A 57,123-nucleotide genomic window follows, 5' to 3' on the forward strand; every position below is an offset into this window, starting at 1 on the left:
GGCCCGCCTTCTTCAAGAAGGCGGGCCCCGGCCCATTCGGTGCTGCTGTCTCAGAGCCCCCGGCGCGGCCCCGGCGGCAGAGCCGCCGGGAACTGCTGGTGCACCGTGCCGTGCTGCTCGTGGCCGTGGCGGGAGACGTGCAGCTGGCTGAACGTGTTGTGCCGCGGGTCGTGCCGGTCACCGACACGGTGCATGCCGTACGACGTGCCTCCGAAGGAGGCGTTGCCGAAGGACGTGCTGCCGAACGACGTGAAGCCCAGGTCCTCCTCGCCGGACCGGTCCCCCGGAAGGGCCTTGAACGACCTGCGGTACTCCGAGTAGAGCGCGTCGTAGATCGGCGTCGCCGAGCGTTCTGGCCCCGTGTCCTGCGACGAGCGCATCGAGGGGATGGGGGTCTGGTACGCCGGCCGGGGGCGGGAGGGGTCGTATGTGTGCACGTATGTGCCAACGACCTTGTGCGCGTACGGATGCGGGGGCCGCGCCGCTTTCACGGGGCGCAGGGAGCATGACCGGGGCGGACGGGAGCCCGGGCGTCCGGACGGCGCGGCCCGCACGCGCTCAGGTACCGGCGAGCGGCATCGCCGCCGCGACCAGGCGCCCGTGTGCCGCCGCCTTGTCCAGGGCGCCGCGCAGCAGGTCCTCGCGCGGCTGGCGGCCGATGGAGCCGACCGGCGCCGCGAACAGGAGCACCGTCTGCAGCTTGTTGGCCGCGGACCGCCAGGCCTCGGTGACCTGGAGCGGGTGGTGGGCCTGCCACCAGGCGACGGGGGAGCCGCCGCCGGGGCCGGGCTGGAGCACCGCGTGCAGCTGACCCGCCGCGAGCAGCACCGACCAGCCGTGCAGCACCGGCGGCACGCCGTCGAGCGAGGCCACCGGGGAGAAGCCCTGCTCGACCAGGAGCGGCAGGAAGTTGTCGCCGCCGGTTTCGGTGCCGGGGCGCGCGATGGCGCCGGTCGGTTCGACGACGAGCGCGGGCCGCAGCTCGCCGTCGATGAGGACCAGACCGCTGGTCACGCCGAGGACCGCCTGGTCGGGCGCCCCTTCGCCGGGACCGGCTGCCGGGACACCGGCGATGCCGGTGCCGTCCTCGCCGGTGATCGAGCGCACGGCACCCTGCAGCTGCTCCTCGGAGACCTGGACGATCTGGGAGGGCAGGCAGGTGGCGTGGGCGAAGGCGAGCACGGCGGTTTCGTCGCCGATGAACAGGACCGTGCTGGTGCGTTCCTGCTCTGTGTCGCCGGGGGTGCGGCAGGACGTGCAGTCGTAGCTGCCCGGAGCGTTCTCTCCGGCCAGCAGCCGGTCGGCTTCTTCGTCGCCGATCTCGGCGCGTACGTCGTCGCCGACGTCGAGCATGCGCGGCACGGGGGGCTCCTCGGATTCGTTGCGTGCGTGCCGGGGGTGCCCGGCTCATAAGGAGACAACGGGCGATCAGTGGCGCAAGTCACGCGCGAAGGCGAACGGAATCGAACCATCCGCAGCGGAGGGTGAGTTGTCCGGTGGAATCCGTCACTCCGCGCCAACGCATTCTGCGTACAAGGAAGTTGGATCGGTGAGCTGGGTCACAGATCGCCGTGCCAACAGGTCGACAAATACGGAAATCAGTGAATTAAGTGGTTGGCTTGAAATGGCTGATACTCCCGGTAACGGCTAACTGGCCTGGAATGACAAGGAGTTGGTTGATATCGGGGCGAGCGCCCGCCTAGATTCCACCGCCGTGTGCAGCGAGCACCGCTCGGGTACGTCCGCCGGCCGCACCAGCCAGCTCAAGCACCGCGGCACGGGAGTGCCGAACTCCGGCGGACGGGGTGAGCGGACCTCCGGCGCCAGACGCGCGAGGAGGTCCGGGACACCAGGGGGACCCCGGGTCCTTGGAGAGGGATATTCATGTCCGCACGTCCCAAGTGCGTTCGCAGGACAGCAGTCATCGGCGGCGCGGCGTTGCTCGCCCCGCTGGGACTGCTCACCGCCACCGGCCAGGCCGGAGCGGCGGACAGCGGAGTGTGGGATCGCATCGCTCAGTGCGAGAGCGGCGGAAACTGGAGCATCAACACCGGGAACGGCTACTACGGAGGACTGCAGTTCTCCGCTTCCACCTGGCGCGCGTACGGCGGAGGTGCCTATGCGCCGACCGCCGACAGGGCGTCCAAGGCGCAGCAGATCGCTGTCGCCTCGAAGGTCCAGCGCGCTCAGGGGTGGGGCGCCTGGCCGAGCTGTTCGGCGCGAGCGGGTGCGTCGGGCAGCGCGCCGGGGGCGGCAGCCGCTCCGGCGGCCCCGAAGGCCGCTCAGGCCCCCAAGGCACCCAAGGCGGTCAAGCAGCAGCCCGCCAAGCCGCGGCAGCGGACGCCGGGTCATGCCGACCGGGGTTCCGGGCGCGGTGACTACACCGTTCGGCAGGGGGACACCCTGAGCCGGATCGCGGCGGCGCACGGCGTCAGCTGGCACAAGGTGTACGCCGCCAACAAGGCGGTCATCGGAGCGAATCCGAACATGATCCTGCCCGGACAGCGGCTGGATCTCTGAGTTCCGTGCTCCGGGGACGCGGTTCTGCCCGGTCGTCCGACCGGGTGGGGCCGCGCCCCCGGCGGCGCGGCACGGCCGTGTGCCGTGTTGACGCTGCCTAGCGTGTCCGGATGTATCCGATGTCGATCAAGAGTCTTCGGTCGCTGTGGCCCGCTGGTCTGGTCGTCGCGGCTGTCTCCTCGCTGGTGCTTCCGATGTCCGCGCCCGCTTCCGCGGCACCGACTCCGGCCCTGTCGGGCCTCGGGCCCGCCGCCTCGGCGGGCGAGTGCTCCCGCTCCGAGGGGCCATGGAACTGCCTCGCGAAGTGCGAGAGCAGCGGCCGGTGGAACGTGAACACCGGGAACGGCTTCTACGGAGGGCTGCAGTTCTACCAGCCCACCTGGGAGGCGTACGGCGGGCTCAAGTACGCGCCGCGTGCCGACCTCGCCACCAAGAAGGAGCAGATCAAGGTTGCCGAGAAGGTGCTGGCCGGCCAGGGGTGGAAGGCCTGGCCCGTGTGCTCGAAGAAGATCCCCAAGGAGATCCGGGACGGCCGCCTCGTCGTGCACGTCGTGAAGGCCGGGGACACGCTGAGCTCCATCGCCCGGAAGTACAAGGTGAAGGGCGGTTGGCAAGCGCTGTATCAAGCCAACCGCAAGGCCGTGGGGGGCCGGCCCGACGTGCTCGGCGTCGGCACCGAGTTGGTCATCCGGAAGAAGACCGGTGCCAAGGAGGCCGTTCCGGCGAAGGACGCGCCCAAGAAGGGTGCTTCGGAGAAGGACGCTCCGAAGAAGACCGCTCCGGAGGAGGCCGGTAAGGAGACCGGTGCTCCGAAGGAGACTGAGGCTCCGAAGGAGGCCGTCCCCAAGGAGACCGCTTCGAAGGAGGCCGCCCCGGAGACCGGTGCCTCGAAGCAGGCCACTCCGGAGAAGGCTGATCCCGAGAAGGTCGCTCCGAAGGAGAGCGGCACCGTCCCGAAGCAGACCGGCTCCGTCCCGAAGGAGAGCGCTCCGGAGAAGGTCATCTCGAAGTAGGCCGGAGGCCGGAGACCGAGGGCTGTCAGGGCCTGCCCCGGCGGCTCAGTTCGCTCGCCTCCCCGCTGAAGACGACCGCTCCACGGCGCAGTTCGTGCACCACCACTGCCGTCCGGCTCGCGTGCTCACGCAGGCCGGGCGGCAGCCTCTGTTCCGCGGTGAGGACGCAGGAGCGCGCGCTCAGGCCGACGAGAAGGCCGTACGTCCGGGAGGCGACAGCGGGGGACATGCCCTGGGTGGGTTCGTCGATGAGGACCACCCGGGCGTCCGTCGTCAGGAGGGCGCGGGAGAGAGCCAGCATGCGCTGCTCGCCGCCGGAGAGGGTGCCTGCCCGGCGGGAGAGCAGCGGGCGTAATTCGGGGAACGCTTCAAGGGCCGGGGTGATGTCGGTCCTTGCCTCGGAGCCGGACAGGCCGAGGTTCTCGTCGACGGTGAGGTGGCCGAACACCGCGGGGCCGTCCGGTACGAAGCACAGGCCCCGCCTGGCGCGTGCGTGCGCGGTGAGCCGGGTGACGTCCGTTCCGTCCCAGGTGATGGTGCCGGTGGTGAGGGGGGCCGTGCCGGCCAGGGCCCGCAATGCCGTGGTGCGCCCGGAGCCGTTGCGGCCCAGGAGGACCGTGAGGCCGGGGGACGGGGCGGCGAGGGTCACGCCGTGCAGGGCTTCGAGGGGGCCGTAGCGGACGCGGGCCTCGCGGAGTTGGATGCCGGTTCTCATGGGACCGCCCTTTGCAGGACTTCGGTGGGCGGGCCCGATGTGACGATGCGGCCCGCTGCCATGACATGAACGGTGTCGGCCAGGTTCGCGACCAGGTCGATGTCGTGCTCGACCACCAGGAGCGCCATGCCGTCGGCCGCGAGGGCCCGCAGGACGCGGGCCAGTGCGGCGACTTCGGCGGTGTCCAGGCCTGCCGCCGGTTCGTCAAGGAGCAGCGTGTGGGGCTGCCCGGCCAGGGCCCGGGCCAGTTCCACGCGTCTGAGGGTGCCGGTGGGGAGGTCCGCGGCGGGGTGGTGGCGCGTCGTGCCGTCGTGCAGGGAGAGCAGGCGCAGGGCCTGTGCGGTGGCCTCGGGGTGCCTGAGCCGTCCCTGTTCCGCGCCGACCCGGACGTTCTCCGTGACGGTCAGCGAGGGGAAGACCGCCAGCTGCTGGAACGTGCGGGCCACGCCCAGACGTGTGCGGGCGTGGGCAGCGGTGCGGGTGATGTCCCGGCCGTCGAGGGTGATGCGGCCCGATGCGGGACGCAGGGTGCCGGCCAGGCAGTGGAAGAGGGTGCTCTTGCCCGCGCCATTGGGTCCTACTATCGCGGTGATGCGGCCGGGGGGTACGACCAGGTCGACGCCGTCGAGTGCGGTGAAGCCGTCGTAGGCGGCGGTGAGTTTGCGGGCGGTCAGGGGGTGCGGGACGGTTCCGGCATGCTTGTTCGTCCAGAGGGGGACGCGGGGCAATCGGGCGGGTGGGTGGGAGAGCGTGTTCGTGGAGGGAAGAACGCGGGGGGACCCAGCGGCGAGGGCAAGAGCGCTGCGGGCCCGCCGTCCCCGGGGCGTCAGGGAGGGGCGCCGAACCAGCCCCGAGGTGGCGGCCCGCAGGGCCTCGTAAGGGCCGCCAGGGAAGCGGCCCACCAAGAGCGCGAGGACACCGATCAGCGCCGCGGCCACCCCACCCCGAGTCCCCGCGTCAAGGCCCACCAGAAGCGCCGCCGCCAGCAGGGAACCCAGCAAGCTGTCCGCGCCCAGGACAACGACCGCCGCGAACCAGAGCAGCCCCCGTACAGGGTCGTACGCGGCGGGATCGAAGGCCCGTAACCCCATGCCCAGCATCCCGCCCCCCAGGGCGGCAAGCGCCGCACCGGCCACGAAGGCGGTGAGTTTCAGGGAGCGCACCGGCACCCCCGCTGCCGCCGCCCCCGCCTCGTGATCCCGCATCGCGGCCAGCGCACGCCCCATCCGGCCCCGGCGCATGCTGACCGCGAAGAGCAACGCCGCGACGAGCAGGGCCAGTTCGAGGACGTAGAACGCGCGGTCGCTGTCGAAGCCCGCCGGGCGGTCGAGGGTGAGCCCGGATGTCGCGTACGGCTGGGCGAAGACGAAGCGGCTGACGCCGACGCCGACGGCGAACGTGGCCAGGGCGAGCGCGAGCCCGCGGCGGCGAAGCGCGGGCCAGCCGGTCAGCAGACCGAGGGGCGCCACGAGAAGGACGGCCACGGCAAGGGCGGGGAGGTGGGGGAGCGAGGGCAGGCCCGGAAAGCGCCCCGCCACCAGGAGAGCAGTGAAGAGCGCGCCCAGACCCGCGTACGCCGCCTGGCCCAGGGAGATCTGACCGCCTCTGCCGGTGACGATCACCAGGGAGAGCAGGATGACCGCCAGGGCCGGGACCTGCACCGCGGTGGTCAGGTCCGAGCCCGCGAAGCCCAGCGGGATGAGGAAGAGGACCGCCGCCACGATCCACGCGCCCGGTGGCGTCGGGACGCGCGCGGTCGCCGTGCGGGGGAGCGTGTTCCGCGAGCCGATGCCGGGGAGCACGAGGGCCGCGATCAGCAGGGCCACCACGAAGAGGTTCGCCCCCAGCGCCTGGACGAGCGGTTCCGCCCAGCCCGACGGGTGCAGGCGGGTCAGCTGGCTCTGGGCCACGCCGAGTCCGAGGGCCACCGACACCGCGACGAACAGGCTCCGCATACGGGCCGCCACCGCTACCGCCACCACCTCCATCACCAGGAGCGGCAACCCGTACGGGTCGAGACGTACGAAAGGAGCGAGCAGCACACCGGTGAGGCCCGCGGTGAAGGCGCCGAACGCCCAGCCCGCCGAGGCGACCCGGTCCGCGTCGATGCCGCTGAGGACCGCGAGGGGCCGGTTGTCGACCACGGCCCGCAGTTCGCCGCCGAAGCGGGTCCAGCGGGTGACCGCCCAGACCGACGCGGCGAGTGCGACCGTCACCGCCAACTGGGCCCAGGGGTCCGCCGACACGAGGACGGGGGCGTCCGCCTTCGCACCCGGCCCCCAGACCAGCGCGGCGCCGCCGACCAGCAGGATGAAGACGCCGATGGAGGCCACCAGGGTCCGGGCCGGGTCGCTGCCAAGGACCGACAGGGGGCGGAACACCGCCTTCTCCAGGAGCAGGCCGATGGCCGGGGCGATCAGGAGGAGCGTGACCGCCGTGGCCAGGGGCAGCGGCCAGTTCCACTCCACCGTCAGCTGGCGCAGAACGTACGCGCAGACCATCGCGATCGCGCCGTGCGCGAAGTTGAGGACACCGGTCGCGCGGTACGTGACGATCAGGCCGATGCCGGTGAGGGCCGCCGCGCTGCCGACCGCGAGCCCGGCCAGCGTCAGGTCGTAGCTCAGCGAGGACACCGGGTCATTGCTCCGGGGCCGACGGGGTTGTGGGAGTGGGCTCCGGCTCCGGCTCGCAGATGGGGCACGGGCTCAGATCGCCGGTCGCGAGGATGCGGGCGTCCGCGGGGACCGCCTTCGGTTTGCCCGCCACCAGGGGGCAGTCCGCCCGGTGCCAGAGGGTCCCGCCGGGGATCATCAGCACGTCGCCGCTGGTCGCCACCGGTTTTGGGCGCCCCGCCTCGGCGCCAGGCGTGCCCGCCGTCACCAGCAGCTCGTACAGCTCCTCGACGCGCGCCGTGGCCAGGACGCTCCTGCCGTGGGTGAAGAGCACCGCCCCGGCGACGATCAGGGCCGCACCCGGCACCGTGCAGGACGCCAGATACGGGAGTTGCCGCTCGGCGAAGCGTTCGCCCGACATGCCGTACCAGCCGAACACGCAGAGCACCGCACCGACGGCGAGGGTGGCGAAGGCCGCCCACAGGACGGGGTGCACGGCGCGGAGCCGGGCCGAACGAGCTGTCTGATCCGGTCGAGCCGCCCGCATATGGGCCCCCTGGAACACGTCAGTCACGTCGATGGGCTGTCCATGTCAGTCGATGGATTGCACTATGCCTTCTGGAAGCCGACCCTGAAAGCTCCGGGCCGTGACGGCTCGGACCGACACCCGGTGGTGAACCAGATGGTTCTCTGGACCAGCCCCAGGCGGGGGAGCGATCTCAAGCGGGGAAGGGTGCGGAGCGCGGCATTGGCGGCAGCCGCGGTCCTGCTCGTCGCTCCGGCCGCCGTGGCATGCGGCGACGACAGCGGCGGGGGCGGCGAGAGCGATCCGCCGAAGCCGTCCGCCGAGAAGTCCACGCAGGACACTCCCTCCGATGACACGGACGCCCCCTCGGACGACCAGGACGCCCCTTCGGACGACGCCTCCGCGCCCGCGGATCCGGCGGCGGCCGAGAAAGAGGTCAAGGAGAACTTCGAGAAGTTCTTCGATCCCGCCGTCTCCATGAAGGACAAGGAGGCCGTTCTGGAGGACGGCCCGAAGATGCGCGCCGTCCTGAAGAGCTTCAGCGGCGACGAGCGCGGCAAGCAGGTCAGCGCCGACGTCAACAAGGTCGCGTTCACCTCGGCCACCGAGGCCGACGTGACGTACGCACTCACTCTGAAGGGCGCCACCGCGCTGCCCGACGCCTCGGGCACCTCCGTCAACCAGGACGACACCTGGAAGGTGTCCGTCAAGACTCTCTGCGCCCTGGTGAAGCTGAGTGGCAATGAGTCGCCAGGGCCGGGCTGCTGAGACCCTCGCCGTCGCCGCGCTGCTCGTCGCGGTGACGGGATGCGGCAGCCGGCTCCCCGAGAGCGACTTCGAGGACCGCGGCACGGCGCCCGCCCCGTCGGGGGCGCCGGTCCGGGTCGGCATCATCACCAGCGCGACCAGTCCGGTCGGCGGCTCCGCGTTCACCGGGCCGCGGGACGGGGCCAAGGCGTACTTCGAGCGGCTGAACGCGCGGGGCGGCATCGGCGGGCGCAAGGTCGAGGTGCGTACCTGTGACGACGGCGGCAGCGGTGTCGGCAACAGCGCGTGCGTGCGCAAGCTCGTCGACGAGGAACGCGTCGTCGCGCTCGTCGCGACCAGCACCCTCGACTACGCCGGGGCCTCCCGCGTCTCCGGGGCGCGCGTGCCCGATGTCGGAGGACAGCCGATCGGGACCGCGTACGACACCTATCCGCATCTGTACGGGATCTACGGCAGCCTCGCCCCGCGCGACGGGAAGCCGGGTTGGGACGGCAAGCTGATCGGCGGGACCGAGGTCTACCGCTACTTCAAGCGGGAGCAGGGGGCGCGGACCGCCGCCGTCGTCTCCTACAACCAGGCCGCGTCCGCCGCGTACGCCCGGCTCGTCACCCGGGGTCTGCGGGCCGAGGGCTACAAGGTGATCACCGAGCAGGTCGACTTCGCGCTGCCCAACTTCCGCGCGGCGGCGGCCGACCTGAAGGAGCAGGGTGCCGACCTCGTCTTCGACGCGATGGACACCCACGGCAATGCCCAGCTGTGCGAGGCCATGGACGAGGTGGGGGCGAAGGTCACCGCCAAGGTCACCAACGTCCAGAACTGGACCTCCTCCGTGGCGGACGACTACAAGGACTCCCCGCGCTGTCGCAACGCCCTGTGGGCCACCGGAGCCAGCCGCAACTACGAGGACACGGATCAGCCGGCCGTACGCGAGTTCCGCGACGCCATGAAGGGGCACAAGGATCTCTCCCAGTGGCAGCTGGAGGGCTGGGCCGCCGCCATGTGGTTCACCGACGCGGCGAAGTCGTGCCGGGGGGACGTCACGCGCGCGTGCGTGGACCGCTTTATGAACCGGAGCAAGTCGTACACCGCCCGGGGGCTGCTGCTTCCGGTGACGTATGAGGAACGGGCCGATCCGCCGGATACCCGTATGACCTGTGTGTCGGTGGCCCGCTGGAAGGACAGTGAGGGCTGGGTCACACAGGGAGACATGAACAAAAACTGCTTCGACGTGCCGCAGCTCTCCTACCAGCCATGATGCGTGTACGCGGCAGGAAAGTTCCCGGAGGCGAGTACCAATGGGACAACTGTTGAGGAACAAGATGATGATGAAACCCAACCCTCTGACCGTAATCCCCGTCTAACCCTGCGGTAGGCGGACGAGAAGGACTGTCCGCGGGGAAGCGTGGGATACGGGGACGCATGCACATCTCTTTCCTTATTCACAACGCGTACGGAATCGGCGGGACGATCCGGACGACGTACAACTTGGCGAACACTCTCGCCGAGCAACACGACGTCGAGATCGTCTCCGTCTTCCGGCACCGCGACGACCCCGTGTTCTCGCCCGGCTCCCGCGTCCGGCTGAGTCACCTCGTCGACATACGCAAGGAAAGCCCCGGCTACGAGGGGGAGACCCCCGACGCCCTGCGGCCCGCCCGGACGTTTCCGAGCGCGGAGGGCCGCTTCCACCAGTACAGCGCCCTCACCGACCGGCGTATCGCCGAGCACCTCTCCTCGCTCAGCGCCGACGTGGTGGTGGGTACCCGCCCCGGCCTGAACGTGCACATCGCCCGCGAGGCGGCCCGCGGCCCGCTGCGGGTCGGCCAGGAGCACCTCACGCTCGACAGCCACTCCAAGGAACTGCGCCGCCAGTTGCGCAGCGTCTACCCGCGCCTCGACGTCCTGACCACGACGACCGAGGCCGACGCCCGCGCCTACCGCCGCAAGATGCGCCTGCCCGGAGTCCACGTCCAGGCCGTGCCCAACCCCGTGCCCGCGCCCGGCATCGAGCCCGCCGACGGCAACCAGAAGTGGGTCGTCGCGGCGGGGCGCCTCGCCCCCGTCAAGCGCTACGACCTGCTGATACGGGCCTTCGACCAGGTGCGCGCCGAGCGCCCCGACTGGCGCCTGCGGATCTACGGCGGTGGCAAACAGAAGGACAAGCTGCGCGCGCTGATCGACGAGCTCGGCCTCTACAACCACGTCTTCCTGATGGGGCCCGCCCACCCCATCGAGGCCGAGTGGGCCAAGGGCTCCATCGCGGCCGTCACCTCCAGCCTTGAGTCCTTCGGCATGACGATCGTCGAGGCCATGCGCTGCGGCCTGCCCGTCGTCGCCACCGACTGCCCGCACGGGCCCGGCGAGATCATCGACAACGGAGTGGACGGCCGCCTCGTCGAGGTCGGCAACCCCACCGCGATCGCGGGCGGACTGCTCGAACTGATCAACAACGACACACTGCGCCGGCAGATGGCGGGCGCCGCGCTCGAGGATTCCGAGCGCTTCGACCCGGTCCGCATCGCCGAGCGCTACGACGCGATGTTCACCGGGATGCTCGCCCGCGGCAGCTCCTTCGGCGGCCGGATGCGCGGATCGCTGCACCGCACCCGCGGCGCCCTGCTCAATGGCGCCTACGCGGTGCGGGACATGGGACACGGGGTACCGACCAGCGGCATACAGACGAAAGGATCCACCGCATGACGGCCTTGGCCACCTCGGACGCCTCATCGCCCTGCGACGCCGGTGTCGATCAGGACATCGCCGCAGCGCCGCGCGCGGACTGCATAGCCGACTCGGCGGGCGGGCTCACCTTCGACGTGACCGACCCCGGCGGCAAGGGCGCCGCCTACCTGCTGCTGCGCCGCCGCGATGCCGCGTCCGCCGACGAGGACGTGCGCCTGCCGCTGTCCCCGGCGGCCGACGGCAGGCTGCGGGCCGCGCTGCCCAGCAGCGTCGAGCTGGCCGAGGGCCGCTGGAACGCTTACGCGGAGGTCGGCGGCGGCACCCCGCGCCGCCTCGCGCCCGGCGTGAACGACCTGCGCTCCCTCGTCGACCGCGCCCCCAGCGGGGCCCGCGGCTACATCGCCGTCCGCATCCCGTACGCCACCAAGCAGGGAAACCTTTCTGTGCGCAGTTGGCTGCGCGCCCCGCACGCGGAGATCGGCGAGCTGGAGATCGCCGGCACCTCGGTGACCGCGCAGGGCCGCGTGTACGGCACCGCGCTGACCGGCGCCGCTTACGCCGAGGCGTCCTGCCGCGCCGAGCCCGACCGGATCGAGCGCTCCGAACTGACCGCCGACGGCGTGGAGTTCAGCTTCGGCCTGCGCTGCGACGTGCTCGCCGAAAGCGGCCCCGGCCCCTGGGACCTCTGGCTGCGCCCGGCGGGGGGGAGCGGGCCGCGGATCAGGCTCGCCCGGCTCCTGGACGACGTGCCGGACAAGAAGCAGATCTTCACCTACCCCTCGGTGCACCTCGACACCGCGGCGCACGGCCCGCTGGACGCGGGGATGTACTACACGAACGACAACGACCTCTCCGTACGGATCCGCGAGGCGAACGCGGTCGAGGACTGACGTGGTCGAGGACTGACGCGGTGACTGACACGGTCTGGGACTGACGCGATCGGAGCCGATGTCGTCCGGGCCCGGCGCCATCGCGGACCGTGGCTGTCCGCGACGCCGGGCACAATCGGCCCCATGTTGGAGACCTCCGCACGACTGCTCCGCCTGCTCTCGCTGCTGCAGGCCCACCGAGACTGGTCGGGCGCGGACCTGGCCGACCGGCTCGGCGTCACCCCGCGCACCGTCCGGCGTGACGTGGACCGCCTCCGCGAACTCGGCTACCCCGTCAACGCGAGCCCCGGCACCGGCGGCGGCTACCAACTCGGCGCGGGCGCGGAACTGCCGCCGCTGCTCCTGGACGACGACGAGGCGGTCGCGGTGGCCGTCGGTCTGCGCACCGCCGCCGGACAGGGCATCGAGGGCATCGGCGAGACCTCCGTACGCGCCCTGACCAAGCTGGAGCAGGTGCTGCCGAGCAGGCTGCGGCGCCGGGTCGGCGCGCTGACGGCGTTCACCGTGCCGATGCTCAGGACGGCCCCGCAGCAGCAGACCGTCGACCCCTCGGTACTGACCGAACTCGCGCACGCCTGCCGTGACGCGGAGCGCCTGCGCTTCGACTACCGCGACCACCTCGGCAGTTCGACCCGCCGCACCGTCGAACCGCACCGCCTCGTCTGCACCGAGCGCCGCTGGTACCTGGTCGCCTGGGACATCGAGCGCGACGACTGGCGCACCTTCCGCGCGGACCGCATCGAACCCCGGCCGCCGCACGGGCCCCGGTTCGCGCCGCGCACCCCGCCCGCCGACGATCTCGCCGCGTACGTCTCCAAGGGCGTCTCCACCCGTGGGTACGCCGCACAGGCGGTGTTCCGGCTCCTGGTGCCGCTGGAGGAGGCGGCCCAGCGGGTCACCCCGTCGGACGGCACGCTGGAGGCGGAGAGCGCGCACAGCTGTCTGCTGCGCACGGGCGCCACGAGCCTGGACGTCATGGTGATCCATGTGCTGCTGATGGGCTTCGAGTTCGAGGTCGTCGAGCCGGCGGACTTCACCGAGCGGCTCAGCTCGGCGCGGGACCTCCTGAGCCGGGCCCTGGACCGGGGTGTTCGGTCTGCGGATCTTGGTGCTGTGCTCCCGGCGGCCCCGACTGCCCCGGCGGCGGGAACGCCGCGTACTCGGGATGGTGCAGATCGAACGCCGGGGACTCCGAGCGGATCCGGGGCAGCGTGACGAAGTTGTGGCGCGGCGCCGGGCAGGCGGTGGCCCATTCCAGGGACCGGCCGAAGCCCCACGGATCGTCGACGTCGACCTTCTTGCCGTACTTGGCGGTCTTCCAGATGTTGTAGAGGAACGGCAGCGTGGACATGCCGAGCAGGAACGCCCCGATGGACGAGATGGTGTTGAGCACGGTGAAGCCGTCCGCCGCCAGATAGTCCGCGTACCGCCGCGGCATGCCCTCCGCGCCCAGCCAGTGCTGGACGAGGAACGTCAGGTGGAAGCCGACGAAGAGCGTCCAGAAGTGGATCTTGCCGAGCGGCTCGTCGAGCATCTTCCCGGTGAGCTTCGGCCACCAGAAGTAGAAGCCGCCGAAGGTCGCGAAGACGACGGTGCCGAACACCACGTAGTGGAAGTGGGCCACGACGAAGTACGAGTCGGTGACGTGGAAGTCGAGCGGCGGCGAGGCCAGGATGACGCCGGTGAGCCCGCCGAAGAGGAAGCTCACCAGGAAGCCGATCGCCCACAGCATCGGTGTCTCGAACGACAGGGAGCCTTTGATCATCGTCCCGGTCCAGTTGAAGAACTTCACGCCGGTGGGGATCGCGATGAGGAAGGACATGAAGGAGAAGAAGGGCAGCAGGACCGCGCCCGTCGCGAACATGTGGTGCGCCCATACGACGACGGAGAGCCCGGTGATGGCCATCGTCGCGCCGATCAGGGGCAGATAGCCGAAGATCGGTTTCCTGCTGAACACCGGGATGATCTCGGAGATGATCCCGAAGAACGGCAGCGCGATGATGTAGACCTCCGGATGCCCGAAGAACCAGAAGAGGTGCTGCCAGAGCAGCGCACCGCCGTTCTCCGGGGCGAACACCATGGAGCCGAAGCGCCGGTCCGCCTCCAGGACGAGCAGCGCGGCGGCGAGCACGGGGAACGCGAGCAGCACCAGGATCGAAGTGAACAGGACGTTCCAGGTGAAGACGGGCATCCGGAACATCGTCATGCCGGGCGCCCGCATCCCGATGATGGTCGTCAGGAAGTTCACCGAGCCCAGGATCGTGCCGAACCCGGAGAGCGCGAGCCCCATGATCCACAGATCGGCGCCGATCCCCGGCGAGCGCTCCATGCTGTTGAGCGGCGCGTAGGCGAACCAGCCGAAGTTCGCCGGGCCGCCGGGCACCAGGAGCGAGCCGAGCACCATCAGGCCGCCGAACAGGAACAGCCAGTACGAGAGCATGTTGAGCCGCGGGAAGGCGACGTCGGGGGCGCCGATCTGCAGCGGCATGATCTCGTTGGCGAAGCCCGCGAAGGTCGGCGTCGCGAAGAGCAGCAGCATGATCGTGCCGTGCATGGTGAACGCCTGGTTGAACTGTTCGTTCGTCATCAGCTGCATGCCGGGGCGGGCCAGTTCGGCCCGCATCATCAGTGCCATCAGGCCCGCGACGAGGAAGAACGCGAAGGACGTGATCAGGTACAGGTGGCCGATCTTCTTGTGGTCGGTGGTGGTCAGCCAGTCCACGAGGATCCGGCCCGGAGTCCTCTGCCGGACGGGCCGCGCCTGTGCCGTTGCGGTGTCGGTCCCCATACGCTCGCCCCTTCGCCGTCGCGCACCCCGGGCATGCCAACCGGGGCCATGATGCTCGCGTCGCCCCGACTCCGACAGGGGGCGTACGGGAACGCTGTGCTGGAACCGTGAATTCCCCATGCGGCGTCACATCCCGTCGGGCGCCCGGAAATGAGGAAATTGCGGAGGGTACGCAAAGCCGTCCCGGCCGCTTTTCCGCCGTGCTATTAATGCCGTTTTCCGGCGCCGTGCGGGAGTGGGCGGGAAATCCGGGAATCACGCCGGAACAACTCCACAACCGCCCGTACGTGTGACGGAGTTAAGAGGAAACGGGTGTCGTGATCCTGTGACAAAAGCGTGACCGGAGGGGGACCGGTGACCCATGGTGTCCGGCTACGGGCTTCCCCGGCCGGGGCACGGCGCCTAACGTGGCGGCCATGGCACCTATTCCGACCCCTCCCGCCGAACCCCAGGACAGCCTGGACGCCTACGTCGGCCTCGCGGCCGAGGGCGCCGAGCAGCAGGCCCGCGAGCGCGGCTGGTCCACCGTCAGGTCGTTGCCGCCGGGCGCGATCATCACGATGGAGTACCTCGCGGGGCGGCTGAACTTCGAGGTCAAGGAAGGCGTCGTGATCCGCTGCTGGAAGGGCTGAGCGGTCCGGCGTAGAGACGTACAGACGTACAGACAGGCGAAAGGCCCCGGTTCCGAGACGGAACCGGGGCCTTCGCGATGCGGGGGATGGGTTGTGCGTACCGACCCCCGCTGCTGTGGGGCCTAGCCGCCCGCCACCGGCCGCGGCGACGTGGCGGCGCGTGAGGAGCGCTCGGAGTGCGGCGGGCGGCGGCTGCCCGCAGGAGTGACCGGGCTGCGCTCGGAGCGCGGTGTGTGCGGGCCCGGCGCGAGGTAGGCCGGGGCGCGGGCGGGGCGCGCGGCGCCGACCGGCTCGCGCAGCGGGGGCTCGTCGGCCGGTGAGGGGGCGGGCTGCGGCACCATCGCGGGGACCGGGGCGACCGGGGCGGGGACGCCTGCGCCGGCCCGGCGGGAGCGCCAGAGGTCGCGCAGATCGAAGATCCAGCCCTCGACGCGGGTGAGCAGCGGCTCCACCCAGGGCAGCGCGAGCAGGACGAGCAGACCCGCGGCCCAGCCGAGGAAGACGTCGCTCAGCCAGTGCGTGCCGAGGTAGACGGTGGTCAGGCCGACGCTGAGGGAGACCACGGCGGAGAGCGCCGAGAGGTAGCGGCGGGTGCGCGGGGTGGAGGCCATGTAGGCCAGGATTCCCCAGGTCACCACGGCATTGGCGGTGTGTCCCGAGGGAAATATATCGCCGCCGAGCCACATCTCGTTGGCGCCGATCGTGGTCGCGTAGTGCGGGCCGAGGCGGCCCATGCCGATCTTGGCGGCGCCGACCGTGACGTTGAGCAGGAGCAGCGCCGCGCCGAACGTCAGGAGCGGGCGGATCGTGTGCTGGCGCCAGGAGCGCCAGCCCAGCCAGGCCGCGACCATCACCGCCGTCGGGCCGCGCTGGCCGAGCACCACCCAGTAGTCGAGGAAGGCGTGGATCTCGGGCCACTGCTGATAGGGCCGGAAGAACATGACCTGCCAGTCGAACCGCACCAGCCACGACGTGGTCAGCACGGCGACCACGATGGCGAGGTAGAAGGCCAGGGTCGCGCTGAAGAGCACGATCCGGTGCCTGCTCATCCTCGGTACATCGAGGCCGGCCGGTCGTTCCGGCTCACGGTCGAGACGGGCGAAGACCCTGTCCAGACGGGTGAGGTTTCGTTCGGTACGCACCCAATCGACGTTACAGCGAGTGAGTGTGTGACTAGGCCGAATCGGTGGCTTTGTGATGACGATGTGATGTGGCATTGATCTCAGACGGGGGTTTATTCCTGCGCTTTCCCTATTTGGCCGGGAACCCCGTACTGAATTCGTTGATCATTTCTACGGCCGTTTTATGGCCCTTATGAATTCGTTCACCGTAGCCTGGTGTGGAATTTCCCCCGTGCTCACCGGAACTCCAGAAATGATCATGGCGGACCCGAGCCGTTCAGCCAGAACGCCCCGTACACCGCGCTCGCCGCCGCCACACCCCCCAGGATCAGGGCTGACCTGGACGTACGCAGCCGGGCGAGCGCCACGGCGACAGGCAGCAGGAGCGGGAAGGCGGGCAGCAGGAGGCGCGGCTTCGAGCCGAAATAGCCTGCCGCGCACAGGGCGAGCGCCACGACGATCCCGCAGTAGACGAGGAGCGGCAGCGGCTGCCTCCCGCGTACGCCGATGACGTACAGCCAGATCACCAGGGCGACCCCGATGATCAGGCCGGCCCCCGCGAGGGCCAGGGGGAAGGCGGTGAACTTCTCGCCGACGAAGCGGGCGAAGGCGTAGCCGAAGTCGAAGCCGTTGCCCCAGCCGGCCTGGACGTCGAGATAGCCCAGCAGACCGTCACCGGTGCGCCGGCCGACCCACAGGACGTAGCCCGCGGCGCCGAGCGGGGCGAGCACCACCCCGAGGATCATGCGCGGGTCCGCCCGTCGCTCCCGGCGGACCCGGACGGCGGCCGTCACCCAGATCGCCGCGACGACCGCGGCGCCCACGGGACGGGTCAGGCCCGCACAGGAGGCGAGCACGCCCGCCCACACCCAGCGGCCGGTGAGCACCGCGTACAGCGACCAGGCCGCGAGCGCCGTGAAGAGGGACTCGCTGTACGCCATCGACTGCACGATCCCCACGGGCAGGACGGCCCACAGGGTGACCGCACAGATCCCCGCGCGTCGCCCGTAGAGGTGATCGGCGATCGCGAAGATCCCCGCCGCGGCACAGAGCGAAGCGAGCCAGCTCACCACCAGGCCCGCATCGGCGTAGGACAGCGGGCTGACCGCCGAGACGAGGCGTTCCAGCCAGGGGAGTAGCGGGAAGAACGCGAGGTTCGAGTGGACGCTGCCGTCCGGGAGGGTCACCTCCCAGCCGTAGCCGTGCTCGGCGACGCGGGTGTACCAGAGCGAGTCCCAGCGGGCCGTCAGAAGCGTGTGCGCGCTCTTGCCCGCCGCCGCGCTCCACGCCGCGAGCACCGCGACCCCCAGGGCGCGCACCCCGGCATAGGCGAGGAGTGCGGGCGCCGCCCGGCGCAGCGCGGCGCCCGCACGGGCCCCGTACGACGGCGGCGGCTTGCACTGATCAAGGTCGTTCACGGGCACGATTATCGACGTAGGCGGGAACCGGCCACCCGGTCGGGTGCGTGGTCCAGGCGTGGGCAGCGTGGCGTACGCCACACCCTCTCCGCTCAACCGTGAGAGGTCCGCCACGCGCCACAGCCGTGAACTCGCGTACTCTGACGGCTCACTCGCCCTTCGTTGCCGCCAGCTGGGAGATCACGTCCCGCGGGGCCGCCGATGCGAGGGATCACTGGGAGGTATCGCACATGTCGGGTTCAACCACGGCCACCGCTCCTTCCGGCCGTCGGGTACCCGGGTCGCAGGGTGGCGCCAACCGCTGGCTGGTGCTCGTCGTTCTCTGTGTAAGCCTGCTGCTCGTCGCCGTCGACGCCACCGTTCTGCACGTGGCGGTACCCGCGGTCACGGAGGACCTGAAGCCCGGCGGCATAGAGCTGCTGTGGATCGTGGACGTCTATCCACTGGTCTGCGCTTCGCTGCTGATCCTCTTCGGCACCCTCGGTGACCGGGTGGGCCGCAGACGTGTGCTGCTGCTCGGTTACGCCCTCTTCGGCGTGGCCTCCGCCGTGGCCGCCACGGCGGACAACGCCCAGATCCTGATCGCGGCCCGTGCCCTGCTCGGCATCGGCGGCGCGATGATCATGCCCGCGACCCTCTCCATCCTGCGCCAGGTCTTCCCCGACCGGCGTGAGCGCGCCGTCGCCATCGGTGTGTGGAGCGCGGTGGCCGGAATCGGCGCGGCGGGCGGACCGCTGCTCGGCGGTTTCCTGCTCGAGCACTTCTGGTGGGGCTCGGTCTTCCTGATAAATATCCCGTTGATGCTGGTCAGCCTGCCCATCGGGCGGCTGCTCCTGCCCGAGTCGACGGGGGATCGCAACGGGCCGTGGGACGTGGTCGGCGCGCTGATGGCCGCGGGAGGCCTCTTCGGCCTGGTGTTCGCGGTGAAGCGGGCGGGCGGCGGGGAGTCGCCGTTCGGCATGACGACCCTCCTCTCGTTCTTCGTCGGCGCCGCCCTCCTGGTCGGCTTCGTCCGCAGGCAGCGGCGGCGCACGTACCCGCTCATAGATCTGTCGATGTTCGCGCGGCCCGCGTTCAGCACCTCGCTCGGCTGCATCGTCCTTGCGATGCTCGCCCTGGTGGGCCTGGAACTGGTCGCCGCGCAGTATCTCCAGCTGGTGCTCGGCCTCTCCCCGCTGGAGACCGGCATGCGGCTCGTGCCGCTCACCGTCGCCGCGATGGTCGCGGGCCTCGCCGGATCGAAGTTCCTGCACCGTTTCGGCCCGCGCACGATGGTCGCCTCCGGCTTCACCCTGACCGCGGTGGCCGTGGTGGTGCTCACCGGCATGGGCGACCAGCTCAACGACCCGTTGATGATCACCAGCTTTGTGCTCCTCGGCCTCGGCCTGCAGACCACGCTCTTCGGCTCCTACGAGTCGATGCTCAGCGAGGCGCCTCAGGCGCAGGCGGGCGGCGCCGCCGCGATCGGCGAGACGTCGTACCAGCTGGGCGCCGGTATCGGCATCGCGCTGCTCGGCAGCGTCATGAACGCGGCGTACGCGCCGGGCCTCTCGGACGTGCAGGGCGTCCCGGCCAGGGAGAGCGCCGCCGCCAGTCACTCGCTCGGCGAGGCGTACGAAGTCGCTGCGGGGCTCGGCGGCGGGGCGGGCGACGCGCTGCGCAGTGCGGCGCGCGAGTCCTTCGTGCACGGACTGCACGTGACCTTGCTGGTCAGCGCGGGGCTGCTGCTGCTCGGCGCGCTGATGGCGCTGAAGCTGCCGCGGAGCATGGACTGCGGGACGCCTGCGGCGCTGCCCGAGCAGGGGGTACCGGCACCCCGTACCGAGGCGGAGGTCCCCGCGGAGTCCGTCCGCTGACGTGCTTCCCGGCCTTCGGCCGGGGAATTCCCCCACCCACCCGCCCTTGTTCGTACGCGACCCCGCGTCGTAACGTCGGCGCGAGCCGTAGTAACTACCACTGCTAGTTTTTGCGCCGCCGGAGGCCCGAGATGTCCGCAAGCAGCCGTACGCCCCTGCCGCCTTTCGACCCAGCCGACCCCCTCGGCATCGACGACCTCCTGGAGCCGGAGGACCTCGCGATCCGGGAGACCGTCCGCAGCTGGGCGGCCGACCGCGTCCTGCCGCACATCGCCGACTGGTACGAGAAGGGCGAGCTGCCCGGCATCCGTGACCTCGCCCGTGAGCTCGGCTCGATCGGCGCGCTCGGCATGTCCCTGGAGGGCTACGGCTGCGCAGGGGCGAGCTCCGTCCAGTACGGCCTCGCCTGTCTGGAGCTGGAGGCCGCCGACTCCGGCATCCGCTCGCTCGTCTCCGTGCAGGGCTCCCTCGCCATGTACGCCATCCACCGCTTCGGCTCCGAGGAGCAGAAGCAGCGCTGGCTGCCCGGCATGGCCGCGGGCGAGATCATCGGCTGCTTCGGCCTGACCGAGCCCGACCACGGCTCCGACCCGGCGGCCATGCGCACGCACGCGAAGAAGGACGGCACCGACTGGGTGCTCACCGGACGCAAGATGTGGATCACCAACGGGTCGGTGGCCGGGGTCGCCGTCGTCTGGGCGCAGACGGACGAGGGGATCCGCGGCTTCGTCGTCCCCACCGAAACCCCCGGCTTCTCGGCGCCCGAGATCAAGCACAAGTGGTCGCTGCGCGCGAGCGTCACCAGTGAGCTGGTGCTCGACGAGGTGCGGCTGCCGGCCGATGCCGTGCTCCCCGAGGTCACCGGGCTCAAGGGCCCGCTGAGCTGTCTCTCCCACGCGCGCTACGGCATCGTCTGGGGAGCCATGGGCGCCGCCCGCTCGTCCTTCGAGGCCGCCGTCGAGTACTCCAAGACGCGCGAGCAGTTCGGCAGGCCCATCGGCGGCTTCCAGCTCACCCAGGCCAAGCTCGCCGACATGGCGGTCGAGCTGCACAAGGGCATCCTGCTCGCCCATCACCTCGGCCGGCGTCTCGACGCGGGCAGGCTCCGTCCCGAGCAGGTCAGCTTCGGCAAGCTCAACAACGTACGAGAAGCGATCGAGATCTGCCGCACGTCCCGGACGATCCTGGGCGCGAACGGGATCTCGCTGGAGTACCCCGTGATGCGGCACGCGACGAATCTCGAATCGGTGCTCACCTACGAAGGCACCGTCGAGATGCACCAACTCGTGTTGGGCAAGGCGCTCACCGGTCTCGACGCCTTCCGGTGAGCGGCCTCGCCCGCTAGCTCTGGTTGAAGAAACCGTCCGTCGGACGGCTCGCGGCCTCCCCGTTGACGATGTGCGTGTCGGCGGGGGTCAGCAGGAAGACCCGCGTCGCCACGCGCTCGATGGAGCCGCGCAGACCGAAGGTGAGGCCCGCCGCGAAGTCCACGACGCGCTTGGCGTCGCCGGGTTCCATCGACGTGAGGTTGATGATGACCGGGACACCGGACCGGAAGAGCTCGCCGATGCCGCGCGCGTCCCGGAAGCTGTCCGGGGTCACGGTCCCGATCCGGCGCCCTTCCTCCTCGGCTGCCTCGCTCGCCACCCGCACCCGCGGGTCGGTCACCCAGGCATCGCCGGGTCCCTCGGCTCCGTCGTCGTCATAGCCGTCGTAGTAACGCTCGTCGTTGTTGTTGTCGTCGACGAGGCCAAGCCAGGCACTCGCCTTGCGCACCGATCCCATGGACGCCTCCTCTCACAGCGGGCTTTCTGCGTTCCGCATCCCCATGTTCGTCCATGATGCGGATAGTGCGCCAAGTGGATAGTCGCCGCGCGGGGTTTTCGTGACGGGACTGGTGCAGAGTCAACACGCTGTTTCGCGTGGTCCTCAAGGGTCCTGCTGTGTACGGCTGCTGACAGTGAGTGAAATATGATTCTTCACGGCGTATGGGTGACGGGCGGTGCGTCCGGGTGAACGATCCCATCGATACGATGCCCCGGTTGATCGCAAACAGGCTCACGGGGGAGTCGTATGTTCGGAATCGTCAGGCCCTGCAGCCATCGTCTCGGCGAGGGTCTCAAGACTCAGTGGATGGCGCATCTGTGCGGGCTCTGCCTCGCGCTGCGCGGTGACCACGGGCAGTTCGCCCGGGTCGTGACCAACTACGACGGCCTGATCATCTCGGTTCTGACGGAGGCTCAGGCCGCCGAGTCCACCGGGTGGCGCCGCCAGGCGGGCCCCTGCCCGCTGCGGGGCATGCGCACCGCGTCCGTCGCACAGGGCGAGGGCGCGCGGCTCGCCGCCGCGGTCTCTCTGGTGCTCGCGTCGGCGAAGGTACGCGACCACGTCGTCGACGGGGACGGCCTCTTGGCCCGCAGGCCGGTGGCCGCCGCCGCCCGCAAGGTCGCCAGGAGCTGGGACCGGGCGGGCGCCCGCACCGGCGCCGACGTGGGCTTCGACACGGCGGTCCTGCTCGACGCCGTCGAACGGCAGGTCGGCATCGAGGGCTTGGCGGGCCCCGGCACCTCCCTGCTCACGGTCACCGAGCCGACCGAGACCGCGACCGCGGCGGCCTTCGCGCACACCGCCGTCATCGCGGGCAGGCCGGGCAACGCCGAGCCGCTCGCCGAGGCGGGACGGCTCTTCGGCAGGCTCGCGCACCTCCTGGATGCCGTGGAGGACAAGGAAGCTGACGCCGCGTCGGGAGCCTGGAACCCCCTGGCCGCCACGGGTACCGACCTCGCCCGGGCTCGCCGCCTCGCCGACGACGCGGTGCACGGCATACGCCTCGCGCTGCGGGACGCCGAGTTCACCGACGGCAAGCTGGTGCATGTGCTGCTGGCGCATGAGCTGAGCAGGTCGGTCGACCGGGCCTTCGGGACTGATTCGTGTGGGCACAGCCATGAGGTGACGGCTCATCAGGGGGGTTCGTTCGGCCCGCCGCAGGGCGGACCGTACGGACCTCCCTCCAGCGGTCCGTACGGCCCGCAGTCCCCGTACGGAGGTGGCAATCCGTACGGAGGCGGGGTGCCGGGAGCTCCCGGCGGTCCTGGTGGTCCCGGCGGTTTCGGGGGCGGGCCCGGATTCGAGCCGCAGCCCCCGAAGCCGGGGAAGCGGGGGTTCTGGGCGGGGTGCGCGGTCGCCATCGGCCTGTGCTGCACCTGCAAGCTGTGCTGCGCCGATTCCTACGAGGGTCCCTGGTCCCGCAAGAAGCGGGAGGGCTGCTGCAACAACTGTGGTGACAGTGGGTGCTGCGGTATCTGCGAGTGCTGTTCTTGCTGTGACTGCGGGCTCTAGGTACTCCGGGGTCTGATTTTTCTCCGCGGGTTCGTCGTGGCTGGTCGCGCAGTTCCCCGCGCCCCTTCGGGCGCGGTCAGTCCTTGATCTCAGGCGGTGAGATCCGGGACTCCTCGATCGCAGAGCCCTGGGTGCCCCACTTCCGCAGGATGCGTTCGTACGTGCCGTCCTTGATGAGCTGGTTCACCGCTGCTTGGAAGGCCGGCGCCAGCTTCGTGCCCTTCTTGAAGGCGAAGCCGACGTCGAGGCGGTGGTACTCGCCGAGGAACTTCAGTCCCTCCTGCTGGTCGACCGCGTAGCGCAGGCCGTTGATCGTCGACATCACCACATCGGTGCGGCCCTGCTGGAGCGAGCCCCAGACCGCACCCTGCTCGGCGTACGTCTTCACGCTGTACGGCTTCTTGCCCGCGTCCTCGCAGACGTGCTTGTTGTCCTCCAGGGTGACCTCGAAGGTGGTGCCCGCGCCGGTCGCCACGTTCAGGCCGCACAGCTGCTCGAAGTCGGTGACCTTCTTCAGCTTGCTGTCGTCGCGGACGGCGAAGCCCTGGCCGTCGTTGATGTACGTGACGAAGTCGATGGTCTTGCGCCGTTCCTCGGTCACGCCGAAGTTTCCGGTGCCCAGGTCGTACTTCCCGCTGTCCAGGGCCGGCAGGATCGCCTCGAAGCTCGCGGCCTCGCGCTTCAGCTTCAGGCCGAGCGCCTTGGCGACGGCCGCGGCGAAGTCGGCGTCCTGGCCGACGATCGTCTTGCCGTCCTCCAGGTAGGTGTTGCCCGGCGGGCTGCCGCCGACGGCGGTCGCGAGACTGAGCGAGCCCCGCTCGCGTACGTCGGCGGGCAGCAGCTTCGCGGCCGCCGCGTTCTTCTTGACCGAGGAGACCACGTCCTGCGTGGGGATCTCGTCGCTCTTGCCCGCGGGTGCCGCGCCGCCCGTGGTGTCGGCGGGGTCGCCGGAACCGCACGCGGTGAGGGTGAGGGTGGCGGCGGTGATCAGGGCGAAGGCCGCCGGGATGCGGCGGGTGCGCGGAAAGCGGGCATGCGGATACGTGCTCATGGCGTGACGGTCTCCGTCGGGCAGGAGGGCAGGGCGAACAGGAGGGCAGGGCGAAGCGGGCAGGGCGAAGCGGACGTACGAGGGAGGGGGTGCCGTCGCGCAGAGTCGTACGGCGGCGGTGTACGCGTGTGAAGGCGGGGTCAACGGCGCGCGGACGCACGAAAAGTGCGGTCCGCAAAAGACGCGAGGCGGGAGCGCCCCCGCGAAGGGAGCGGCTCAGCGCGCAGGGGGTCGGCTCAGAGAGTCGTCGAACACGACGCCGACCACACTCGACCGAAGTCGATGTGGGAGCGCGTGACCAGCCACTGCTGCGAATGCATGGGGCAAGTGGAACAGGCATCCGTTTCCGCGTCAACTGCCGTGAGACCTACCGCTCATATCCTGGACACCCTTGACAGCGGTCCGAAAGCGCCCCGTACTCTCAAGGCGGATCGTGCTGAGGGGCTCGGTCCGTGTGAAGGCATCACCCGTGTGTGATCTCCCGCCGAGCGTTTCGCCACGCGATCGCGCCGCGCGCCGGAGACCTCCGATATCCACGGAGCCTTCGCCATGTCATCCGACACGCTCGCCAAAGCCGCGACAGCCCCTCCCCAAGACCCACCACCCGATGTTCCGCGCATCGTTCCGCAGCGCCGTGCCGGGCAGTGGGTGGCCGCCGCCGCGGTTCTCGTGCTCCTCGCGCTCGCCGTCAATTCCGTCGTACGCAACGAGGCGTTCCAGTGGGACGTGGTCGGCGACTACTTCACCTCCGCGTCCGTGCTGCGCGGCCTGTGGCTCACGCTCTGGCTGACCGCCGTCGTCATGGCGCTCGGCTTCGTGCTCGGCGCGATCCTCGCCATGGGACGGCTTTCGTCCAACCCCGTTCTGCGCGGGGTCAGTTGGGGCTACGTGTGGCTCTTCAGGTCGATGCCGATCCTGGTGCAGCTGCTGTTCTGGTTCAACATCGGGGCGCTGTACCCGTACCTCTTCGGCGTCAAGACGGTGAACCTCCTCGGGCCGATCACCATCGCCGTCATCGGGCTCACCCTGCACGAGGCCGCGTACGCCGCAGAGGTGGTGCGCGGCGGCATCCTCTCCGTCGACCGCGGGCAGATCGAGGCGGCGCAGGCGCTCGGGCTCAGCCGGTGGCGCAGATGGCGGCGGATCGTGTTGCCGCAGGCCATGCGCTCCATCGTGCCGCCCGCCGGGAACATGCTGATCGGCACGCTCAAGGGCACGTCGATCGTCAGCGTGATCGCCGTGCAGGACCTTCTCTACTCCGTGCAACTCGTCTACCACCGCACCTACCAGGTCATCCCGCTGCTCCTGGTCGCCACCATCTGGTACGTCGTGATCACCTCGCTGCTCAGCGTCGGCCAGTACTACGTGGAGCGGCACTACGCGCGCGGTTCGGAGCGCACCCGATGAGCGTGACGGAGCGCAAGCCGGCCGATGACATCGTCAAGGACGACCACGACGCGCTGAAAGTCGTCCCCGTGCGCCATCCCTGGCGCTGGGCGGCCGTCGTGGCGACAGCCGTCCTGGTGGCCCAGTTCGTGCACGGCCTCGCCACCAACTCCGGCTGGGAGTGGGAGGTGTTCGCCGAGTTCTTCACCGCCGACGTGATCCTCAAGGCGGTCTGGGTCACCCTCCAGCTCACCTTCTACGGCACGGCCCTCGGCTTCGCGCTCGGCATCGTGATCGCCTTCATGCGGCTCTCCGCGAGCCCGTTCCTGCGAGCGGTGGCCTTCGCCTACATCTGGGCGTTCCGGTCGATCCCGCTCATCGTGCAGCTGCTCTTCTGGTTCAACCTGGCCTACCTCTACAAGGAGTTGCAGTTCGGGATCCCGTTCGGGCCCGGCTTCTTCTCCTTCGACACGATGGGCCTGGTCGGCGCGATGAGCGCGGCGGTGCTCGGGCTCGCCCTGCACCAGGCCGCGTACGCCGCCGAGATCGTGCGCGCGGGCGTACTGTCCGTCGACAGCGGCCAGTTGGAGGCGGCGGCCGCGCTCGGCATTCCCCGGCTGCGGCAGATCCGCCGCATCATCCTGCCGCAGGCGATGCGCTCGATCCTGCCCAACGCGGCCAACGAGATCATCTCCCTCTTCAAGGGCACCTCGATCGTCTCCGTGATGGCGATCGGCGAGCTCTTCTACCAGGTGCAGGTCATCTACGGACGCAACGGCCGCGTCGTGCCGCTCCTGATGGTCGCCACCGCCTGGTACGTCCTGCTCACCAGCGCCCTCTCCGTCCTCCAGCACTACGTCGAACGCCACTTCTCTAAGGGGGCATCGCGATGAGCGCGATGGTCGAACTCCGCTCCGTACACAAGTCTTTCGGTTCTCTGGAAGTACTCCGGGGCCTTGACCTGGAGGTCCGCAAGGGCGAGGTCACCGTCATCCTCGGCCCCTCCGGATCCGGCAAGTCCACGCTCCTGCGGGCCATCAACCACCTGGAGAAGGTGGACAAGGGGTGGATCAGCGTCGACGGCGCGCTCGTCGGCTACCGGCGCTCCGGCGACAAGCTGTACGAGCTGCGCGAACGCGAGGTGCTCAAGCAGCGCACCCAGATCGGCTTCGTCTTCCAGAACTTCAACCTCTTCCCGCACCTGACCGTCCTGGAGAACATCGTCGAGGCGCCCGTCTCGGCGCTGAAGCGACCGCGCAAGGAAGCCGTCGCCGACGCCGGGACCCTGCTCGACCGGGTCGGGCTCGCCGACAAGGCGGACGCCTACCCCAAGCAGCTCTCCGGCGGGCAGCAGCAGCGGGTGGCCATCGCCCGCGCGCTCGCCCTCGAACCGAAGCTGCTGCTCTTCGACGAGCCGACGTCGGCGCTCGACCCCGAACTGGTCGGCGAGGTCCTGGACGTCATCAAGGACCTGGCGAGCCAGGGCACCACGATGATCGTCGTCACCCATGAGATCGGCTTCGCGCGCGAGGTCGCCGACACCGTCGTCTTCATGGACGAGGGGCTCATCGTCGAGCAGGGCGCCCCCGGCGACGTACTCGACCGGCCGCGGCACGACCGCACCCGTGCGTTTCTTTCCAAGGTTCTCTAGCCAAGGCTCTCCAGCCACTTCTCCGGCCCATGATCTCCAGGAGCTCCCGCATGCTGTCCCGACGCACCACCCTCTCCCTCTCCGTGGCCGCCCTGGCCCTCGCGCCCCTGCTCAGCGCCTGCGGCGGGGACAGCGACGCCGCGACCGGCGGCGGCGAGCCCGGCACCAAGAAGGTCGGCAACATCAACATCGGGCCCGACCAGAACCGCGTACGCGGCAAGAAGGTCGACGCCATCGCGAAACTCCTTCCGGAGAAGGTGCGCGAGCGCGGCACCCTGCGGCTGGGCGGCAGCGCCGACTCGGTCGCCCCCCTCGGCTTCTACGCCACCGACGACAAGACGCGGATCGGCTCCGAGGTCGACATCGCGAGCCTGGTCGCCGACACGCTCGGCCTGAAGCCGAAGTTCGAGCAGGTCTCCTGGGAGAACCTCTTCGTCGGTCTGGACAGCGGGAAGTTCGACGGGGTCTTCTCGAACGTCACGGTGACCGAGGAACGCAAGGAGAAGTACGACTTCGCGACCTACCGCCACGACAACATCGCCTTCGAGGCCCGCAAGGACGCGAAGTGGACGGCGAAGAAGCCGGCGGACGTGGCGGGCAAGACGATCGCGGTCTCCTCCGGCACCAACCAGGAGAAGATCCTCGTCGACTGGAGCGAGCAGAACGAGAAGGCCGGCCGCAAGCCGGTGAACATCAAGTACTTCCAGAAGGACTCCGACTACTACCTGGCCCTCCAGTCGGGCCGCATCGACGCCTACCTCGGCCCGAACCCCTCGGCCGCCTACCACGTGGCGTCGTCGGGACAGACGAAGATCATCGGGACGCTGTCGGGCGGCGGCCCCAGCATCCAGGGCGAGATCGCCGCCACCACGAAGAAGGACAGCGGGCTCGTCGACGCGTACGCCGCCGCGCTCAACCACGTGATCAAGGACGGAAGCTACGCCGAGGTCCTCAAGCGCTGGGACCTGACGAGCGAGGCCGTCAAGGAGTCGGAGGTCAACCCCAAGGGTCTGCCCAAGGTGTAGAGGGGCGTCCACCGGGAGCCGCAAAGGGGTTCCCGCATACCGGTATGGAAGGGTTGATCACATGACGACGGACGCATCGACGGACGCGGTACGCGACTTCAAGCACTGGCACGAGCAGCGGACGGAGACGGTGTCGGCGCCCTACGGCCCGCTGGCCCTCACCGGCACCCACTGGCTCGCGGACCACCCGGACGGTTCGCTTCCGGACATCCCCGGACGCTGGACCGAGGCGGGCGACGAGATCGTCCTGACCGCCGATGTCGCCGACGGGCTCACTCTGGACGGGCAGCTCTTCAACGGCGAGGCCCGGCTCACCGCCGACCCCGGGCCGGTCGCCGCGGCCCGCGTCGGGCTCGGTGACCGCCGCCTGGTCGTGCTGCGGCGCGAAGGGCAGTGGGCGGTACGCGACTTCGACCCGGAGTCCGCCGCGCGCCGCGCCTTCCGGGGCATCGAGGCCACCGAGTACGACGCGCGCTGGGCGGTGCCGGGGCGCTTCACGCCGTACGCCGCCGACAGCACGGTGGACGGGGTGCGCACCGTGCGGGTCGGCAACGCGGACGGGGTCGAGCGGGGGCTCGGTCTCGGGGGTGAGCTGGCCTTCGGCCTGGCCGGAAAGGAGTACACGCTCCAGGTGTCCGTGGAGGACAACGGGTCTCTGTGGGCGGTGTTCGGCGACGCGACCGGTGGGGTGTCCAGCTACCGGTTCAGGTTCCTGCGGCCTGCCGCGCCGGACGCGGAGGGGCGCACGACGGTCGACTTCAACCGCGCGCTGCTTCCGCCGTGCGCCTTCGCCGACCACTTCATCTGCCCCTTCCCGCCGCCGGGCAACACCCTGGACGTCGAGATCGCCGCGGGGGAGCGGAACCTTATCGACCGCTGACTCGTCTGTAAGGGAGCCGATGACCCAAGCCCCGGTGGCGTACGAGAAGTACGGCAGCCGCCGGGGCCGGTCGCCGTATATCTGGCTGACGGCCGAAAGACACCTTGTGCGCGCTGTCCGCGGCCCGAATACTCCCGAGCAGCGCTTGTCAGGGGCACGGCGTATCCGGAATCCGGCTTGCCTGTTCTGCCCATTGGCTGCGCCTCACGGGCCCCAACCCACCGGGCCCACTGACTTCCCCCCGGGAGGAACAACAAGTGAGGAACAAGCGCACCACCCCCCGCAGCGGCATAGCGAGACGCACTCGTCTGCTCGCCGTGGCCACCGGACTTGTGGCCGCCGGCGCGCTCGCCGTCCCCGCTGCGAACGCCAATGACGTCACCACCTTCAGCTCGGCGCAGCTCACCAAGGCGAGCGACGCGGTGCTCGACGCGGATGTCGCAGGCACCGCATGGAGCGTCGACAAGGCGACGAACCGTCTGGTCGTCACCGCCGACAGCACCGTCTCCAAGGCCGAGATCGCCAAGATCAAGGAGGCGGCGGGCAGCAACGCCGGCGCCCTCAAGGTCGAGCGCACTCCCGGCAAGTTCAGCAAGCTGATCTCCGGCGGCGACGCGATCTACGCGTCCAGCTGGCGCTGCTCGCTCGGCTTCAACGTCCGCAGCGGCAGTACCTACTACTTCCTCACCGCCGGCCACTGCACCGACGGTGCGGGCACCTGGTGGTCCAACTCGGCAAAGACCACGGTCCTCGGGTCCACCACGGGCTCCAGCTTCCCGACCAACGACTACGGCATCGTCAAGTACTCGAACTCGTCGGTCACCAAGTCGGGCACGGTCGGCAGCCAGGACATCACCAGCGCGGGCAACGCCACCGTCAACCAGACCGTCACCCGGCGCGGCTCGACCACCGGCACCCACAGCGGCAAGGTCACCGGCCTGAACGCGACCGTCAACTACGGCGGCGGCGACATCGTCTACGGCATGATCAAGACCACGGTCTGCGCGGAGCCCGGCGACAGCGGCGGCCCGCTCTACGCGGGGACCAAGGCACTGGGTCTCACCTCGGGCGGCAGCGGCAACTGCTCCTCGGGCGGCACGACCTTCTTCCAGCCGGTCACCGAGGCGCTGAGCGCGTACGGCGTGAGCGTCTACTGATCCCCACGTACGACCGGTCTGCAGCCAGCAGCACGGGAGCCCCCGTCCGGGAAACCGGGCGGGGGCTCTCTCCTGTCTCCCGTCTCCCTTTGCGCGCCGTGCGGCGCTACCTTCGAAGGGCACGCCCAACACGCCCAATTCGGACCCCGGGGGGCCGGCATGGTCGAGGAGCTGGTGGCGGCGGGAGTTGCCGTCGGATGTGCCGGAGCGGTCTATGTGATGGCCGCGGCGCGTGTCGTCAAACAGTACGAACGGGGTGTGGTGCTCCGGCTCGGGAAGCTGCAGCGCGCGGTGCGCGGCCCCGGATTCACGATGATCGTGCCGTTCGTCGACCGGCTCCGCAAGGTGAACATGCAGATCGTGACGATGCCGGTCCCGGCGCAGGACGGCATCACGCGGGACAACGTCACGGTGCGCGTCGACGCGGTCATCTACTTCAAGGTGATCGACGCGACCGAGGCCGTGATCCAGGTGGAGGACTACCGTTTCGCGGTCTCGCAGATGGCGCAGACGTCGCTGCGGTCGATCATCGGCAAGAGCGATCTCGATGATCTGCTCTCCAACAGGGAGAAGCTCAACCAGGGCCTGGAGCTGATGATCGACTCTCCCGCCGTCGGGTGGGGCGTGCAGATCGACCGGGTGGAGATCAAGGATGTGTCGCTCCCGGAGACGATGAAACGGTCCATGGCCCGCCAGGCCGAGGCGGACCGCGAGCGCCGGGCCCGGGTGATCAACGCGGACGCCGAGCTGCAGGCATCCAAGAAGCTGGCCGAGGCCGCGCACGAGATGTCCGAGGAGCCGGCCGCGCTCCAGCTGCGGCTGCTGCAGACCGTGGTGGCGGTCGCGGCCGAGAAGAATTCCACGCTCGTACTGCCCTTTCCCGTCGAGCTGTTGCGCTTCCTGGAGAAAGCCCAGCAGGCGCAGCAGCCGCCGGTCGCGGTGTCCGAGGCACCCGCTGCCGCCGTGCCCGGGCCGCCTGCCGCGGTGTCCGATTCGCCCGTTCCCGCGCTGCCGGAATCCGTTGAGGCGGATGCGGAAGCCGGGGAGCCGGGCGTTCCGGGAGCGTCGAGAACCGGACAGGACTAGTCCTTACCCGCTGCCGATCACCTGCTTGCACCGGGTGTTTGCACCGGGGACCGACGTGGTGCGACGGCGTTGGTGAAGACACAGGGGGCGCACAGTGATTGTCGCGTGCGCGTCCTGAAGTAGACCTTGTGTGCTACCAGGCGGTATCGGGATAGTGGGCCGCACCATTTGGCATGGACGCGGCTTTATCAGCGTGTGCGACTCCGTGCCGGTACGCCTTCCGGCCCCCAGGTCCCCACACCGAACGGGCCGACCCCCCACAGGAGGACGTGACTTGAAGCACCGACGCATATCCAAGCGACGTGCCACCGTGGCAGGTGCGGGCATCACCGCACTGATCGCCGCCGGAATCACCTTCCAGACTGCGAACGCGAGTGAGAGTGCCCCGACCCCCACGCCGGACACCCTCTCGGTCGCGAAGGCCGGAAAGCTCGCCTCGTCGCTCGGAAAGGACCTCGGCCTCGACGCGGCCGGAACGTACTACGACGCCAAGGCCAAGAACCTCGTCGTGAACGTCCTCGACAAGAGCGCGGCCGACACGGTCGAGTCGGCGGGAGCCAAGGCGAGAATCGTCGAGCACTCACTCGCCGAGCTGAAGAGCGCCCGTTCGACGCTCAGCGACAAGGCGTCCATCCCCGGCACCTCGTGGGCGGTCGACCCGGCCACCAACAAGGTCGTCGTCACGGCGGACCGCACGGTCAAGGGCACTGAGCTCGACAAGCTGGGCGCGGTCGTGAAGGGGCTCGGCTCCAAGGCCGAACTCCAGCGCAGCAAGGGGGAGTACAAGCCCTTCATCGCGGGCGGCGACGCCATCTGGGGCGGCGGCGGACGCTGCTCGCTCGGCTTCAACGTGGTCAAGGACGGTGCGCCGCACTTCCTGACCGCCGGCCACTGCACCGAGTCGATCACCAGCTGGTCCGAGGAGCAGGGCGGCTCGGTCATCGGTGAGAACGCGGGCTCCAGCTTCCCCGACAACGACTACGGCATCGTCAAGTACAGCGGTGACACCGCGCACCCGAGCGAGGTGAACCTCTACAACGGCTCGACGCAGGCCATCAGCAAGGCGGGCGACGCGACCGTGGGCCAGAAGGTGCAGCGCAGCGGCTCGACCACGCAGCTGCACGACGGCACGGTCAAGGGACTCGACGCCACCGTGAACTACGGCAACGGCGACGTCGTCAACGGCCTCATCCAGACCGACGTCTGCGCCGAGCCCGGCGACAGCGGCGGCGCGCTCTTCGCGGGCGACACCGCGCTGGGCCTGACCTCGGGCGGCAGCGGTGACTGCAGCGCCGGCGGGGAGACGTTCTTCCAGCCGGTGCCCGAGGCGCTGGAAGCCTTCGGCGCGGAGATCGGCTGACAGATCGGCTGTGGGGCCGGTCCGCTGCGGTGGGCCGGCCCTTTCCGTCCACCCCTTTGTGAATGCATTCACAAAGGGACCTTCGGCCTGCCCACAGGGGCCTTTATCGGCTTCAGAGGTGCGATGCGCGGGTGTGCAATTGAGACATAAGCGAAAAGGTCTCAGCTGAAGGAGCCCTGCCATGGAGGCCAAGGAGACGGTGGACGGACTGGTCGAGGGAGCGCTGACCGCGCTCGACCGGTTCGCGTCGTACGACCAGGAGCAGGTCGACCACATCGTCAAGAAGGCGTCCCTCGCCGCACTGGACCGGCACGGGGACCTGGCGAAGCTGGCCGTGGAGGAGACCGGCCGCGGGCTCTTCGAGGACAAGGCCGTCAAGAACCTCTTCGCCTGCGAGCACGTCGTCAACTCGATGCGCGGCCTGAAGACCGTCGGCGTCATCTCCCGCGACGAACTGAACGGCATCACCGAGATCGCCGAGCCGGTCGGCGTCGTCTGCGCCATGACCCCGGTGACCAACCCGACGTCGACGACCCTCTTCAAGGCCCTCATCGCCCTGAAGACCCGCAACCCGATCATCTTCGCCTTCCACCCCGGCGCCCAGAACAGCTCGGCGGAAGCCGCCCGCGTCGTGCGCGACGCCGCGATCGAGGCCGGCGCCCCCGAGGGCTGCGTGCAGTGGATCGAGGAGCCCTCGATGGAGGCGACGGGGCTGCTCATGCACCACGAGGGCGTCTCCACCATCCTCGCCACCGGCGGCAACGCCATGGTCAAGTCCGCCTACTCCTGCGGAAAGCCCGCGCTCGGCGTGGGGGCGGGCAACGTACCCGCGTATGTCGCCCGCAGCGGCAAACTGCGGCGCGCCGTCCACGACATCGTGCTGTCCAAGTCCTTCGACCACGGCATGATCTGCGCGTCGGAGCAGGCCGTGATCCTCGACAAGGAGATCTACGACGAGGGGCTCACGGAGTTCGAGCGGCTCGGCGCGTACGTCGTCACGGCGGCCGAGAAGACCAAGCTGGAGGAGTTCGTCTTCGGCGCGACGGCCTTCGGCGCCGACTGCTCGGGCGCGAAGCTGAACGCGTCCGTCGTCGGCAGGTCCCCGCGGTGGATCGCCGAGCAGGCCGGATTCGAGGTCCCCGACGGCACGTCGGTCATCGTCGCCGAGTGCGCCGAGGTCGGCGAGAGCGAGCCGCTCACCCGCGAGAAGCTCTCCCCGGTCCTGGCCGCACTGAAGGCCGATTCCACCGAGCAGGGCCTCGAACTGGCCGCGCGGATGGTCGAGTTCAACGGCCTGGGCCACAGCGCCGCCATCCACACCGAGGACGAGGAGCTCGCCGAGGAGTTCGGCAGGCGCGTCAAGGCGGTCCGTGTCATCGTCAACGCGCCCTCGTCCTTCGGCGGCATCGGCGACGTCTACAACGCCTTCCTGCCCTCGCTCACCCTCGGCTGCGGCTCCTACGGCCACAACTCGGTGTCCAACAACGTCTCCGCGGTCAACCTGATCAACGTCAAGCGGATCGGACGGCGCAACACCAACATGCAGTGGTTCAAGGTCCCGCCGAAGATCTACTTCGAGCGCAACTCCCTGCGCTACCTGGGGGAGATGGACGGCATCAGGCGGGTCTCGATCGTGACGGACAAGACGATGTCGGCCCTCGGCTTCGTCGCCCGGGTGACCGACATCCTCCAGGCGCGGCCCGGAGCCGTCACCGTCCAGGTCATCGACGACGTCGAGCCCAACCCGGAGCTCGCGACCGTACGGGCCGGGGCCGCGCGCATGAGGGACTTCGCGCCGGACACGATCATCGGGCTCGGCGGCGGCTCGCCGATGGACGCGGCCAAGATCATGTGGTTGATGTACGAGCACCCGGAGATCGAGTTCGCGGACACCAAGGAGAAGTTCTTCGACATCCGCAAGCGGGCCTTCAAGTTCCCGGGACTCGGCGAGAAGGCGCAGCTCGTAGCCATTCCGACCACCTCGGGCACGGGCAGCGAGGTCACGCCCTTCGCGGTCATCTCCGACCCGAAGGCCGCACAGAAGTACCCCCTCGCCGACTACGCGCTCACCCCGAACGTCGCGATCGTCGACCCGGTCCTTGCGATGAAGCTCCCGGCGACGGTCACCGCCGACTCCGGTTTCGACGCGCTGACCCACGCCACCGAGGCGTACGTGTCGGTGTACGCGAACGACTACACCGACGGGCTCTGCCTCCAGGCGATCAAGCTGATCTTCGAGAACCTGGAGCGGTGCGTCGTGAACGGCGCCGGTGACCCCGAGGCGCGCGAGAAGATGCACAACGCGTCGACCGTGGCGGGCATGGCCTTCGCCAACGCCTTCCTGGGCCTGGTGCACGCGATGGCGCACACCCTCGGCAACACCTTCCACGTCTCGCACGGCCGCACCAACGCGCTGCTCCTGCCGCACGTCATCCGGCACAACGGCACCGTCTCCGGCAAGGCCACTCCGTGGCCGAAGGCCGAGGTCTACCGGGCGCCGGAGCGGTTCCAGGAGATCGCCCGGATGCTGGGGCTTCCGGCGGATTCCCCTGAGCAGGGGGTCGAGTCCTACGCCCTCGCGGTCGAGGAGCTGCGTGCCAAGTGCGGTATCCCCGGGTCCTTCCAGGAGGAGGGGGTCGATGAGGCTGACTTCATCGATGCGCTGCCCGAGCAGGCGATGAACGCGTACGCGGATCAGTGCGCGCCGGCCAACCCTCGTATGCCGATGCTTGATGAGATGCAGCAGCTCATGCGGCGGGCGTACTACGGGAACGGGCAGGCTGGTTGATCCCTGCGGGCCGTACGTGGCTTGTCGCGCAGTTCCCCGCGCCCCTTACGGGGCGCCTCATCGTTTGGGCCAGTACCAGAGCGGTTCGTCCAGGAGGCTTTCCCGGCCCGCCACCTCCGTCCGGCCCGACTCCTTGCACAGTTCTATGGAGTTCACGTCGACGCGGTGGCGGGCCGCCCCCTTGGCGACCGCTTCGGCCAGCGGCTGGGCGTGGGTCACCAGGACGACCTGGGTGTCCTTCGTCGCCGTGACGATCAACTCGGCCAGCGGGCGCAGGAGATCGGGGTGCAGGCTCGTCTCCGGTTCGTTCAGGACCAGGAGCGAGGGCGGCCGGGGCGTGAGCAGCGCGGCGGTCCACAGGAGATAGCGCAGGGTGCCGTCGGACAGTTCGGCCGCTCCCAGCGGGCGGTTGAGTCCGCGCTGGTGGAGCTGGAGCTCGAACCGTCCGCCGTGCTCGGCGATCCGCACCCGGCTGCCGGGGAAGGCGTCGTCCACGGCCGCGTCGAGCGCCCCGTGGTCGCCGATCTCCCGGATGGTCTGCAGGGCCGCGGCCAGGTCCGCGCCGTCATGGCCGAGGACCGGGGTACGGGTGCCGATGCGGGCGGCGCGGGCGGGGGCTCCGGCGTCCGTGCGGACGTGGTCGTAGAACCGCCAGGACCTGATCAGTTCGCGCAGGCGCAGCAGGTCGGGGGCGAGCTGCGGGTCGGCGAGCTCGCTCAGCATGCTGTCGTAAGGACGCAGTCCCTGAGTGCGGTGCCAGCCGCCGTCGGCGGTGCGGGTGCGCACGGCGGGACCCGCGCGGTCGCAGAGCAGCGCGGCGGGGCGCAGTACGGGTCCTGCCCAGGTGCACTCGCGCTTGATCTCCGGGTCGAGATTGAAGAGGGAGGGCTCGGCGCCCGCGCCCGAGGTGGGGATGGGGTGGCCGAAGTCGACCGCGTACCCGAACTCGTCGCCCGCGAAGCCGAGGCGCAGGGCGGTCGCCTCCGCCTTCGCGGGGCCCGCCCACAGCGCGGAGGGCAGTCCGCCCTCGCGGGCAAGCGCGGCCACCGCCCCGCCCCGCGCGGAGTCCGCGAGCAGCCGCAACGCGCGGTACAGGCTCGACTTGCCGGTGCCGTTCGCGCCCGTGACCACGTTCAACCGGTCCAGGGGGACGATCAGTTTGCGCAGGGAGCGGTAGTTCTCGACTGCCAGGGTGGTGATCATCGCTCCAGCCTCGCACCCGGGTCTGACAACGGCCCCGGGGAGCGGCCTTGGGCGCGGGCCGCCCGGCTCACCGGCGGTGGGAGCCGGTGTCCTCCTCCATCGCGGGCCGCTGTCCAGGCTGGCGATCTCCGCGCAGGACGGACATGGCCAGCGTGACGGCGGTGCCCACGACCGCCCAGGCGGCGAGGATCAGCATCGGTCCGGTGATCGCGTTGCCCTTGAAGTACGCGATCGAGCGGGCCACCCAGGTGCCCGCGCCCGGCGGCAGCCAGGGGCCGATCTCCTTCCAGAACGGCGGCAGCATCGGCAGCGGGAAGGCGCCGCCCGCGCTCGGGTTGCCCGCGATCACGACGAGCAGGACGGCCAGGCCGATGCCCACGATGCCGGTGAGCGACTGGAGGGCGAGCGTGATCATGCCGACCCCGAAGACGACGAGGGAGCCCAGGCCCCACAGGCCCATGATGCTGCCGGGCAGGGCGCCGAGGATCGGGCCGATGATGATCGCGCCGCCCAGGCCGCCCGCGATCGAGTAGAGCGCCATGACGCCGGTCCTGATCAGCGCGCGCGGGCCGTTGGCGGCCCGGGAGCCCGCGCTGATCGCCAGGATCGAGGCGCACAGGTAGCCGCCGACGCACCAGCCGACGACCAGGTAGAAGGACGAGAGGCCGTCGAAGTCCTTGGTGGACGCGGGGGCCACGTCCACGGTCTTGACCGTCCGCTTCTCGGCGCCGTCGACCTGGGTGGCGATCTTCTCCAGGGCGGTGGCGAGGACGGTGCCGCCGCCGGAGCCGACCAGGAGGGTGTCGGTGGTGCCGCGGGGGTCGACGATCAGGGCGCCGTCGATGTCGCGGTTGATGATCTGGTGCCGGGCCGCGGCCTCGTCCTTGACCACGCGGGGGTCCAGCGGTCCGCCGGGGAGCTTTTCGAGCTTGCCCGATGTCTCCTTTGCCGCAGGACCCGGAGCGACGACCCCGAAGGGCACGTCCTTCGGCTTCGGGTCGTGCAGGGCGCCTACGTAGGAGGCGATGAACAGCAGCTGCAGGGCCAGTACACCGATGACCAGCAGGGCTGCTCGCGGGGTGACGGCGCTCTTCAACTCATCGGTGAAACTCATGTCCCCCACGCTCCGTGGCCCCCGGTGTTCTCGCAGGTGGGCGGGGCCGAATGGGCGAAACGGGGTGTGGTTCGACTCGGGTGTCGTACATGCGTTCGAAACTTGGTCTATGGTGGAGCCGGGGGCTGTGAGGTCGGATCGGTTCAGGGTTTCAGGAGGTGCGTGTGCCAGGGTTCACGCATCTGCACACCGTCTCCGGGTACTCCCCGCGGTACGGGGCATCGCACCCGGAGCGGCTCGCCGAGCGCGCCGCCGAGCGGGGCATGGACGCCCTCGCGCTCACCGACCGGGACACCCTCGCGGGCACCGTCCGGTTCGCCAAAGCCTGCGCGAAAGCGGGGGTGCGGCCGCTGTTCGGGACCGAGCTCGCGGTGGGGGAGCCGGTCTCGGCGCCCGGTGCCCGGCGGCGGACCCCGGTGCGCGGCGGCGCCTTCATCGACGAGTCGACCCCGCGCGTGACTTTCCTCGCCCGCGACGGCGCCACCGGCTGGGCCGCACTGTGCCGCCTGATCACCGCCGCGCACCGCGGCGGCGAGGGGCAGCCCGTACTTCCGTGGGAGGAGAACCACGGCGACGGCATGACCGTGCTGCTCGGCCCCGCGTCCGACGTGGGGCGCGCGCTGGCCGCCGGACGCCCCGACCGGGCCGCCCGCCTCCTGGCCCCCTGGCGCGAGCGCTACGGCGACGCGCTGCGCCTGGAGTCCGTGTGGCACGGCCGCGAAGGCACCGGACCCGGTTCGCTGCGTCTCGCCGCCCGCACCGTCGGCTTCGCCGCCGAGCAGGGCGTGCGCCCCGTCCTGAGCAACGCCGTCCGCTACGCCGACCCCGGCATGGGCCCGGTCGCCGACGTGCTCGACGCCGCGCGCCGCCTCGTACCCGTCGACCCGACCAAAGAACTCGACACCGGAGAGCGGTGGCTGAAAGGCGCCGACGCCATGCTGGGCAACGCCGAGCGGATCGTGGAGGCGGCCGGCTTCCGCCGTGACACCGCCCACCGGCTCATCGAACAGACGCGGTCGGTCGCCGCCGAGTGCCTCGTCGACCCCGAGGACGACATCGGCATCGGTTCCGTGCGCTTCCCCGAGCCGCACCTCGTCGGCGCGGGGCGCCGCTCCGCGCAGCGCGTGCTCGCCTCGCGGGCGGCGGCGGGGATGGTCCTGCGGGGGTACGACCACGGCCCCCGGGCCCGCGGCTACTGGGAGCGGATGCACCACGAGCTGGACATCATCGCGTACCACGGCTTCGCCTCCTACTTCCTGACCGTGGCCCAAGTGGTCGACGACGTACGCGACTTGGGGATCCGTGTCGCGGCGCGCGGCTCCGGTGCCGGGTCCCTGGTCAACCACCTCATCGGCATCGCGCACGCCGACCCCGTCGAGCACGGCCTGCTCATGGAGCGGTTCCTGTCCACGCGCCGTGCCGTCCTGCCGGACATCGACATCGACGTGGAGTCGGCCCGCCGCCTGGAGGTCTACCGCGCGATCATCGGCCGCTTCGGCACCGAGCGGGTCGCGACCGTCGCCATGCCCGAGACCTACCGGGTCCGCCACGCCATCCGCGACGTGGGCGCCGCCCTCTCCATGGACCCGGCGGAGATCGACAAGATCGCCAAGTCCTTCCCGCACATCCGCGCGCGGGACGCCCGCTCGGCGATGGAGGAACTGCCCGAACTGCGGGCGGTGGCGGGCGAGACGGAGAAACACGGCCGCCTGTGGGACCTCGTCGAGGCCCTGGACGCACTGCCGCGCGGGATCGCCATGCACCCGTGCGGGGTGCTGCTCTCCGACGCCTCGCTGCTCGCGCGTACGCCCGTGATGCCCACCAGCGGCGAGGGCCTGCCCATGTCCCAGTTCGACAAGGAGGACGTGGAGGACCTCGGGCTGCTCAAGCTCGACGTGCTCGGCGTGCGGATGCAGTCGGCGATGGCGCACGCGGTGGAGGAGGTCGAGCGGGCCACGGGTGAGCGGGTGGACGTGGACGCGGCGCCGCCGGGCGACCCGGCGACGTACCGGCTCATCCAGTCGACCGAGACGCTCGGCTGCTTCCAGATCGAGTCGCCGGGCCAGCGTGATCTGGTCGGACGGCTTCAGCCCGCGACCTTCCACGACCTGGTCGTCGACATCTCGCTCTTCCGCCCTGGACCGGTCGCCGCCGACATGGTGCGGCCCTTCATCGAGGCCAGGCACGGCCGCGCGCCCATCCGCTATCCGCACCCCGACCTGGCGGAACCGCTCAAGGACACGTACGGCGTCGTCGTCTTCCACGAGCAGATCATCGACATCGTGAACATCATGACCGGCTGCGGACGCGACGAGGCGGACCGGGTGCGGCGCGGGCTCTCCGACCCTGATTCGCAGGGGCGGATCCGGTTCTGGTTCGCGCAGCAGGCGGCGGCGAAGGGGTACGACGCCGAGACGATCGGCCGGACCTGGGAGATCATCGAGGCTTTCGGTTCGTACGGCTTCTGCAAGGCGCACGCGGTGGCCTTCGCGGTGCCCACCTACCAGTCCGCGTGGCTGAAGGCCCATCACCCGGCCGCCTTCTATGCGGGGTTGCTCACCCACGACCCCGGCATGTACCCGAAGCGGCTGCTGCTCGCGGACGCGCGGCGGCGGGGGGTGCCGATCCTTCCGCTGGACGTGAACCGGTCCGCGGTCGCTCACCGTATCGAACTGGTGTCCGATCCCAGGGAGGCCTGGGGGCTGCGCCTCGCGCTCTCCGACGTGCACGGCATCAGCGAGGCCGAGGCCGCGCGGATCGCGGACGGGCAGCCCTACACCTCGCTCCTGGACTTCTGGGAGCGGGCAAGGCCCAGCAAGCCCGTCGCGCAGCGGCTCGCGCAGGTCGGCGCGCTCGACGCGTTCGGCGCCAACCGCCGCGACCTCCAGCTGCACCTGACGGAGCTGCGACGGGGCGCGCGCGGCTCCTCCGGGGCTCAGCTCCCCTTGTCCGGCGGGCGCAATACGGCCCCCGCCGGGCTGCCCGACCTGGACGACGCGGAACGGCTCAGCGCGGAACTCGGCGTCCTGGGCATGGACTCCTCGCGCCATCTCATGGGCGACCACGCGGAGTTCCTCCGGGAGCTCGGCGTGCTGACGGCCCGCCGCCTGCGGGAGGCCGAACACGGGGCGACCGTCCTGGTCGCGGGCGCCAAGGCGGCCACCCAGACCCCGCCGATCCGCTCCGGCAAGCGCGTCATCTTCAGCACCCTGGACGACGGCACCGGCCTGGTCGACCTGGCCTTCTTCGACGACGCCCACGAACGGTGCGCGCACACCGTCTTCCACTCCTGGCTGCTGCTCGTGCGCGGAGTGGTGCAGCGGCGCGGCCCGCGCAGCCTCAGCGTGGTCGGCGCGGCGGCATGGAACCTGGCGGAACTGGTGGAGCTGCGGCAGGAGGGCGGCCTCGAAGCGGTGGGGGCGCGCCTTGCCGAGCCGGGACCGCAGGGGCTGCCGGGACCGCAGGGACCGCAGGAGGCGTCCGGCGCGGCTCCGGCGGACGAGGGGCGCCGCATCCGGATGTCCACGGGCTACGAGATGCACCCCTGGGCCGACCTCCAGCCGCCCGGCGAACGGGCGGCGACAGGGCGGAAGTTGTGGCACCAGAGCCCGGGGAGTGCGGGATGAGCACCCTCTGTGTCCGGTTCCTCCTGCCGCCGATGTACGAGGCCGCCGTACCCCGGCTGCTCACGCTGCTCGGCGAGTTCAGCCCGGTCGTCGAGGCACTGCCGCCCGACGCCGCGCTCGTCGACGTACGGGGAGCGATGCGCTACTTCGGGCGTGACGCCGTCGAGCTCGCCTCGGTGATACGGGTGCGGGCGCTGGCCCACTACGGGGTGGACTGCGTGATCGGCGCCGGGCCGGGGCCGATGCTCGCGCGGATGGCCGTGCGGGGAGCCGCGCCGGGGGTGACCCTGGTCGTGGGATCGGAGCCCGGCGCCGTCGCTCGGTTCCTCGGGCCGAAGCCGGTCGGCGAGCTGCCGGGGGTGGGCCGCGCCACCGCCCGCACCCTGTGCGAGTACGGGCTCGACTCCGTCGGCAAGGTGGCCGCCGCACCGCTGTCCACGCTGCAGCGCCTCGTCGGCGCCCGGGCGGGACGGGAGCTGCACGAGACGGCGAACGGCATCGACCGTACGCGCGTCGTGCCGAACGCGGCAGCCCGCTCCCTCGGCGCCGAAAGGCCCTTTCTGCGCGATGAGTTGGACCCCGCGCGGCACCGCAGGGCGCTGCTCTCGCTCACCGAGGAACTCGGTGCCCGGATGCGCGACGAGGACCAGGTGTGCCGCTCCCTGACCCTCACCGTGCGCTACGCGGACCGCTCCACGACGACCCGCACCCGTACGCTGCCCGAGCCGACCGCCCACTCCTGCGCGCTGACCGGATCCGCGTACCGGATGTACGAGGCGCTGGGCCTCCAGCGGGCCAGGGTGCGCGGCATCTCGCTGCGCGCCGAAGGGCTCGGGCCCGCCGAACAGGCCGCCCACCAGCTGATGTTCGACCCGGTGGACGACAGGGCCCGCCGGATCGAGGCGGTGGCCGACCGGGCGCGGGCGAAGTTCGGTCCGGGCGCGATCGTGCCGGGGACGCTGGCGGCGTAGGCGCGGTGCGGGATCTCCGGTAGCCCACGGGTGTAGGACCGCGGGCCAATACCCCTGCGGGTAAAGGGCACATACGATCGGCGCATGGACATCGACCCAGGTCAGACCACGGCCGAGGAGGGGCAGAAGCGGCGCGTGCGCGGGCGCTTCTGGCCGCCGGTGCGCACGGGCCTGGCCTGGAGCGGCGCCGTCGTCTTCCCCGCCGTCACGTACGTCACGTTCTCCAACGGGCGGCAGGGCTTCGACCTCCTGATGGTCCTCGCGTCGCTCGTGCTCGCGGCCGTGGTCGCCTCGCTGCTGCGGACCAGACCGCTGCCCGCCCTGTTCCTGCTGCTCCTGGGCGGGGTCATGGCCACGATGGAGATACGTGCGGCGGAAATCAGTTATCTGCAGGTCATCGCCGGGGTCTGCGCCGTCGCGTATATCGCGGCCACTCGCCCGCGCCGTACGTCGGTCATCGCCGCTCTCATGGCGTTCACGGCACAGATGGGCTCCCTCTTCGGCTTCCCGCCCGACCGGGGCTGTGCTCCTCCCTATTCTCCGCAGGGCTGCGCGCCCTCCGGGTGGGCCGACAACAGTGACCAGAGCGCCCTGCTCGTCACCGTTCTCCTCGTCGCCGCCTGGATGGCGGGCAGTTCGGCCCGTGAGCGCCGCCTGCACGCCGACGCGCTGCGCGCCCAGGCCACGGACCGCGCCATCACCGCCGAACGGCTGCGCATCGCGAGGGAGTTGCACGACATGATCGCCCACAGCATCGGCGTCATCGCCATCCAGGCGGGTGTGGGCAGCCGGGTCATCGACACCCAGCCCGCGGAGGCCCGCAACGCGCTCGCCACCATCGAGACCACCAGCAGGGAGACGCTCGCGGGGCTGCGCAGGACGCTGGTCGCGCTGCGCAGGCCGGAGCCGGGCGCGGTCGGCGGCGGGCACGACGACGGGCACGACGACGGGAAGGCCGCCGCCCGCGACGCCTCCGCGCCGCCCCGCGAACCCGCTCCGGGGCTCGCCGACATCGACCGCCTCGCCGCGTCGGCGCGGGACGCCGGAGTCCGTGCGGAGATCCGGTGGCGGGGAGAGCGCGGGCCGCTGCCGCCCGACATCGACCTGGCCGCGTTCCGCATCCTGCAGGAGGCCCTGACCAATGTCGTGCGGCACTCGGGAGCGGACACCTGCCGGGTGACCGTCGAGCGGCGGGAGGGCGAACTGTCCCTGGCGGTGGAGGACGACGGCCGCGGCGGCCTGCCGGCGGGCACCGGGTTCGGCCTCGTCGGCATGCGCGAGCGCGTCGCCCTGCTGCACGGCCGGTTCACCGCGGGGCCGCGCCCCGGGGGCGGCTTCCGGGTGTCGGCCCTGCTGCCCCTGCCGGAGGCGACTCCATGACCGGCCCGATGACCGACTCCATGACCGGCCCCACCGTCAGGGTCGTCCTCGCCGACGACCAGCCCCTCGTCCGCGCGGGCCTGCGCGTCCTGATGGCCGACACTCCCGGCCTGGAGGTCGTGGGGGAGGCCGGGACGGGCGCCGAGGCGGTACGACTGGCCCGCGACGTACGCCCCGACGTCGTCGTGATGGATATCCGCATGCCCGGCATGGACGGCATCGAGGCGACTCGGCTGATCACCGCCGAGGCGGGGTCGACGCGTGTCCTCGTCCTCACCACCTTCGACGACGACGATTACGTGTACGGCGCGCTGCGCGCGGGAGCGAGCGGGTTCCTCGTCAAGGACATGGCGCTAGAGGCCATCCTCGGGGCGATCCAGGTGGTGGCCGCCGGGGACGGCCTGATCGCGCCGAGCGTCACCCGGCGCCTGATCGAGGAGTTCGCCGCGCGGCCCGATCCGGCGCCGCGGGCGCGGCGGACCGTCGACGGCATCACCGACCGCGAGTGCGAAGTGCTCACGCTGATCGGCCGCGGGTTCTCCAACGCGGAGATCGCGGCCGAGCTCGTCATCACCGTGGCCACGGTGAAGGCGCATGTGGCGCGGCTCTTCACCAAGCTGGGCTCCCGTGACCGGGTCCAACTGGTGATCATCGCCTACGAGGTGGGTCTGGTGGAGCCTCCGCGGTAGGCGCTCCCCGCTCCGGGCGCTCCAGGTGCTCCGGGCGGTCCGGGTGCTCCGAGTGCTCCGGAAGACCGTGCCAGTAACTGCTGGAAGTTTTGCCGACGCGCAGCTTCACACTTTTGCTACTCGCCCGTAATTTGTCGTGTGCACGGCATCCTCGTGATCCGGATCACAGGGCTCACTCATCGCAACTCCCTTGAGCCGCAAGGAGATCACACGATGCTGCCCTGGAGACGAGCGCTCAGAGCGTTCACCGCCGCCCTTGTCATGACGCTCCTCATGACGGGCGCGCTCACCCTCACCTCCGCCGCCACGGCGTCCGCCGCCCCCGCCGCCCCCGCCGCGACTTCGAGCGGCTGGAACGACTACGGCTGCAAACCGTCCGCCGCCCACCCGCGCCCCGTGGTCCTCGTCCACGGCACCTTCGGCAACTCGATCGACAACTGGCTCGTCCTGGCGCCCTACTTGGTGAGGCGCGGCTACTGCGTCTACTCGCTCGACTACGGCCAACTGCCCGGCGTGCCGTTCTTCAACGGGCTCGGCCCGATCGACAAGTCGGCCGAACAGCTCGACGGCTTCGTCGACAAGGTGCTCGCCTCGACGGGCGCCGCGAAGGCGGACCTCGTGGGCCACTCGCAGGGCGGCATGATGCCCCGCTACTACCTGAAGTTCCTCGGCGGCGCGCAGAAGGTGAACGCCCTGGTCGGCCTCGCGCCCGACAACCACGGCACGACCCTGCTCGGCCTCACCAAACTGCTGCCGTACTTCCCGGGCATCGAGGACCTGCTCACCACCAACACCCCTGGCCTCGCCGACCAGGTGGCGGGCTCGCCGTTCCTGACCAAGCTCAACGCGGGCGGCGACACCGTCCCCGGCGTGCGCTACACGGTCATCGCCACCAAGTACGACGAGGTGGTCACCCCGTACCGCACGCAGTTCCTGAACGGCCCAGGCGTACGCAATGTCATCGTCCAGGACCTGTGCCCGGTCGACGTGTCGGAGCACGTGGCGATCGGGATCCTCGACCGCGTCGCGCACCACGAGGTCGCGAACGCGCTCGACCCGGCGCACGCGACGCCGAGCACCTGCTTCTCCTGAGCCGGGAGCAGGGAGCCGCCGCAGCCGAGAGCCGCCGCTGACGGGGTCAGCGGCGGCTCTCAGTACGTCCTGCGCGGGTCAGCGGCCGTGGCGCGCCGTGCGGCGGCGGGCCGTGCCGAACATGGCCGCGGCACCGACGGCGAGTGCGGCGGCGCCGCCGATCGCGATGTACGGCGTGTTGCTGTCGCCGCCGGTCTCGGCGAGGTTCTCGTTGGCCGCGACGGGCTTCTGGTCGCCGCCGTTCACCTCGGGCTGGTTGGCGGCGGTGTCGTCACCGGCGGCGGTGTCGTCGCCCGCGGCCGGGGCCGCCTCGGTGGCCTCGGCGCCCGTCTTCGCGTCGGTGTCGCCGTGGCCGTGGTGCTCGACGGTGGACTTGTCGGCGCCCGCGGCGATGTCCTTCTCGGAGGGCGCGGAGGCGGTCGGGGCCGGAGCCGCGGCCCCGCTGCCGCCGCTGTCCTTGCCGAAGACCACGTCGGAGCAGGTGTAGAAGGCCTCGGGGGAGTCCGAGCGCTGCCAGACCGAGTAGATCAGGTGGCGGCCCGACTTGGCCGGGACCTTGCCGTCGAAGACGTAGTCGCCGTTCTCCATCTTCGGGTCGGCCACGTCGACGAAGGGCTTCTCCTCCAGGTCCGACCACTTCAGGGGCTTGGTCGGGTCGTACGAGTCCTTGGTGATGTACAGCTCGAAGGAGCCCTTGTGCGGGGCGGTGCCCTTGTAGTGGAAGGTGTGGTTGCCGCCGGACATCTTGCTGGACGGCCAGTCGGCGCGCGGCAGGTCGAGGCCCTTGTACTTGTCGTTGCCCGCGCTGCACAGCTTGCCGTCGGGGATGATCTCCTTCGACTTGCCCGCGGCGTTGGCGATGTTCACGCCGTTCCAGTCGTAGAAGGCCTGCGCGCCACTGGCGGCGACAGCGGCCTTGCAGGCGGCCGACGTCGGGGACTCCGGGCCCTCCTGGAAGCACGCGGAGACACGGCTCACCGGGTCCGTCATCGAACCGTGCGCGGCGGCCGGGGCGGCCGACAGGGCGGTCAGGGCGAGCGGGGCGATACCGGCGGCGGCGATCGCGGCGACCTTGCTTCGGCGTGCGGTCATGAGTGGTTCTCCTCAGCGGCGGTTCTGGGGGTGTGGGGGACACGAGACGGTTGCGAACGGCCGGTGCCGCCCCCCGATTGCGTGCGGCGCCGACGGTTCGTAACCGTCCCGGCGACGAGAAAACTAGCCGCTGAAATCCCCGGATTCGCCTGCTGGGAGGGGGTGATGGCGATCTTTATGGTCGAGTTAAGGGAGCCCTCAGACTCCGCTCAGGTCGTGCCCGAATTGCCCTGACGTCGGGGTCGAGCGGCCCGGTGGTGCTCCGGTTCCACCGGGCCGCACGAGGGCGCGCGTCAGGACCAGACGGTGAAGGAGACCGTGACGGACGCCTTCTTCCCGGCCGCGTCGGTGACCGTCAGGGTCGCGTTGCGGAAGCCCCAGCTGGTCGGGGTGCCGGAGATGACGCCCGTGTCCCGGGCGATGGTCAGGCCGGCCGGGAGCCCGGTGGCGGTGAAGGCGTAGGGGGCGGTTCCGCCGGTCGCCTTGAGCGGGAGGCTGACCGGGCGGCCGACGGTGAGGTTCTGGCTGCCGGGGGCGGTCAGTACGGGAGCGCCGGTGCCGGGGGCGGTCACCGTCCACGCGAAGCCGGTGGAGCCCTTCTTGCCCGCCGAGTCGGTCGCGGTGATCCTGACCTGGCTGGTGCCCGCGGTGGTCGGGGTACCCGACACGGTGCCGGTGGCCGACGCGATGGACAGGCCGGCGGGCAGACCGGTGGCCGACCAGGTGTACGGGGCGGTGCCGCCCTCGGCGCTGTTGCGCAGTTCGACCGGGGTGCCGGTGACGCCGTTCTGCGCGGAGACCGCGGTCACGGTCACCTCACCGGGCTGCGGGGCGGAGGTCGCCAGGGAGACGCCGAAGCGGGTGAGGGCCTCGTTCACCGGCTGGAAGATCGTGAACTTCTCGCCGCTGCCACCGGAACAGGTCGCGCTGCCGCCGCCCGAGTGCAGGCCGACGGCCTTCCCGCCGCTCGCGGTGACGTACGCGCCGCCGGAATCCCCGCCGGCCGAGCAGGCGCTGGAGTACGACAGGCCGTCGATCACGACGCTGCCGTAGTCCACGCTCTGGTCGACCTTGGTCACCTCGCCGCACTGCAGCCCCGTGGTCTGCCCGGAGTGGCAGATGGCGGTGCCGACGACGGCCTCGGCCGAGCCGGTGACGGTGATGTCGCCCTTGCCCCAGCCGGCGACCGTCGGGGCGAGGGCCCAGCCGGCCTGGTCGACGTCGACCAGGCCCATGTCGCCCTCGCGGGCGTTGACGCTGCCGGCGCCGCCCTTGTTCGAGGTGCCCACCCGGCTCCCGTCCTTGCCGTACGCGGCCTGGTTCACGTCGTTCGTGCAGTGCCCGGCGGTCAGATACGCCTTGCCGCCGTCCTCGCCGCCGTCCTTGCGGGTGGCGGCGAACCCTATCGAGCACGGGCTCTCACTGCCCGGCACCCACTTCTCGCCGCCCGTCACGTTGCCGCCCTGCTGGCGGGGAGCGTCCCCGGACTCGACCACCCGCACCAGGTCGCCGAGGCCGCTCAGGCGGGCCCGGAACGCGGCGGTCGCGGCAGTGGAGCGGGATGGGTTCACGGTCACATCGACCCGGTTGGCCCGTACGTCGGACCCCCAGGACAGCAGCCCCGGAACGCCCTTCCCCCAACGGCCGACCTTGTGCGCGGCGTCTCCCAACTCCGCCCGGGAGTAATGGACCTCGTGTGCCACCGCGCCCGCACGGCGGACGGCTGCACCGTCGGCTCCGGAGGTGACGGCGGCGTGCAGGCGGCCGTCGGCCGCGTCGAACCACATCCCGGCGACACGGTCACCGACCGAGCCGCGGACGGCGGTGGCGACCATCGCCGCATCCGTCTCGCGCGTGATCCGCGCGTCGACGCCGCGGGAGGACAGGCCGAGGTCACGTTGCATCGCCGCCCGTAGGCCGGCGGATATCCGGGGTCCTTCGGGTTCGGGGCCCGCGGCCGTGGCAGGGGCGGGCAGGGCGGCAAGGCCGATCAGGGCGGCCGTGGCGACGAGCCCGGTCAGCAGGGGGCGGTTGGGGGCAACACGCATGGTGGGGAGGTCCTTTCGGGACGGGGGGGCGCCGGAGACGGGTCATCACCGGCGGGCTGGTGCGTCCCGGGAGGGCATGCGGGGAGGCTGCTGCGGTGCCGCCGCCGGGACGGCCCACAGCGTCACCGCACCGAGCCGCGGGCGGTATCCGGGAAGACCCTTGCTTCACGCGAGCCGCATAGCGGACGCGGGGGAGGGGGCGTCGGAGGGAGCTTCAGAGGGCCCTCGCCGTCTCCGCGCCGGGGAGCGGTGGGGAGCGGTGGGGAGCGGTGGGGCGAGCATGTGTCAGGCCGTCAGGCTGTCGGGGCCGCCAGGCCGCCAGGCCGCCAGGCCGTCGGGCCATCAGGCCGCGGCCGGGCAGGGCGGGTGCGTGTCGGGGAGATCCCTTGCTTTGTCTTTGTGTGGGGCAGCGGCGTTGCCCGGCGTCCCGCGGGGACTTACCGTGCCCGGTGTGGACGCAGCGACGGGCGCCGATGTCGGGGAACACGCGGCCGGGGACGGCTGGGCCGCCTCGGTCCGCGCCGCGCTCGGACTGCTCGAACGCCACGGCCGCCTTGCCGTGACCGGCCCGTGGGGCGCGGGCAAGAGCGCACTCCTGGAAGCCCTGTCGGCCGCGCCCCCGGCCGCGACCCCGCCCCCGACCGCCCCCACCGGGTGGCGCCGACTGCGCGTCCACACCCGGGCGGGCGACGAGGACGTCCCGTACGGGGCGCTGGCGCAGCTGCTCGGTCCGGGCGACGGCCAACTCCCCGCCACCACGGCGTTGGCCGAGCTCCTCGGCCGGTCGGTGACGCACGACCCGGCGGCCCTCGCTCGATCCGCGCCCCGGAGCGGGGGCGACCTGCTCCCGGTCCGCCTCGCCCTGGCGGAACTGCTGGCCGCCGGGCCCCCGGCCCTGCTGCTCGTCGACGGCGCCCAGTGGGTGGACGCCGCCAGCGCGGACGCCCTCGGCTACTGCGTCCGTACCCTGCCCGCCGACCGCATCGCCGTCGTCGCCGCCGAACGCACCACGCGTCACCCGGCCGCCGCGGCCCGGCTGCTCGGCGGCCACCCGCACATCGTCCGAGTGCCCGCGGCCGACCTCACCGAGACCGCCGCGGCCCTGCACGGTCTCGGCCTCCCCGCGCGGTGGGCTGCGCCCGTGCACCAGTACTGCGGAGGCCACCGGGCCCTGCTCGCCACCTGCTACCGGGCCCTCGCCGAGACCGCGGGCCTCCCCGGCAGCTCCGCCGACGCCGCCCACGGCAGGGCGGACCTCCCCGGGCGGCCCCGGCAGGTCCGCGACCTGGCCACGGCCTGGCTCGCCACCGTCCCCGCGGACGTCCGCGCCACGCTCCAGGTCGCCGCGCTGGCCCGGCACCCCGACGCCGACGTGCTGCGCGAGGCCGGTCTGCCGCACGCCGATGATCACCTCGAACACGCCGCCCGCGCAGGCCTGTTCACCGTCGAGGAGAACACCTCGCCGGTACGGGCCCGATTCGCCGCCGAAGCCCTTGCGGAGGCGGCCGCGGAAGGCACCGGCACCGCCGGTGCCGCAGAGCGCCGCCGGATCCACTCGGCGCTCGCCGACGCCGTACGCGACCCGCTCCAGCGCGCCCGCCACCGGGCCCTCGCCCGGCACACGGCCGACCAGGCGACGGCCGAGGACACCGCTCAGGCCGCAGCGCTCGCCCGGCAGAGCGGAGAACGCCCGCTCGCCGCCGAGTTGATGATGCTGGCCGCCCGCCTCACCCCGGCCGACCGCCCCCGCCTCCGCCTCGACCGGCTCGCCGACGCCGTGGCGGACGCGGCCGCCGCCGGCGACGTCCGGCTGGCCCGGCAGGCCGCCGCCCGGATCACCGAGGACCGCGGCAGCCCCGCGCAACAGGTGCACGCCCTGCTCGCCGTCGCCGACGCCCACGGCCAGGACCTGGCCGAGACGGCACCCCTGCTGGCCACCGCCCGCCGCACCGCCGCCGGGGACACCGCCCTCCTCGCCGCCGTCGAACTGCGCGCCGCCGTCCAGACCAACGTCGCGGGCGGGGACGCCGCCCTGGCCCTGCACCACGCCGGCGCCGCGACCGAACTGGCCCGGGCGGGCGGCGACGTACCCCTCGAAGCCGCCGCCCTGACCATGACGGCCCGGATGGAGCGCGTCCTGGGCCGCCTCGAAGCGGCGCCGGTGACCCTCGCGGCGGCACTGGCGCTTGCCGTACCGCCGCCGAGGATCGGTATCCGCAACAGCCCCGAGTACCTCGCGGCCCGGCACGCCGTGTTCGACGGCCGGCTCCTCCAGGCCCGCCAGGACCTGATCGGCCTGCTCCCGGCCGCGCAGACCTCCGGGGAGGCCGAGGACCTGGTGGACATCTGGCGCAGCCTCGCCGAGGTCGACACCGGGCTCGGCTCCTGCGCCCGCGCCCTGGACTGGTCGGCCCGCGCGGTCCGGCTCACCGCGTCGGCGGGCCTGTCGCCGGGGCCCGCCTGGTACTCCGCGGCCCTGGCCCACAGCTGCGGCGACACCTTCCCGCAGGCCCTGCGGTACGCGGCCCAGGGCGTCCGCGCGTCCCGGCAGGAGCAGGATGCCCTGCACACCACACGGAGCCTGTGGATCCTGGGAGCCGTCCTCCTGCACACCGGCCAGGTCGAGCACGCCGCGGACGTACTGGCCGAGGTCGCCGAACTGGAAGCACGCAACGGGGCCGCCGACCCGGCCATCCTGCGCTGGCAGGCCGACGCCGTCGAGGCGTTCGCCGCCTCCGGCCGGACCGAGCACGCCCGCGCCCTCCTCGACCGGATGCAGGACACCGTGGGCCCCCACACCGGACACGCGGTGCTCCGCGCGGGGCTGACCAGGGCCCGCGCTCTCTGCCACCAGCTGTCCGGCAACAACGAGGAGGCGGTGGAACTCCTGGAGGACGCCGCTCGCGGGTTCGCCCGGCTCGGACTACCGGTGGAGGAGGGACGGACCCACCTGGCCCGCGGCCGGGTCGAACGCCGCCGCCGACGCGCCGCCGCGGCCCGCAACGCCTGGGAGCGGGCCCGGACCCTGTTCGAGACGGCCGGGGCACGCCCCTGGACGGAACTCGCCGACGGCCACCTCTCCCGCCTGGCGGGCCATCCGCCCGTCCCGGCCGGTGAGCCGCGCACACCGGGCGCGGTGCCGGAACTCACCGCACGCGAAAGGCGCCTGGCCGCACTGGTCCGGGTGGGCGCCACCAACCAGCAGGCGGCCCAGCAGATGTTCGTCTCGGTCAAGACGGTCGAGACGACGCTCAGCCGCATCTACCGCAAACTGGGCGTCAGTTCCCGCACCCAACTCGGCGCCGCCCTGCCGGACCGGCCCTGAAAACCGCGGCCACGAGCAACCGCTAACGCACCCACCGATACCGCCGCTCCGGCCGCCCCGTCCCGCCGTACCGAAGCGTCACCTCGACCCGCCCCGTGTCCGCGAAGAACTCCAGATAGCGGCGGGCGCTGACCCGGGAGAGCGTGCCCTCCTGCGCGCACTCCGTGGCGGACAGGCCGCCCGGATGTCCCCGCAGCGTCTGCTCCACCAGGTCCGCGGTGTGGGCCGCCAGGCCCTTCGGGAGTTCGCGGGAGCCGGGCGGGCGGGGGCCGAAGATCTGGTCGACGTCCTCCTGGCGTGCCTCGTCCAGGTCGTCCAGGCGTGCCCGCAGCGCCGCCACGTGCAGCAACTGCTCGCGCAGCGCCGCCTGGTTGAACGGCTTGATCAGATAGTGCAGCGCCCCGGCCCGCAGCGCCGCCCGCACGATCTCCGCGTCCCGCGCGGCCGTGATGAACAGGGCGTCCAGCGGCTGCCGGTCCCGGTCGCGCTCCTCTACGGCCCGCAACTCCCGTAGTACCGCGATGCCGTCCATATCGGGCAGATAGATGTCGAGGAGTACGAGATCGGGGCGCAGCCGCTCCACCGCCGCCAGCGCCTCCGTACCGCTGTGCGCCACTCCCACCACCGAGAATCCGTCCACCGCGGACACATAACGGCTGTGCAGTTTGGCGACCATGAAGTCGTCGTCCACGACCAGCACCCTTGTCATCGCCGCAGGCTATGGGCGCGACCACAACGACCACAACGTCCGTTGATTCCGGAAGAGAGACAGCTTCTTAACGCCCAGGCAACATGTGGGCCACCTCACAGGTATCCCCGTCCCCGCGGACAGCGGCCGGGTTCCCGCCCCCACGGGGAACCCGGCCGCACCAACTCCCCAGAAATGACTACGTACCGACAGGTGGTGGCACCCGTGCGCCTGCGCACACCCCTTGCCCTGCTCGGGGCCGCGCTGCTCGTGCTCGCCGGGCCGCCGCTGCTCTCCACGGGCAGCGGCGCCGAGACCGGCACACAGATCCCCGGCCTGCGCTTCATGGTCCCCAACACGCCCGGCGGCGGCTACGACATCACCGCCCGCACCGCGGCGAAGAACGCCGAGGACGCCGGACTCACCCACAACATCGAGGTGTTCAACCTGCCAGGGGCCGGCGGCACCGTCGGCCTCAGCCGCCTCGTGGGCGAGCACGGCAACGGCAAGCTCGCGATGTCCATGGGCCTGGGCGTCGTCGGCGCCGCACGCTCCAACGACTCGCCCAAGACCCTCGCCGACACCACCCCCATCGCCCGCCTCACCGAAGAGCCGGACGTCGTCGTGGTCGCCAAGGACTCCCCGTACAAGAACATCAAGCAGTTGGTCACCGCCTGGAAGAAGAACCCGGGCAAGCTCCCGGTCGGCGGCGGTTCCTCCCCCGGCGGCCCCGACCACCTCGCCCCGATGCTCATGGCGCGCGCCGCCGGGATCGACCCGAAGAAGGTCAACTACGTCCCCTTCGACGGCGGCGGGGAACTCCTCGCCTCGATCCTCGGCAAGAAGGTCGCCTTCGGCGTCTCGGGCGTCGGCGAGTACCTCGACCAGATCAAGTCGGGCGAGCTGCGCCTCCTGGCCACCACCGGACCCAAGCGGGCCAAGGGCCTGGACGGGCCGACGCTCAAGGAGTCCGGCTACGACGTGGACTTCACCAACTGGCGCGGCATCGTCGCCCCGCCCGGCCTCTCCGACGCCGAACGCAAGAAGCTCACCGGCCTGGTCAGGAAGCTCCACGACTCACCGGAGTGGCGCAAGTCCCTCAAGACCAACGGCTGGGACGACGCCTTCCTCACCGGCGACAAGTTCGGTGACTTCCTGGCCGAACAGGACAAGAGCGTGGTGTCCGTGCTGAAGGAGCTGGGACTGTGACGACCTCGACCACCGAAACCCCGCCCGAGGAGCACGGTGGCAGCGGCAGCGGCAGCCGCCGCGGCTGGCTGCGCGAGCACTCCGAACTCGGCGTGTGCGTCATGCTCCTGGCCCTCGGCGTGCTCGTTCTCAGTGACGCGCTCACGATGGACGTCGAGATCGCCCAGCGCGGGCCGATCGGCCCCAAGACCGTCCCGATCGTCGTCGGCATCGGGCTCCTGGTCGTCGCCGTGATCCTCGCGATCGACGTCCTGCGCGGCGGGCGCGGCGAGGCGGAGGGCGGCGAGGACATCGACCTGTCCGAACCCGCCGACTGGCGCACCGTGCTGCTCCTCGCCGGAGTCTTCCTCGGCGCCGCCGTCCTCATCGAACCGCTCGGCTTCCCCGTCGCGGGCGCCCTGCTCTTCTGGGGCGCGGCGTACGCCCTCGGCAGCCGTCACCTGGACCGCGACCCGCTCATCGCAGCCGGGCTCTCCCTCCTCACGTACGTCGTCTTCAACAACCTGCTCGGGGTGCCGCTGCCCGGCGGGCCGCTGATGGGAGTGCTGTGACATGAACGCCTTCAACTCCCTGATGGACGGCTTCGGCACGGCCCTCACCCCCATGAACCTGCTCTGGGCCGCCGTCGGCGTGCTCCTGGGCACCGCGATCGGCGTACTGCCCGGCATCGGCCCCGCGATGGCGGTGGCACTGCTCCTGCCCGTGACGTACGGCCTGGAGCCGACCGGCGCTTTCATCATGTTCGCGGGCATCTACTACGGGGCGATGTTCGGCGGCTCGACGACCTCGATCCTCCTGAACACGCCAGGTGAGAGCGCCGCGGTGGTCGCCGCCATGGAAGGCAACCCGATGGCCAAATCGGGGCGCGGCGCACAGGCGCTCGCCGCCGCGGCCATCGGCCACTTCGCGGGCGGCATCATCGGCACGACCCTCCTGGTGGCGCTCGCGCCGACGGTCGCGGAGCTCGCGGTCGACATCGGGGCGCCCGACTACTTCGCCATCATGGTCCTCGCGTTCATCGCCGTGACGTCCGTCCTCGGCTCCTCGCGCGTACGAGGACTCGCCTCGCTGCTCATCGGCCTCACCATCGGCCTGGTCGGCCTCGACCAGATGACGGGGCAGCAGCGCCTGACCTTCGGCTCGCTCCAACTCGCCGACGGTATCGACGTGGTGATCGTCGCGGTGGGCCTCTTCGCGATCGGCGAGGCCCTGTGGGTCGCCGCCCATCTGCGGCGCACCAGCGGCGAGGCGATCCCGGTCGGCCGCCCCTGGCTGGGCAAGTCCGACGTGAAGCGCACCTGGAAGTCCTGGCTGCGCGGCCCGCTCATCGGCTTCCCGTTCGGCGCGATCCCCGCGGGCGGCGCGGAGATCCCCACCTTCCTCTCGTACGTCACCGAGAAGCGCCTGTCCAAGCACAAGGACGAGTGGGGCAAGGGCGCGATCGAGGGGGTCGCGGGCCCCGAGTCGGCATCCTCGGCGTCGGCGGCGGGCACCCTGGTCTCCATGCTGACGCTGGGCCTGCCCACGACGGCGGTGGCGGCAGTCATGCTCGCGGCCTTCCAGCAGTACGGCATCCAGCCGGGCCCGCTCCTCTTCGAACGCGAGCCGGACCTGGTGTGGGGCCTGATCGCGTCCCTCTTCGTGGGCATGGTCCTGCTCCTGGCCCTGAACCTGCCGCTCGCCCCGGTCTGGGCGAAGCTGCTCCGCATCCCGCGGCCCTACCTCTACGCGGGGATTCTCTTCTTCGCGGCGGTGGGCGCCTACGCGGTGGGCGGCGAGGCGCTCGACCTGGTGATCCTGCTGATCATCGGCCTGATCGGCTTCGGGATGCGCCGCTACGGACTGCCCGTCCTGCCGGCCGTCATCGGCGTCATCCTCGGCCCGAACGCCGAGCAGCAGCTGCGCCGCGCCCTGCAGATCAGTGACGGCAGCGTCAGCGGCCTGGTCGACACGCCCTTCTCGATCACGGTCTACGCGATCATCGCGGTGATCGTGCTCTGGCCGCTCCTGAAGAAACTGCTGGTGCGGGGCAGGAGGACTGACGTAGACGTAAAGGCATGACCCCGCACACACCCGACGCCATCCACCCCGGCATCCGCCCTGCGACCGCCGCCGATGTCCCCGCCGTGAAGGCGGTGACGGACGCGGCCTACCACCGCTACATCGAGCGCATCGGTGTCGTGCCCGTCCCCATGGAGGCGGATCACGCGGCGGAGGTGGCGGCGGGGCGGGTGTACGTCACCGGGGACCCGGTGATCGGCGTCCTGGTCCTCGTCCCGCACGAGGACCACCTGTTCCTGGACAGCATCGCGGTCCACCCCGGGGCCGCGGGCCAAGGGGTGGGCCGCCGTCTGCTCGCCTTCGTGGACGAGCGGGCGCGGGCCCTGGGACTGCCCGAGGTCCGGCTCTACACGAACGCGATGATGTGGGAGAACCAGAAGCTCTACCCGCGATACGGCTACGAGATGGTGGAGCGCAGGGTGGACGGCCCCTACGACCGCTACCACTACAAGAAGACGCTCTCCTAGGACGAGGAGCCCCTCCGGCGTCTCGCGCCCCGGAGGCGCCGGATCTCACCCATCGGGCCACCAGGTCCGCTGGATGTCCTTGCGGACCTCGGGGCGCTCGCGGGGCCGCTCCTCGGCCTCGAACTTCTCCCGGATCTGCCGATTGGTGGGCTTCCCGACGGTCTTGTGCACGGTCACACGGCGCATGGCTGCCTCCCTGTACTACCGATGTCCAAGGTGGGACGTCTGTAGACCTCTGCCGGGAGGGTTTCTCATCGAAGTTGAATTGTCAGTGGCGGGTGTCACCATCACCGGATGACGAACGACTGCGACGAGGCCCCGCCCCCGCCCGCACCCCGCCGCCACAAGGAGGTGGTGGACGTCCACCTGATCCTGCGCCGCGGCGACGAGGTGCTCCTCGCCCGCCGGGCCAACACCGGCTACGGAGACGGCTTGTTCAACGTCCCCTCCGGCCACGTCGAGCCCGGCGAGGACGTCCGCACGGCCGTCATCCGCGAGGCCCGCGAGGAAATCGGCCTGACCCTCACCCCCCAGGACGTCAGCGCCGAACTGGTCCTCCAACACCGTGGCCCCGGCGAGGCCCCCCGCATCGGCTGGTTCTTCGAGGCGACGTACGGCACGGGAGGCGAGCCCTTCAACGCGGAGCCCGACAAATGCGACGAACTGACCTGGCACAGCATCGCCACCCTGCCGGACGACATGGTGGCGTACTGCAGAGCGGCCTTGGAGGCCTGGCACGCGGGGGAGAGGTTCGCCCTGCACTGGCAGGAGGAGGGGGACGCGGTGGGGTATGAGAGGGGCGGGGGTGAGCGGAGGGTTGCTCTTGCGCCCGCGCGGGGTGCTCACCATGTGGAGCTCTGGGTACCGGACTTCGCTGCCGCCGAAGCGTCGTGG

At 71.1% G+C, this 57,123-nt stretch carries 45 protein-coding genes and 2 pseudogenes (1 of these 47 only partly in view); 31 read left to right on the forward strand and 16 right to left on the reverse strand.

The window, feature by feature from the left end; all coding sequences use genetic code 11:
* Window positions 1-50: 50 nt before the first annotated feature.
* Together ACWFR3_RS27440 and ACWFR3_RS27445 are read right to left on the reverse strand one after the other, a co-directional pair.
* Window positions 51-380 carry a hypothetical protein gene (locus ACWFR3_RS27440; protein WP_453737301.1) on the reverse strand — a complete coding sequence of 110 codons (330 nt, stop codon included), beginning with the start codon at window positions 378-380 and terminating at the stop codon, window positions 51-53.
* 178 nt (window positions 381-558) lie between these two features.
* Window positions 559-1,362: a hypothetical protein gene (locus ACWFR3_RS27445; RefSeq protein ID WP_453737302.1), complete on the reverse strand. Its 804-nt coding sequence runs from the start codon at window positions 1,360-1,362 to the stop codon at window positions 559-561.
* A gap of 522 nt (window positions 1,363-1,884) precedes the next feature.
* Here ACWFR3_RS27445 and ACWFR3_RS27450 point away from each other — a divergent pair.
* On the forward strand, window positions 1,885-2,520 hold the full coding sequence (locus tag ACWFR3_RS27450) for a transglycosylase family protein (RefSeq protein ID WP_453737303.1): 636 nt from the start codon (window positions 1,885-1,887) through the stop codon (window positions 2,518-2,520).
* 110 nt (window positions 2,521-2,630) lie between these two features.
* Window positions 2,631-3,533, forward strand: a complete 903-nt coding sequence (locus ACWFR3_RS27455) for a transglycosylase family protein (RefSeq protein ID WP_453737304.1) — start codon at window positions 2,631-2,633, stop codon at window positions 3,531-3,533.
* A gap of 25 nt (window positions 3,534-3,558) precedes the next feature.
* Here the strand turns inward: ACWFR3_RS27455 and ACWFR3_RS27460 are convergent, their stop codons facing one another.
* From ACWFR3_RS27460 to ACWFR3_RS27470, 3 genes are read right to left on the reverse strand one after another with little or no spacing between them, the layout of a single operon-like run.
* Entirely contained in the window at window positions 3,559-4,248 is a 690-nt protein-coding gene (locus ACWFR3_RS27460) for an ATP-binding cassette domain-containing protein (protein ID WP_453737305.1), read from the reverse strand.
* On the reverse strand, window positions 4,245-6,881 hold the full coding sequence (locus ACWFR3_RS27465) for an ABC transporter permease subunit (protein WP_453737306.1): 2,637 nt from the start codon (window positions 6,879-6,881) through the stop codon (window positions 4,245-4,247). Before ACWFR3_RS27465 ends, ACWFR3_RS27460 begins: the two co-directional genes overlap by 4 nt.
* 4 nt (window positions 6,882-6,885) lie before the next feature.
* Window positions 6,886-7,407, reverse strand: a complete 522-nt coding sequence (locus tag ACWFR3_RS27470) for a hypothetical protein (protein ID WP_453737355.1) — start codon at window positions 7,405-7,407, stop codon at window positions 6,886-6,888.
* A gap of 135 nt (window positions 7,408-7,542) precedes the next feature.
* Here ACWFR3_RS27470 and ACWFR3_RS27475 point away from each other — a divergent pair, with 135 nt between their 5' ends.
* The 5 genes from ACWFR3_RS27475 (at window position 7,543) to ACWFR3_RS27495 (ending at window position 12,941) form a co-directional block, all read left to right on the forward strand.
* Window positions 7,543-8,154, forward strand: a complete 612-nt coding sequence (locus ACWFR3_RS27475) for a hypothetical protein (protein ID WP_453737356.1) — start codon at window positions 7,543-7,545, stop codon at window positions 8,152-8,154.
* Entirely contained in the window at window positions 8,129-9,409 is a 1,281-nt protein-coding gene (locus ACWFR3_RS27480; RefSeq protein WP_453737307.1) for an ABC transporter substrate-binding protein, read from the forward strand. Before ACWFR3_RS27475 ends, ACWFR3_RS27480 begins: the two co-directional genes overlap by 26 nt.
* 164 nt (window positions 9,410-9,573) lie before the next feature.
* Window positions 9,574-10,854, forward strand: a complete 1,281-nt coding sequence (locus ACWFR3_RS27485; RefSeq protein ID WP_453737308.1) for a glycosyltransferase family 4 protein — start codon at window positions 9,574-9,576, stop codon at window positions 10,852-10,854.
* Complete coding sequence (locus tag ACWFR3_RS27490; RefSeq protein WP_453737309.1) at window positions 10,851-11,726, forward strand: hypothetical protein; 876 nt, start codon at window positions 10,851-10,853, stop codon at window positions 11,724-11,726. Before ACWFR3_RS27485 ends, ACWFR3_RS27490 begins: the two co-directional genes overlap by 4 nt.
* A gap of 123 nt (window positions 11,727-11,849) precedes the next feature.
* Window positions 11,850-12,941: a helix-turn-helix transcriptional regulator gene (locus ACWFR3_RS27495; RefSeq protein ID WP_453737310.1), complete on the forward strand. Its 1,092-nt coding sequence runs from the start codon at window positions 11,850-11,852 to the stop codon at window positions 12,939-12,941.
* Window position 12,942: 1 nt separating this feature from the next.
* Here the strand turns inward: ACWFR3_RS27495 and ctaD are convergent.
* Window positions 12,943-14,634, reverse strand: a pseudogene (gene ctaD, locus ACWFR3_RS27500) (aa3-type cytochrome oxidase subunit I); the annotation flags it as partial.
* Window positions 14,635-14,930: 296 nt separating this feature from the next.
* Between ctaD and ACWFR3_RS27505 the strand changes: the two are divergent.
* Window positions 14,931-15,146, forward strand: coding sequence for an I78 family peptidase inhibitor (locus ACWFR3_RS27505; RefSeq protein ID WP_453737311.1), 216 nt, complete (start codon window positions 14,931-14,933; stop codon window positions 15,144-15,146).
* A 122-nt stretch (window positions 15,147-15,268) separates the two neighbouring features.
* Here the strand turns inward: ACWFR3_RS27505 and ACWFR3_RS27510 are convergent, their stop codons facing one another.
* Window positions 15,269-16,288, reverse strand: coding sequence for a phosphatase PAP2 family protein (locus ACWFR3_RS27510; RefSeq protein WP_453737312.1), 1,020 nt, complete (start codon window positions 16,286-16,288; stop codon window positions 15,269-15,271).
* 236 nt (window positions 16,289-16,524) lie between these two features.
* The gene (locus ACWFR3_RS27515; RefSeq protein WP_453737313.1) at window positions 16,525-17,685 is read right to left on the reverse strand and encodes a glycosyltransferase family 39 protein; all 1,161 of its coding nucleotides are present in this window, start codon (window positions 17,683-17,685) and stop codon (window positions 16,525-16,527) included.
* A 230-nt stretch (window positions 17,686-17,915) separates the two neighbouring features.
* Here ACWFR3_RS27515 and ACWFR3_RS27520 point away from each other — a divergent pair, with 230 nt between their 5' ends.
* Entirely contained in the window at window positions 17,916-19,541 is a 1,626-nt protein-coding gene (locus tag ACWFR3_RS27520) for an MFS transporter (protein WP_453737314.1), read from the forward strand.
* Between the two features lie 131 nt (window positions 19,542-19,672).
* On the forward strand, window positions 19,673-20,869 hold the full coding sequence (locus tag ACWFR3_RS27525; RefSeq protein WP_453737315.1) for an acyl-CoA dehydrogenase family protein: 1,197 nt from the start codon (window positions 19,673-19,675) through the stop codon (window positions 20,867-20,869).
* Between the two features lie 13 nt (window positions 20,870-20,882).
* On the opposite strand, the gene ACWFR3_RS27530 is transcribed toward ACWFR3_RS27525, so the two are convergent.
* On the reverse strand, window positions 20,883-21,326 hold the full coding sequence (locus tag ACWFR3_RS27530; protein WP_361195829.1) for a cell division protein SepF: 444 nt from the start codon (window positions 21,324-21,326) through the stop codon (window positions 20,883-20,885).
* Between the two features lie 288 nt (window positions 21,327-21,614).
* On the opposite strand from ACWFR3_RS27530, the gene ACWFR3_RS27535 reads away from it, so the two are divergent.
* On the forward strand, window positions 21,615-22,880 hold the full coding sequence (locus ACWFR3_RS27535; RefSeq protein WP_453737316.1) for a DUF5685 family protein: 1,266 nt from the start codon (window positions 21,615-21,617) through the stop codon (window positions 22,878-22,880).
* 76 nt (window positions 22,881-22,956) lie between these two features.
* On the opposite strand, the gene ACWFR3_RS27540 is transcribed toward ACWFR3_RS27535, so the two are convergent.
* A complete protein-coding gene (locus ACWFR3_RS27540; protein WP_453737317.1) occupies window positions 22,957-23,931 on the reverse strand; it encodes a transporter substrate-binding domain-containing protein in 975 nt (324 codons plus the stop codon).
* 549 nt (window positions 23,932-24,480) lie between these two features.
* Here ACWFR3_RS27540 and ACWFR3_RS27545 point away from each other — a divergent pair.
* The 9 genes from ACWFR3_RS27545 to adhE all read left to right on the forward strand — a co-directional run bounded on the left by ACWFR3_RS27545 (window position 24,481) and on the right by adhE (window position 35,264).
* Window positions 24,481-25,338 (forward strand): amino acid ABC transporter permease, encoded by an 858-nt coding sequence (locus ACWFR3_RS27545; protein ID WP_453737318.1) that lies wholly within the window; start codon window positions 24,481-24,483, stop codon window positions 25,336-25,338.
* Entirely contained in the window at window positions 25,335-26,210 is an 876-nt protein-coding gene (locus ACWFR3_RS27550) for an amino acid ABC transporter permease (protein WP_453737319.1), read from the forward strand. The genes ACWFR3_RS27545 and ACWFR3_RS27550 overlap by 4 nt, the downstream gene beginning before the upstream one ends.
* Window positions 26,207-26,968, forward strand: a complete 762-nt coding sequence (locus tag ACWFR3_RS27555; RefSeq protein WP_453737320.1) for an amino acid ABC transporter ATP-binding protein — start codon at window positions 26,207-26,209, stop codon at window positions 26,966-26,968. The genes ACWFR3_RS27550 and ACWFR3_RS27555 overlap by 4 nt, the downstream gene beginning before the upstream one ends.
* Window positions 26,969-27,018: 50 nt before the next feature.
* Complete coding sequence (locus tag ACWFR3_RS27560; RefSeq protein WP_453737321.1) at window positions 27,019-27,993, forward strand: ABC transporter substrate-binding protein; 975 nt, start codon at window positions 27,019-27,021, stop codon at window positions 27,991-27,993.
* Window positions 27,994-28,054: 61 nt separating this feature from the next.
* Window positions 28,055-28,873: a DUF1684 domain-containing protein gene (locus ACWFR3_RS27565; RefSeq protein ID WP_453737322.1), complete on the forward strand. Its 819-nt coding sequence runs from the start codon at window positions 28,055-28,057 to the stop codon at window positions 28,871-28,873.
* Window positions 28,874-29,130: 257 nt separating this feature from the next.
* Window positions 29,131-30,030, forward strand: a complete 900-nt coding sequence (locus tag ACWFR3_RS27570; protein WP_453737323.1) for a S1 family peptidase — start codon at window positions 29,131-29,133, stop codon at window positions 30,028-30,030.
* A gap of 159 nt (window positions 30,031-30,189) precedes the next feature.
* Window positions 30,190-31,116, forward strand: a complete 927-nt coding sequence (locus ACWFR3_RS27575; RefSeq protein ID WP_453737324.1) for a slipin family protein — start codon at window positions 30,190-30,192, stop codon at window positions 31,114-31,116.
* Between the two features lie 274 nt (window positions 31,117-31,390).
* On the forward strand, window positions 31,391-32,476 hold the full coding sequence (locus ACWFR3_RS27580) for a S1 family peptidase (protein WP_453737325.1): 1,086 nt from the start codon (window positions 31,391-31,393) through the stop codon (window positions 32,474-32,476).
* A 181-nt stretch (window positions 32,477-32,657) separates the two neighbouring features.
* Complete coding sequence (gene adhE / locus ACWFR3_RS27585; protein ID WP_453737326.1) at window positions 32,658-35,264, forward strand: bifunctional acetaldehyde-CoA/alcohol dehydrogenase; 2,607 nt, start codon at window positions 32,658-32,660, stop codon at window positions 35,262-35,264.
* A gap of 57 nt (window positions 35,265-35,321) precedes the next feature.
* Here the strand turns inward: adhE and ACWFR3_RS27590 are convergent, their stop codons facing one another.
* Window positions 35,322-36,467 carry an AAA family ATPase gene (locus ACWFR3_RS27590; protein ID WP_453737327.1) on the reverse strand — a complete coding sequence of 382 codons (1,146 nt, stop codon included), beginning with the start codon at window positions 36,465-36,467 and terminating at the stop codon, window positions 35,322-35,324.
* 67 nt (window positions 36,468-36,534) lie between these two features.
* Complete coding sequence (locus ACWFR3_RS27595; protein ID WP_453737328.1) at window positions 36,535-37,581, reverse strand: DUF3533 domain-containing protein; 1,047 nt, start codon at window positions 37,579-37,581, stop codon at window positions 36,535-36,537.
* Window positions 37,582-37,745: 164 nt separating this feature from the next.
* Here ACWFR3_RS27595 and ACWFR3_RS27600 point away from each other — a divergent pair, with 164 nt between their 5' ends.
* The 5 genes from ACWFR3_RS27600 to ACWFR3_RS27620 all read left to right on the forward strand — a co-directional run bounded on the left by ACWFR3_RS27600 (window position 37,746) and on the right by ACWFR3_RS27620 (window position 45,339).
* Window positions 37,746-41,207, forward strand: a complete 3,462-nt coding sequence (locus ACWFR3_RS27600) for a DNA polymerase III subunit alpha (RefSeq protein WP_453737329.1) — start codon at window positions 37,746-37,748, stop codon at window positions 41,205-41,207.
* Window positions 41,204-42,178, forward strand: a complete 975-nt coding sequence (locus ACWFR3_RS27605; RefSeq protein ID WP_453737330.1) for a DNA polymerase Y family protein — start codon at window positions 41,204-41,206, stop codon at window positions 42,176-42,178. The genes ACWFR3_RS27600 and ACWFR3_RS27605 overlap by 4 nt, the downstream gene beginning before the upstream one ends.
* Before the next feature lie 84 nt (window positions 42,179-42,262).
* Entirely contained in the window at window positions 42,263-43,558 is a 1,296-nt protein-coding gene (locus ACWFR3_RS27610; protein ID WP_453737331.1) for a sensor histidine kinase, read from the forward strand.
* Window positions 43,555-44,247 carry a response regulator gene (locus ACWFR3_RS27615; protein ID WP_453737332.1) on the forward strand — a complete coding sequence of 231 codons (693 nt, stop codon included), beginning with the start codon at window positions 43,555-43,557 and terminating at the stop codon, window positions 44,245-44,247. Before ACWFR3_RS27610 ends, ACWFR3_RS27615 begins: the two co-directional genes overlap by 4 nt.
* A gap of 213 nt (window positions 44,248-44,460) precedes the next feature.
* Window positions 44,461-45,339 carry an esterase/lipase family protein gene (locus tag ACWFR3_RS27620; RefSeq protein WP_453737333.1) on the forward strand — a complete coding sequence of 293 codons (879 nt, stop codon included), beginning with the start codon at window positions 44,461-44,463 and terminating at the stop codon, window positions 45,337-45,339.
* Between the two features lie 78 nt (window positions 45,340-45,417).
* Here ACWFR3_RS27620 and ACWFR3_RS27625 read toward each other — a convergent pair whose 3' ends face one another.
* Together ACWFR3_RS27625 and ACWFR3_RS27630 are read right to left on the reverse strand one after the other, a co-directional pair.
* On the reverse strand, window positions 45,418-46,431 hold the full coding sequence (locus ACWFR3_RS27625; protein WP_453737334.1) for a lytic polysaccharide monooxygenase: 1,014 nt from the start codon (window positions 46,429-46,431) through the stop codon (window positions 45,418-45,420).
* A gap of 293 nt (window positions 46,432-46,724) precedes the next feature.
* Window positions 46,725-48,479 carry a putative Ig domain-containing protein gene (locus ACWFR3_RS27630; RefSeq protein ID WP_453737335.1) on the reverse strand — a complete coding sequence of 585 codons (1,755 nt, stop codon included), beginning with the start codon at window positions 48,477-48,479 and terminating at the stop codon, window positions 46,725-46,727.
* A 451-nt stretch (window positions 48,480-48,930) separates the two neighbouring features.
* On the opposite strand from ACWFR3_RS27630, the gene ACWFR3_RS27635 reads away from it, so the two are divergent.
* Window positions 48,931-51,804, forward strand: a complete 2,874-nt coding sequence (locus ACWFR3_RS27635) for a LuxR C-terminal-related transcriptional regulator (protein WP_453737336.1) — start codon at window positions 48,931-48,933, stop codon at window positions 51,802-51,804.
* A gap of 22 nt (window positions 51,805-51,826) precedes the next feature.
* On the opposite strand, the gene ACWFR3_RS27640 is transcribed toward ACWFR3_RS27635, so the two are convergent.
* Complete coding sequence (locus ACWFR3_RS27640; protein WP_453737337.1) at window positions 51,827-52,513, reverse strand: response regulator; 687 nt, start codon at window positions 52,511-52,513, stop codon at window positions 51,827-51,829.
* A gap of 204 nt (window positions 52,514-52,717) precedes the next feature.
* On the opposite strand from ACWFR3_RS27640, the gene ACWFR3_RS27645 reads away from it, so the two are divergent.
* The 4 genes from ACWFR3_RS27645 to ACWFR3_RS27660 are packed head-to-tail and all read left to right on the forward strand — an operon-like array spanning window position 52,718 to window position 56,229.
* Window positions 52,718-53,701 carry a Bug family tripartite tricarboxylate transporter substrate binding protein gene (locus ACWFR3_RS27645; protein WP_453737357.1) on the forward strand — a complete coding sequence of 328 codons (984 nt, stop codon included), beginning with the start codon at window positions 52,718-52,720 and terminating at the stop codon, window positions 53,699-53,701.
* Window positions 53,698-54,252 carry a tripartite tricarboxylate transporter TctB family protein gene (locus ACWFR3_RS27650; RefSeq protein WP_453737338.1) on the forward strand — a complete coding sequence of 185 codons (555 nt, stop codon included), beginning with the start codon at window positions 53,698-53,700 and terminating at the stop codon, window positions 54,250-54,252. Before ACWFR3_RS27645 ends, ACWFR3_RS27650 begins: the two co-directional genes overlap by 4 nt.
* Before the next feature lies 1 nt (window position 54,253).
* Window positions 54,254-55,762, forward strand: a complete 1,509-nt coding sequence (locus ACWFR3_RS27655) for a tripartite tricarboxylate transporter permease (RefSeq protein ID WP_453737339.1) — start codon at window positions 54,254-54,256, stop codon at window positions 55,760-55,762.
* Window positions 55,759-56,229 carry a GNAT family N-acetyltransferase gene (locus ACWFR3_RS27660; protein ID WP_453737340.1) on the forward strand — a complete coding sequence of 157 codons (471 nt, stop codon included), beginning with the start codon at window positions 55,759-55,761 and terminating at the stop codon, window positions 56,227-56,229. Before ACWFR3_RS27655 ends, ACWFR3_RS27660 begins: the two co-directional genes overlap by 4 nt.
* Window positions 56,230-56,274: 45 nt before the next feature.
* Here the strand turns inward: ACWFR3_RS27660 and ACWFR3_RS27665 are convergent, their stop codons facing one another.
* The gene (locus ACWFR3_RS27665; protein ID WP_453737341.1) at window positions 56,275-56,415 is read right to left on the reverse strand and encodes a hypothetical protein; all 141 of its coding nucleotides are present in this window, start codon (window positions 56,413-56,415) and stop codon (window positions 56,275-56,277) included.
* Between the two features lie 147 nt (window positions 56,416-56,562).
* Here ACWFR3_RS27665 and ACWFR3_RS27670 point away from each other — a divergent pair.
* Window positions 56,563-57,123: pseudogene (locus tag ACWFR3_RS27670) on the forward strand (NUDIX domain-containing protein) (its annotated part continues 327 nt past the right edge of the window); the annotation flags it as partial.

The organism is Streptomyces sp. NPDC055189 (assembly GCF_053606765.1).

Bases quoted from the DNA above. Each gene is read 5' to 3' on its own strand.
- ACWFR3_RS27555 (WP_453737320.1), top strand. From the start codon at position 26,207: ATGAGCGCGATGGTCGAACTCCGCTCCGTACACAAGTCTTTCGGTTCT.
- ACWFR3_RS27575 (WP_453737324.1), top strand. From the start codon at position 30,190: ATGGTCGAGGAGCTGGTGGCGGCGGGAGTTGCCGTCGGATGTGCCGGA.
- ACWFR3_RS27615 (WP_453737332.1), top strand. From the start codon at position 43,555: ATGACCGGCCCGATGACCGACTCCATGACCGGCCCCACCGTCAGGGTC.
- ACWFR3_RS27540 (WP_453737317.1), bottom strand. From the start codon at position 23,931: ATGAGCACGTATCCGCATGCCCGCTTTCCGCGCACCCGCCGCATCCCG.
- ACWFR3_RS27595 (WP_453737328.1), bottom strand. From the start codon at position 37,581: ATGAGTTTCACCGATGAGTTGAAGAGCGCCGTCACCCCGCGAGCAGCC.
- ACWFR3_RS27630 (WP_453737335.1), bottom strand. From the start codon at position 48,479: ATGCGTGTTGCCCCCAACCGCCCCCTGCTGACCGGGCTCGTCGCCACG.
- ACWFR3_RS27560 (WP_453737321.1), top strand. From the start codon at position 27,019: ATGCTGTCCCGACGCACCACCCTCTCCCTCTCCGTGGCCGCCCTGGCC.
- ACWFR3_RS27590 (WP_453737327.1), bottom strand. From the start codon at position 36,467: ATGATCACCACCCTGGCAGTCGAGAACTACCGCTCCCTGCGCAAACTG.
- ACWFR3_RS27450 (WP_453737303.1), top strand. From the start codon at position 1,885: ATGTCCGCACGTCCCAAGTGCGTTCGCAGGACAGCAGTCATCGGCGGC.
- ACWFR3_RS27455 (WP_453737304.1), top strand. From the start codon at position 2,631: ATGTATCCGATGTCGATCAAGAGTCTTCGGTCGCTGTGGCCCGCTGGT.
- ACWFR3_RS27475 (WP_453737356.1), top strand. From the start codon at position 7,543: ATGGTTCTCTGGACCAGCCCCAGGCGGGGGAGCGATCTCAAGCGGGGA.
- ACWFR3_RS27480 (WP_453737307.1), top strand. From the start codon at position 8,129: ATGAGTCGCCAGGGCCGGGCTGCTGAGACCCTCGCCGTCGCCGCGCTG.
- ACWFR3_RS27610 (WP_453737331.1), top strand. From the start codon at position 42,263: ATGGACATCGACCCAGGTCAGACCACGGCCGAGGAGGGGCAGAAGCGG.
- ACWFR3_RS27495 (WP_453737310.1), top strand. From the start codon at position 11,850: ATGTTGGAGACCTCCGCACGACTGCTCCGCCTGCTCTCGCTGCTGCAG.
- ACWFR3_RS27565 (WP_453737322.1), top strand. From the start codon at position 28,055: ATGACGACGGACGCATCGACGGACGCGGTACGCGACTTCAAGCACTGG.
- ACWFR3_RS27530 (WP_361195829.1), bottom strand. From the start codon at position 21,326: ATGGGATCGGTGCGCAAGGCGAGTGCCTGGCTTGGCCTCGTCGACGAC.
- ACWFR3_RS27655 (WP_453737339.1), top strand. From the start codon at position 54,254: ATGAACGCCTTCAACTCCCTGATGGACGGCTTCGGCACGGCCCTCACC.
- ACWFR3_RS27470 (WP_453737355.1), bottom strand. From the start codon at position 7,407: ATGCGGGCGGCTCGACCGGATCAGACAGCTCGTTCGGCCCGGCTCCGC.
- ACWFR3_RS27640 (WP_453737337.1), bottom strand. From the start codon at position 52,513: ATGACAAGGGTGCTGGTCGTGGACGACGACTTCATGGTCGCCAAACTG.
- ACWFR3_RS27535 (WP_453737316.1), top strand. From the start codon at position 21,615: ATGTTCGGAATCGTCAGGCCCTGCAGCCATCGTCTCGGCGAGGGTCTC.
- ACWFR3_RS27665 (WP_453737341.1), bottom strand. From the start codon at position 56,415: ATGCGCCGTGTGACCGTGCACAAGACCGTCGGGAAGCCCACCAATCGG.
- ACWFR3_RS27525 (WP_453737315.1), top strand. From the start codon at position 19,673: ATGTCCGCAAGCAGCCGTACGCCCCTGCCGCCTTTCGACCCAGCCGAC.
- ACWFR3_RS27605 (WP_453737330.1), top strand. From the start codon at position 41,204: ATGAGCACCCTCTGTGTCCGGTTCCTCCTGCCGCCGATGTACGAGGCC.
- adhE (WP_453737326.1), top strand. From the start codon at position 32,658: ATGGAGGCCAAGGAGACGGTGGACGGACTGGTCGAGGGAGCGCTGACC.
- ACWFR3_RS27490 (WP_453737309.1), top strand. From the start codon at position 10,851: ATGACGGCCTTGGCCACCTCGGACGCCTCATCGCCCTGCGACGCCGGT.
- ACWFR3_RS27660 (WP_453737340.1), top strand. From the start codon at position 55,759: ATGACCCCGCACACACCCGACGCCATCCACCCCGGCATCCGCCCTGCG.
- ACWFR3_RS27620 (WP_453737333.1), top strand. From the start codon at position 44,461: ATGCTGCCCTGGAGACGAGCGCTCAGAGCGTTCACCGCCGCCCTTGTC.
- ACWFR3_RS27485 (WP_453737308.1), top strand. From the start codon at position 9,574: ATGCACATCTCTTTCCTTATTCACAACGCGTACGGAATCGGCGGGACG.
- ACWFR3_RS27625 (WP_453737334.1), bottom strand. From the start codon at position 46,431: ATGACCGCACGCCGAAGCAAGGTCGCCGCGATCGCCGCCGCCGGTATC.
- ACWFR3_RS27545 (WP_453737318.1), top strand. From the start codon at position 24,481: ATGTCATCCGACACGCTCGCCAAAGCCGCGACAGCCCCTCCCCAAGAC.
- ACWFR3_RS27550 (WP_453737319.1), top strand. From the start codon at position 25,335: ATGAGCGTGACGGAGCGCAAGCCGGCCGATGACATCGTCAAGGACGAC.
- ACWFR3_RS27460 (WP_453737305.1), bottom strand. From the start codon at position 4,248: ATGAGAACCGGCATCCAACTCCGCGAGGCCCGCGTCCGCTACGGCCCC.
- ACWFR3_RS27440 (WP_453737301.1), bottom strand. From the start codon at position 380: ATGCGCTCGTCGCAGGACACGGGGCCAGAACGCTCGGCGACGCCGATC.
- ACWFR3_RS27520 (WP_453737314.1), top strand. From the start codon at position 17,916: ATGTCGGGTTCAACCACGGCCACCGCTCCTTCCGGCCGTCGGGTACCC.
- ACWFR3_RS27505 (WP_453737311.1), top strand. From the start codon at position 14,931: ATGGCACCTATTCCGACCCCTCCCGCCGAACCCCAGGACAGCCTGGAC.